This is a genomic window from Paraburkholderia dioscoreae (assembly GCF_902459535.1).
In the GTDB taxonomy this organism is placed as follows: Bacteria; Pseudomonadota; Gammaproteobacteria; order Burkholderiales; family Burkholderiaceae; genus Paraburkholderia; species Paraburkholderia dioscoreae.
Window position 1 is genome coordinate 3,999,831 of the sequence record NZ_LR699553.1, and the last position, 57,671, is coordinate 4,057,501.

The following is a 57,671-nucleotide window of genomic DNA, read 5'->3' on the forward strand; positions in this document are numbered from 1 at the left end:
CTGCCTGTGAGATCACACAAAAATACACTTTCTCACACTGTCTCCCACTTTAGAGGAACGCTAAACAGGGGTCAAGGGAGATGCGCGCTTTTGCGACGAATTTTGTTTGTTAGAACAAGGACTTAGCGCGACTCCTTCACGCCAGACATAAAACGGAAAACCGTTATAAATGAATGAGCTAGTGCAACTTGTGAAGGTGATACGTGAAAAGTGCAGGGGAAAGGCGCGGATTGAAAGAGATCGTCAAGCGGGATCGGGAGGTGTCGGATGGCGTTTCCGGTACTTCAGGCGACGGCGCACGAGGCGCCGTCCCACTTTCGGCAGGTACGTGAGCGGAGCGCTCGAACTGATAGCTCGAGCTTATATGTAATAAGCCGTACGGGTCATGACTTTCGACACGGCACGCATCAGTCCGCGCACGGGGAACGGCAATTCGATTCCGCCGGCTTCCATTGCGGCCTTGCCATGTTCCACCTCGTCCACACGCATCTGTTCGACGATTGCGCGTGACTCGCGGTCGGCTGCCGGCAATTGCTCCAGATGGCTATCCAGATGCTGCTCCACCTGACGCTCGGTTTCGGCCATGAAGCCCAGGCTGACACGGTCGCCCATGCGCCCCGCTGCAACGCCGATTGCCAGCGCGCCGGTGTACCAGAGCGGGTTCAACAGACTGGGGCGCGAGTCGAGCGCTTCCAGACGCTTCGCAGTCCATGCGAGGTGATCCTCTTCCTCGATTGCCGCGCGATTGAACACGGCGCGCAACGAAGGTGACCTGGTCGCGAGTTTTTGAGCCTGATAGAGCGCCTGCGCGCACACCTCGCCGACGTGGTTCACGCGCATCAATCCGGCCGAGTGCGCACGCTCCGCCGGTGAGAGTTCGGGCGCCGCTTCCGTCACCGCGGATTCTTGCGGCACCGGCAACGGACGGCTCATTCGCGACACGCCAGTCATTGAGCGTAAACCCCGATCAAACTCGCTAATCAACTCGTCCAGAAACATTCAACGCTCCCTCGTTCACCAACCGCCTTATCGATCCGCCAGGTCCGTGCCATAAGGCTTTACGGCTGAATTCGGGCTGCGCGGAAACCTTCAAACCGCGTGAATCAGGCGGCCAGTTTCTGATTTTAGACCATGTTGCGTAAACGAAACAGGAGCCTTCCCGCCCCGCTCCTTTTTCTTTGTGCCATGTAGGCCTTTTGTTACATTACGTGCAACTTCTCGCGAAGTTGGACAAGCAAGGCCTCAACGCTAGATAAATATTCGCCTTGTACAAAAGATTCGTAATCCTTGGAGATCATTCGATGAAAAAGTCGCTTCTCGCTCTCGCAGCACTGGGCGCATTCGCAGGCGTCGCACATGCTCAGAGCAGCGTGACCCTGTACGGTATCATTGACGAAGGCTTCAACATCAACACCAACTCGGGTGGCAAGCACCTGTACAACCTGTCGAGCGGCGTTCTGCAAGGCTCGCGTTGGGGTCTGCGCGGCACGGAAGATCTGGGTGGCGGTTTGAAGGCCATCTTCGTGTTGGAAAACGGCTTTGACGTGAACAACGGCAAGCTCGGTCAAGGCGGCCTGATGTTCGGTCGTCAAGCTTACGTCGGCCTGTCGAGCCAGTTCGGTACGGTCACGCTGGGTCGTCAGTACGACTCCGTGGTTGACTACGTTGGTCCGCTCGAAGCCGGCGACCAGTGGGGCGGCTACATCGCTGCTCACCCGGGCGATATCGACAACTTCAACAACGCATACCGCACCAACAACACGGTCAAGTTCACGAGCGCAAACTACGGCGGCCTGACGTTCGGCGGCACGTACAGCTTCGGCGGCATCGCGGGCAACGTCACGTCGAACCAGATCTGGTCGTTGGGCGCTGGCTACAACAACGGTCCCCTCGTTTTGGGCGTTGCCTACTTGAACGCACGCACCCCGGCAGCTTCGGGTGGCCTCTTCAACAACGGCGGTACGGCTACGACGGCAGCAGGTGCAGTGACGTCGCCGGTCTACGCTGGATTCTCGTCGGCTAACACGTACCAGGTCATCGGTGCAGGCGGCGCATACACGTTCGGCGCAGCAACGGTCGGCGTGACGTACTCGAACATCCGCTTCGGCAACCTGGGCGCTTCGTTCGCATCGCCGTTCAAGGGCCAGTCGGCTACGTTCAACAACGCCGAACTGAACTTCAAGTATCAGTTGACCCCGGCATTGCTGGTCGGCGCAGCGTATGACTACACGCGCGGCGCGGAAATCAACGGCAACTCGCGTGCTCAGTACCACCAAGGCGCAGTTGGCGTGGACTACTTCCTGTCCAAGCGTACCGACGTGTACGTGACGGGTGTGTATCAACACGCTCTGGGCGACACGGTCACCGCTGGTGGCGCTGTGGTCGACGCAACGGCAGGCATCAACGGCCTGACGGGTTCGTCGAACCAGAACCAGTTCACGGCGCGCGTCGGTATCCGCCACAAGTTCTAATAAGTCGTAATAAAGCAGTTTGCCTTAAAGGCGCCTTCGGGCGCCTTTTTTTATGGCGCTGCGCTGCGCACTACTGCGGACGGGCCTCGCACGGCAGCGGTGACGCAGAACTGAAAAAAGCCCGGCAGATTTTCATCTGCCGGGCTTTTGCCGTTTACCGCTGTACGCTATTTCATGCCGACTTCGTGCGTGATCGGTTCGCGATCCCGCTTACGCGCGCCCGTCGCGCAACTCGCGGCGCAGGATCTTGCCGACGTTGCTCTTCGGCAGTTCGGTACGGAATTCGACGATCTTCGGCCGCTTGTAACCGGTCAGTTGCTGCTTGCAGTACGCAAAGATGTCCGCATCGGTGAGTGCCTGATCTTTCTTCACGACGAACAGTTTCACCGCCTCGCCCGAATGCTGATCCGGCACGCCGACCGCGGCGACTTCGAACACGCCCGGCAGTTTGGCGACCACGTCTTCGATTTCGTTCGGATAGACGTTGAAGCCGGACACCAGAATCATGTCCTTCTTGCGGTCGACGATCTTGACGAAGCCACCTTCGTTCATCAGGCCGACATCGCCCGATTTAAAGAAGCCATCCTCCGTCATCACTTTTGCCGTTTCGTCGGGCCGGTTCCAGTAACCCGCCATTACCTGCGGGCCCCGGATGCAGATTTCACCCGGCTGGCCGAGCGGCACTTCGTTGCCTTCGTCGTCTCGAATCGAGATTTCCGTCGACGGCAGCGGCAAGCCGATTGTCCCGCTGTATTCGGTGACGGTCACCGGATTGCAGGTCACGCACGGCGACGTTTCCGACAACCCGTAGCCTTCAATGATCGGCGTGTGCGTCTGCTCGTACCAGCGCTTGGCTACAGCCTCCTGCACCGCCATACCACCACCGTTCGCGGCGATCAGCTTCGAAAAATCGAGCTTATGGAAATCCGGGCTATTCAACATCGCGTTGTAGAGCGTGTTGACGGCGGGAATTGTCGTGATTGCATACCCTTCAAGCGCTTTGATCATGCCCGGAATGTCGCGCGGATTAGGAATCAGCACGCCGAGGCCGCCGGTACGGATTGTCAGCAACCCGCAAACCGTCAGCGCAAACACGTGATACAGGGGCAAGGCAACCACGGTGATGAACTGATCGATGTCCGTACGATTCGCGCGCACCGGATCGAGCCAGACTTCCGACTGCAACACGTTGGCGATCAGGTTCCGATGCAGCAGCGTCGCGCCCTTGGCTACGCCCGTCGTGCCGCCCGTGTACTGGAGAAACGCGACATCGTTCGGACCTTGCTGGACCGGCTTGAAATTCTGACGTCCACCTTCCGCGATCGCGGTATTGAATTTGACGTGACCCGGCAGGCTCCACGCCGGCACCATCTTTTTCACCTTGCGCACGACGAAGTTCACCAGCGTGCCCTTCAGGCCCATCAGATCACCCATCGCGGCTACAACCACATGCTTGATCGACGTGTTGCGTACGATCGCCTGCAGCGTGACCGCGAAGTTCTCGAGCAGAATGATCGCTTCCGCGTCGCTGTCCTTTAGCTGATGCTCTAACTCACGCGGGGTATAAAGCGGGTTCACGTTCACGACCACGTAGCCCGCGCGCAGAATAGCGGCAATCGCCACCGGATATTGCAGCACGTTCGGCATCATGATCGCGATGCGCGCGCCGCGGGCCAGGCCCTTCGATTGAAACCACGCTGCCAGCTTGCGCGAAAGCGCGTCGAGCTCGCCATAGCTGATTTCCTTGCCCATGCAGACGAACGCGGGCTTGGCGCGGTGGTCGCGAAAGGCTTCTTCGAGCAGTTCTCCGACCGACGAGTAGCGGGTTGGGTCAATCTCTGCGGGAACGCCGGGTGGATAAGATTTCAGCCAGATTTTGTCCATGCAGCGTCTCCTCCTTTATTTTCGAATGGTCGTGCTAAAAACGCATCGTAGCATGGGCACCTCTCGATTATTTGCGAAAAGCGGCCGGGTTAGACTGCAGCCTCGAACCCTCAAAAGACGAGCACCGCTGGACGATTGAACTTGTTTCAGACGCGCTCGACTTCGACGAGGCAGTCATAGAAAGTTGCCGATCCGCCCAGATCAGTGAGCGCCTGGCTGGTAACCTGATTGGCATTGCGGCCGTCGGGAGCAAGTTTCTTCCACCAGATCGACAGGCCCACCACGAGCCCCTCACGTGCTTTATCGGTGACACGGACGCGCGCCTGCATCGACCCGCGATCGTTAAAGATGCGCACCTGATCGCCGTCGACGATGTCTCGCGATTGCGCGTCGGCCGGATGCATGTCGAGATGCGGCTCGCCTTCGGTCGAACGCAGACTTTCGATGTTCACGAAGGTGCTATTCAGGAAGTTGCGTGCGGGTGGCGAAATCATCGCCAGCGGATAACGGGCGGCAAGTTCCGGCGCGCCGTCAGCGGATTCGTAGGGCGGCAGATAGTCCGGCAGTGGGTCGAGTCCCTGTTGCGCAAGGCGCTCGCTGTAGAACTCGCATTTACCGGACGGCGTTTGGAAACCACCTTCGGCGAAAGGCGCATCGGGCAGATTCAGCCTGGCCCAGCCCGTCTTCTTCAGGGTCTCCCAATCTACGCCTTTGAGCGTTCTGTCTTGCCAGCGGAACGCCGCCTGCGCGACGGTCTCGTCGCTCTCGAACAGCGCGGGCTCGTCGAGACCCATATGACGCGCGATGCCGCGAAAAATCTCCGTGTTCGGAAGCGCTTCACCGACCGGCGCGATTGCCGGCAGGTTGACCATTACGTGCGTGTGGCCGTACGACTTGTGAACGTCGAGGTGCTCCAGCTGAGTTGTCGCGGGCAGCAACAGATCGGCGTAGTCGGCGGTGTCGGTCTGGAAATGCTCGAGGACGATTGTGAACAGATCTTCGCGCGCGAAACCCGCGGCGACTCGCTCCGAATCTGGCGCGACAGCCACCGGATTCGAGTTGTAGACGACGATCGCTTCGACTTTGGGGCCGAACGCGGCGTCGCCCGTGTGCAGTAGCGCGTCGCCGATCGCATTCATATTGATGACGCGGTTCGTCCTGGTCGGCCAACCCGGCATCAGGTCCGGACGCTGCAACGCATACGAATCGACCGGCGCCCAACCGCCCGACGACAGCAACACGCCCCCCGCTCTCTCGCGCCACGCACCCGTGAGCGACGGCAGGCAAGCGATCGCGCGCACTGCATTGCCGCCGCCGCGCACGCGTTGCAGGCCGTAGTTCATGCGGATTGCAGCCTTTCTGGTGCCACCGTAAAGTCGTGCGAGATCGACGATCGCCCGTTCATCAATACCGCAGATTTCCGCAGCGCGCGACGGCGGGTAACTGAGCGCGCGGGCTTTCAGCTCTTCAAAACCAAACGTGTGAGCTTCGATGTAAGCGTGATCGAGCAGATTTTCCCTGATCAACACGTTGATCATACCGAGCGCCAGGGCGCTGTCAGTGCCTGGTTTCAAAGCGATGTGCTGATGGCATTTTTCGGCCGTCAGCGAGCGGTACGGATCGATTGCGATCAGCCGCGCACCGCGGCGTTTGGCCTGTTGAGCGCGGGTCCAGAAATGGAGGTTCGATGCAATCGGATTCGAGCCCCAGATGAGGATGACTTCGCTTTCGTCGAAAAACTCGGTGAGCATGCCGAGGCTCGCGCCATAGGTGTACTTCAGCCCGGCCGCGCCGGCGGCCGCGCAAATCGTGCGATCGAGTTGTGATGCGCCGAGCTTATGGAAGAACCGTTGCGCAATGCTGTCGCCCTGAATCAAGCCCATTGTGCCGGCATAGCTGTAGGGGAGGATTGCCTCCGGCGCCCGGTGTGCAATTTCCGACAGGCGGCGAGCCGCGAGTTGGAACGCCTCGTCCCAGCCGACCGGCTCAAAGCGCCCCTCGCCTTTACGGCCGACACGCTTCATCGGTCGCGTCAGTCTCTGCGGGTGATGCACGCGCTCAGCGTAGCGGCTGACCTTGGTGCACAGCGCGCCTTGCGTTGGAGGATGCTCGGGATCGGCGACGACCTTGATCGCCCGGCCGGACTCGACCGTCACGCGCATCGCGCACGTGTCGGGGCAATCGTGCGGGCATACGGCGCGAGCGTGTTCAGTCGGAGCATTCATCGGCGGTCCGTCGTGGGGAACGATAGAACAATGCGGGATTCTATTACGTCGAGTACCGCTTGGCCTGCACTGCCCCGCCAAAAATATCTTCGGCGTAGAATCGGTCATGACCGTGCCCGGGCCGACGCGTCCCCGAGCGATTCCACGCAAGCCAAAGCACACACGTATCACCACTCCGTCATGAAACTGATTCCCGAAATCCAAGCCGCTCACGGCGAAATCCAGACTCTCCGACGAACGATCCACGCCCATCCGGAATTGCGTTACGAAGAGACAGCGACAGCAGATCTGGTTGCACGAACGCTTGAGTCGTGGGGTATCGAAACGCACCGGGGATTGGGCAAAACCGGCGTGGTTGGCGTACTGAAACGCGGCAATGGTTCACGCTCCATTGGTCTGCGTGCTGATATGGATGCGTTGCCGATACAGGAACTGAACAGCTTCGATCATCGGTCGAAAAACGACAGCAAAATGCACGCGTGCGGCCATGATGGACATACCGCGATGCTTCTCGGTGCCGCGCGGCACCTGATCAAACACGGCGAATTTGACGGCACGATTGTGTTTATTTTCCAGCCCGCCGAAGAAGGAGGCGCCGGTGCGCAGGCCATGATCGACGACGGCCTGTTTGTGAAGTTTCCGGTCGACGCAGTGTTCGGCATTCATAACTGGCCAGGCATGGCGGCGGGTCACTTCGGTGTGACCGAAGGTCCGATCATGGCATCGAGCAACGAATTTCGCATTGAAATCAAAGGGGTCGGCTCACACGCTGCGCTACCGCACAATGGTCGCGATCCCGTTTTTACCGCAGTGCAGATCGCGAATGGACTGCAGAGCATCATCACGCGAAATAAAAAGCCGCTCGACACCGCTGTGTTGTCAATCACTCAGATTCACGCCGGCGATGCGGTCAATGTTGTCCCGAACAATGCGTGGATCGCAGGTACCGTACGGACATTTACAACCGAGACCCTCGATCTGATCGAAGCGCGGATGCGCAAGATCGCAGAGAGCACTGCGGAAGCCTACGATTGCTCCGTCGATATTCAGTTCCACCGCAACTATCCGCCAACGATCAACAGTAGCGAAGAGGCCCGCTTCGCCGCGACGGTCATGAAAGAAATTGTCGGCGCAGAAAATGTCGACGACGCGGTTGAGCCGACGATGGGCGCAGAGGACTTTTCCTTCATGCTGCTCGCTAAACCGGGTTGCTACGCCTTTCTGGGCAATGGCGACGGCGGCCACCGAGATTCGGGCCACGGCGCAGGTCCGTGTACGCTGCATAACGCGAGCTATGACTTCAATGACGAGTTGTTGCCGATCGGCTCGACATACTGGGTGCGGCTTGCCCAACGGTTCTTGGCGCGAGAGAAATAGAATTCTTACGGGAGAGGCTTCAGGCAGTTGATTAGTTCGTCGCCTGGGGCTCCCGTCGTGCTGCGTGGATGAGATGCCTCGCCTGAACGCGGAACGCACCTAGTCGGATTCGTGTCGGGTTTTCGCGCTGATCCGGTTCTGTAAGGGCGGTGTGGAGGGGTTGGTAAACGCAGAAACCCCACCTTTTTGGGGTGGGGTTTCTGTCTGCTGCGGGGGAGCCTGACGATGACCTACTTTCACACGGGTAATCCGCACTATCATCGGCGTGGCGTCGTTTCACGGTCCTGTTCGGGATGGGAAGGGGTGGGACCGACTCACTATGGTCATCAGGCATGACTTGTTGCCGTACTGCCCATGGGGCAATACCGCCAATCGGGAAGAAGTAGTTTCTGGTGATGCTCACCAGAGGGAGATTCGGGGGGTTGTGTTGTTTCTGGCACAACACTGATCTCAACCGTGCGTGGTGTCCTGCCCCCTTCGGGGGTGGGGTCCTGGTAAATGCTGAAGCATCCGCCATGACCGGCACAAAACACACCTGTTATAGGATCAAGCCTTACGGGCAATTAGTATCAGTTAGCTTAACGCATTACTGCGCTTCCACACCTGACCTATCAACGTCCTGGTCTTGAACGACCCTTCAAGGGGCTCGAAGCCCCGGGGATATCTCATCTTAAGGCGAGTTTCCCGCTTAGATGCTTTCAGCGGTTATCTCTTCCGAACATAGCTACCCGGCGATGCCACTGGCGTGACAACCGGTACACCAGAGGTTCGTCCACTCCGGTCCTCTCGTACTAGGAGCAGCCCCCTTCAAATATCCAGCGCCCACGGCAGATAGGGACCAAACTGTCTCACGACGTTTTAAACCCAGCTCACGTACCTCTTTAAATGGCGAACAGCCATACCCTTGGGACCGGCTACAGCCCCAGGATGAGATGAGCCGACATCGAGGTGCCAAACACCGCCGTCGATATGAACTCTTGGGCGGTATCAGCCTGTTATCCCCAGAGTACCTTTTATCCGTTGAGCGATGGCCCTTCCATACAGAACCACCGGATCACTATGACCTGCTTTCGCACCTGCTCGACTTGTCGGTCTCGCAGTTAAGCACGCTTATGCCATTGCACTATCAGCACGATTTCCGACCGTACCTAGCGTACCTTCGTACTCCTCCGTTACACTTTGGGAGGAGACCGCCCCAGTCAAACTGCCTACCATGCACTGTCCCCAGTCCGGATAACGGACCAAGGTTAGAACCTCAAACAAACCAGGGTGGTATTTCAAGGGCGGCTCCACGCAGACTGGCGTCCACGCTTCAAAGCCTCCCACCTATCCTACACAGACCGGTTCAAAGTCCAATGCAAAGCTACAGTAAAGGTTCATGGGGTCTTTCCGTCTAGCCGCGGGGAGATTGCATCATCACAAACACTTCAACTTCGCTGAGTCTCGGGAGGAGACAGTGTGGCCATCGTTACGCCATTCGTGCAGGTCGGAACTTACCCGACAAGGAATTTCGCTACCTTAGGACCGTTATAGTTACGGCCGCCGTTTACCGGGACTTCAATCAAGAGCTTGCACCCCATCATTTAATCTTCCGGCACCGGGCAGGCGTCACACCCTATACGTCCACTTTCGTGTTTGCAGAGTGCTGTGTTTTTATTAAACAGTCGCAGCCACCAGTTTATTGCAACCCCTTCACCCTTCTGGCGCAGGCCAGTCAGGCTACAGGGGCGTACCTTATCCCGAAGTTACGGTACCAATTTGCCGAGTTCCTTCTCCCGAGTTCTCTCAAGCGCCTTAGAATACTCATCTCGCCCACCTGTGTCGGTTTGCGGTACGGTCCTGTTAAACTGAAGCTTAGAGGCTTTTCTTGGAACCACTTCCGATTGCTTCTTCACCTAAGTGAATGGCCTCGCACCCTTGAATTCCGCGCCCGGATTTGCCAAAGCGCCTTCTCCAATGCAAGGACCGGGACTTCCAACACCCGGACAACCTTCCGCGATCCGTCCCCCCATCGCATTTAACAATGGTGCAGGAATATTAACCTGCTTCCCATCAGCTACGCATTTCTGCCTCGCCTTAGGGGCCGACTCACCCTACGCCGATGAACGTTGCGTAGGAAACCTTGGGCTTACGGCGAGGGGGCCTTTCACCCCCTTTATCGCTACTCATGTCAGCATTCGCACTTCCGATACCTCCAGCACACTTTTCAATGCACCTTCGCAGGCTTACGGAACGCTCTCCTACCATGCACATAAATGTGCATCCGCAGCTTCGGTATATTGCTTAGCCCCGTTACATCTTCCGCGCAGGACGACTCGATCAGTGAGCTATTACGCTTTCTTTAAAGGATGGCTGCTTCTAAGCCAACCTCCTGACTGTTTTAGCCTTCCCACTTCGTTTCCCACTTAGCAATATTTGGGGACCTTAGCTGGCGGTCTGGGTTGTTTCCCTCTTGACACCGGACGTTAGCACCCGATGTCTGTCTCCCGTGATTGCACTCTTCGGTATTCGGAGTTTGCTATGGCGTAGTAATCCGCAATGGACCCCACAACCATGACAGTGCTCTACCCCCGAAGGTGATACACGAGGCACTACCTAAATAGTTTTCGGAGAGAACCAGCTATTTCCAGGTTTGTTTAGCCTTTCACCCCTATCCACAGCTCATCCCCTAACTTTTCAACGTTAGTGGGTTCGGACCTCCAGTACGTGTTACCGCACCTTCATCCTGGCCATGGATAGATCACCTGGTTTCGGGTCTACACCCAGCGACTGAATCGCCCTGTTCGGACTCGCTTTCGCTACGCCTGCCCTAATCGGTTAAGCTTGCCACTGAATGTAAGTCGCTGACCCATTATACAAAAGGTACGCCGTCACCCCCTTGCGAAGGCTCCGACTGTTTGTATGCATGCGGTTTCAGGATCTGTTTCACTCCCCTCCCGGGGTTCTTTTCGCCTTTCCCTCACGGTACTGGTTCACTATCGGTCGATCACGAGTATTTAGCCTTGGAGGATGGTCCCCCCATCTTCAGACAGGATTTCACGTGTCCCGCCCTACTTCTCGTACACCCAGTTCTTCCTCGCTGTTTTCGTCTACAGGGCTATCACCTGCTATGGCGGCACTTTCCAGAGCCTTCGACTAACAATGAAGATAAAGAGTACAGGCTGGTCCCATTTCGCTCGCCACTACTCTGGGAATCTCGGTTGATTTCTTTTCCTGCGGTTACTTAGATGTTTCAGTTCACCGCGTTCGCTTCACGTAGCCTATGTATTCAGCTACGGATGACCCATACGGGCCGGGTTTCCCCATTCGGATATCGGTGGATCAAAGCTCGTTTGCCAGCTCCCCACCGCTTTTCGCAGGCTACCGCGTCCTTCATCGCCTGTGATCGCCAAGGCATCCACCACATGCACTTGTTCGCTTGACCCTATAACGGGTGTGTCTCTCTCGAGTCACATGCCGCTACAGGTTGAGTATTCGTGTTGCGCCGTATTCCAAAGCAATCTTTCGATCACCTTTAAAATACATTGATACAATCACAACCCTGATTCACCTACTCAATCACCCATCTCTAAGTGACCTTTCGTGAATCTCTTTACTACTTCTTCCTGATTGTTAAAGAACGACAGCCGATATCGCGATTGCCATAACCGCGTATCACTCTGACTGGCTCAATCGCCAATGCACAACGCTCTGCTTCTCTCGCAGAACGCTACGCATTGAGGATTGGTGGAGGATGACGGGATCGAACCGACGACCCCCTGCTTGCAAAGCAGGTGCTCTCCCAGCTGAGCTAATCCCCCAGTCATGCACAGATCAGATCTGCTTTCATCCCAAGGGGTTCACCGGTCAGCCACCGCAGAATCAGTGGTGGGTCTGGATGGATTCGAACCATCGACCCCCGCCTTATCAAGACGGTGCTCTAACCGACTGAGCTACAGACCCCTGAGTCCGTCTGCGTATCTGTCTTCAATTTCACAGCCGATAAGCGTGAGCGCTCAACGTTTGACACGTCAGCTCGGGAAAGGAGGTGATCCAGCCGCACCTTCCGATACGGCTACCTTGTTACGACTTCACCCCAGTCATGAATCCTACCGTGGTGACCGTCCTCCTTGCGGTTAGACTAGCCACTTCTGGTAAAACCCACTCCCATGGTGTGACGGGCGGTGTGTACAAGACCCGGGAACGTATTCACCGCGGCATGCTGATCCGCGATTACTAGCGATTCCAGCTTCACGCACTCGAGTTGCAGAGTGCGATCCGGACTACGATCGGTTTTCTGGGATTGGCTCCCCCTCGCGGGTTGGCGACCCTCTGTTCCGACCATTGTATGACGTGTGAAGCCCTACCCATAAGGGCCATGAGGACTTGACGTCATCCCCACCTTCCTCCGGTTTGTCACCGGCAGTCTCCCTGGAGTGCTCTTGCGTAGCAACTAGGGACAAGGGTTGCGCTCGTTGCGGGACTTAACCCAACATCTCACGACACGAGCTGACGACAGCCATGCAGCACCTGTGTTATGGCTCCCTTTCGGGCACGTCCACCTCTCAGCGGACTTCCATACATGTCAAGGGTAGGTAAGGTTTTTCGCGTTGCATCGAATTAATCCACATCATCCACCGCTTGTGCGGGTCCCCGTCAATTCCTTTGAGTTTTAATCTTGCGACCGTACTCCCCAGGCGGTCAACTTCACGCGTTAGCTACGTTACCAAGTCAATGAAGACCCGACAACTAGTTGACATCGTTTAGGGCGTGGACTACCAGGGTATCTAATCCTGTTTGCTCCCCACGCTTTCGTGCATGAGCGTCAGTATTGGCCCAGGGGGCTGCCTTCGCCATCGGTATTCCTCCACATCTCTACGCATTTCACTGCTACACGTGGAATTCTACCCCCCTCTGCCATACTCTAGCCCGCCAGTCACAAATGCAGTTCCCAGGTTAAGCCCGGGGATTTCACATCTGTCTTAGCGAACCGCCTGCGCACGCTTTACGCCCAGTAATTCCGATTAACGCTTGCACCCTACGTATTACCGCGGCTGCTGGCACGTAGTTAGCCGGTGCTTATTCTTCCGGTACCGTCATCCCCCCGCCATATTAGGGCAGAGGATTTCTTTCCGGACAAAAGTGCTTTACAACCCGAAGGCCTTCTTCACACACGCGGCATTGCTGGATCAGGGTTGCCCCCATTGTCCAAAATTCCCCACTGCTGCCTCCCGTAGGAGTCTGGGCCGTGTCTCAGTCCCAGTGTGGCTGGTCGTCCTCTCAGACCAGCTACAGATCGTCGCCTTGGTAGGCCTTTACCCCACCAACTAGCTAATCTGCCATCGGCCGCCCCTGTAGCGCGAGGTCCTAAGATCCCCCGCTTTCCTCCGCAGAGCGTATGCGGTATTAATCCGGCTTTCGCCGGGCTATCCCCCACTACAGGACACGTTCCGATGTATTACTCACCCGTTCGCCACTCGCCACCAGGGTTGCCCCCGTGCTGCCGTTCGACTTGCATGTGTAAGGCATGCCGCCAGCGTTCAATCTGAGCCAGGATCAAACTCTTCAGTTCAAACCTGTTACTGTTTTTTCGGTCTCTTCCGAGACCGGTCGCTCACTCAACGTACTGACGAATGATCCAACCATCTTGCGACAGTCAAACCTTCCTTTCATTACTGTGTGAGACTTGATACTTTCGCTTCTCGGCAGACCCCGAAGGATCCGCCTCGCATCGCGCATCAAGCGCCCACACTTATCGGCTGTTAATTTTTAAAGATCGGTACGCATTCACTACCGAACCGCCACCACCGCAATTGCCAACCTCACAACCACCCGGCACCGCTTCGTTCTGCGTCGCTGCATCAGCAGCAGAGAAACGAGATTATGAAGAACTTTCGCTACGTCGTCAACAGGTTTTTCCAACTTGCCTAACCCGCCCACTTCGCTGAAAGCCTTGCCACTACTGGCTCTCCCGCCTCCCGCACTCCGTTGTCCGAAGCACGAAAGAGCGAGATTCTAGCGAGACAGACTCCGCCTTGCAAGCGTTATTTTGACAAGCGTATTAACGATGTTTGAAAACCGGTTTGCGTTTCTCCACGAACGCGGCCATGCCTTCCTTCTGGTCTTCGGTAGCGAAGAGCGAATGGAACAGGCGGCGCTCGAAATGCACACCTTCCGCGAGCGTCGTCTCATAAGCGCGATTAACCGATTCCTTCACCATCATCACGGCCGGCAGCGGGAATTCTGCGATCGTGGCAGCCGCGGCTATCGCCTCGTCAATCAGAGAAGCAGCCGGAATAACACGCGACACCAAGCCGGCACGCTCGGCTTCGGCGGCATCCATGAAACGCGCGGTCAGGCAAAGGTCCATTGCCTTCGCCTTGGAGACGGCGCGCGGCAACCGCTGCGTACCTCCGGCACCCGGCATGATGCCGAGCTTGATTTCCGGCTGACCGAACTTCGCCGTGTCAGCGGCAAAAATGATGTCGCACATCATCGCCAATTCGCAGCCGCCGCCGAGCGCAAAGCCGGCCACCGCTGCAATGATCGGCTTGCGGATGGAGCGGACCGTTTCCCAGTTGCGGGTGATGTAGTCCCCCTTGTAAACATCCATATAGGTATAAGTGGACATCATGCCGATGTCGGCACCGGCCGCGAACGCCTTCTCGCTGCCAGTCACCACGATCGCACCGATCGCGTCGTCGGCATCGAACTCGCGCAACGCCGCTCCCAGTTCGTCCATCAAGGCGTCGTTCAAAGCGTTCAGCGCCTTTGGGCGATTCAAAGTGACCAACCCAACCCGCCCCTGCGTCTCAACCAGAATATTCTCGTAAGCCATGCCACCTCCTAAGGGTAGAAACATCGCGCGCGAAAACACTTCGCGCGGTCATCCTAATAATGCTAACATTCCCCAACCAACCGGTCGGTCAATTATTCGACGGGCTTTCCCCAACGTACAAGCCAAGTCCCTCTGTCATGACACATCCGCTATTCACCAAGCACGAAGACACACTGCAAAAGGCACTCGCCGCGATCGAAACGCGCGGCTACTGGAGCCCGTTCGTCGAAATGCCCAGTCCGAAAGTGTACGGGGAAACAGCTAACGCAGACGGCGAAGCCGCATTCAAAGCGCATCTCAACACGACGTTCCAACTGGACCAACCGTCGACGGGCGAAACTGTCGGTGCCGAAGTCTCGCCGTTCGGATTCCCGCTCGGCGTGCGCTACCCGAAATCCGACCCCGCCGCATTGATCGCGGCCGCCGCCGCTGCCCAGCGCGACTGGCGCGCGGCTGGCCCGCAGGCATGGATCGGCGTGTGCCTCGAGATCCTTGCCCGAGTGAATCGCGCCAGCTTCGAAATTGGTTACAGCGTGATGCACACGACCGGTCAGGCGTTCATGATGGCGTTCCAGGCCGGCGGTCCGCACGCACAAGACCGCGCGCTGGAAGCCGTCGCATACGCGTGGGACCAATTGCGCCGCATTCCCGGCGACGCCCACTGGGAAAAGCCGCAAGGCAAGAATCCGCCGCTCGCCATGCACAAGCATTACACCGTCGTGCCGCGCGGCACCGGCCTGGTACTCGGCTGCTGCACCTTCCCGACGTGGAACGGCTATCCGGGCCTCTTCGCCGATCTGGCCACAGGCAACACGGTCATCGTCAAGCCGCATCCGGGCGCAATTCTGCCGCTCGCCCTGACTGCACGCATTGCGCGCGATGTTCTGCGCGAAGCAGGTTTCGATCCGAACGTCATCACCTTGCTGGCCACCGAACCGAATGACGGCGCGCTCGTCCAGGAATTGGCCCTGCGCCCGGAAATCAAGCTCATCGACTTCACTGGCAGCACGCAAAACGGCACGTGGCTCGAGCGCAATGCGCATCAGGCGCAGGTTTACACCGAAAAAGCCGGCGTGAACCAGATCGTGATCGACTCGGTGGACGACATCAAAGCCGTTGCCCGCAATATCGCCTTCTCGCTCGCGCTGTACTCGGGCCAGATGTGCACCGCGCCGCAAAACATCTACGTGCCGCGCGGCGGCATCCGCACCGCGGAAGGCACGCTCGGGTTTGACGAAGTTGCTCAAGCCATTGCCGGCGCCGTGCAAAAACTCGTCTCCGACCCGGCCCGAGCGGTCGAAATACTCGGTGCGATTCAAAACGAAGGTGTGGCGCAACGCATTGGCGAAGCCGCAAAAACTGGTCGGGTTCTCGTCGAAAGCCAGACGCTTGAGCATCCCGCTTTTGCGGGCGCCCGCGTGCGCACGCCGCTCGTGGTTCAGCTGGATGCCGCGACCGACTACGCGCAGTTCACCAAAGAATGGTTCGGCCCGATCTCTTTCGTGATCGCGACGGACTCGACTGCGCAGTCGCTCGACCTCGCCGGCGCAATCGCTGCCGAACATGGCGCACTGACGTTGTCGGTCTACAGCACGGACGAAGCGGTGCTCGAACAGGCGCACGAAGCATCCATTCGGGGTGGCGTGGCCTTGTCGATCAATCTGACCGGCGGTGTATTCGTCAATCAGTCGGCGGCCTTTTCGGACTTCCACGGCACGGGCGCGAACCCTGCAGCCAATGCAGCGCTGGCTGACGCGGCCTTCGTCGCGAATCGCTTCCGCGTAATTCAAAGCCGCGTTCATGTTGAACCGAAAGCAGCGCCGGCGGTAGCTGGCTGAATGGCATAAGACAAAGTGGCATAAGACAAAACACAGCTTCGTCCTATGCCGTTTGGCCGAATGGACCGGGCTGTGCGCCCCAACTAACATGAGACATCGGATCGGCATCTCGCGCCGATCCGCCCAGCAGGAATCCCTATGAACGACGCCTTCATTTGCGATGCGATTCGCACCCCAATCGGCCGCTACGGCGGCGCCCTGAAGGATGTCCGCGCCGACGACCTCGGCGCGGTGCCGATCAAGGCGTTGATCGACCGCAATCCCGGCGTCGACTGGCGCGCCCTCGACGACGTGATCTACGGCTGCGCCAACCAGGCGGGCGAAGACAACCGCAACGTTGCGCGCATGTCGGCGTTGCTGGCCGGCCTGCCCACTGAGGCGCCGGGCGCCACCATCAACCGCCTGTGCGGCTCGGGTATGGACGCGGTCGGCACCGCGGCGCGCGCCATCAAGGCGGGCGAAGCGCGCCTGATGATCGCCGGCGGCGTCGAAAGCATGACACGTGCGCCGTTCGTCATGGGCAAGGCTACTGGCGCGTTCTCCCGCCAGGCTGACATTTACGACACGACCATTGGCTGGCGCTTCATCAATCCGCTGATGAAACGTCAGTATGGCGTCGATTCGATGCCTGAAACCGCGGAAAACGTCGCCGTTGAATTCAGCGTGAGCCGTGCGGATCAGGACATGTTTGCGCTGTCAAGCCAGCAAAAGGCGGCTCGCGCCCAGCAGGACGGAACGCTGGCCCAGGAGATTGTCGGCGTCGAGATCGTGCAGAAGAAAGGCGACCCCGTGCGCGTGCTGCTCGACGAACACCCGCGCGAAACGTCGCTCGAAAGCCTGGGCAACCTCAAAGGCGTGGTTCGTCCGGACGGCAGCGTGACGGCCGGCAATGCGTCGGGTGTGAACGACGGCGCCTGCGCGCTGTTGCTCGCGAACCAGCAGGCAGCCGATCAGTACGGCCTGCGCCGCCGCGCCCGCGTGGTGGGCATGGCGACCGCGGGCGTGGAGCCGCGCATCATGGGGATCGGCCCGGCGCCGGCCACGCAAAAGCTGCTGAAGCAGCTCGGCATGACGCTCGAACAATTCGACGTGATCGAGTTGAACGAAGCGTTCGCATCGCAAGGCCTGGCAGTTCTGCGTACGCTCGGTCTGCGCGACGACGACCCGCGCGTCAATCCGAACGGCGGAGCCATTGCGCTCGGCCACCCGCTGGGCGCGTCGGGCGCGCGTCTGATCACGACCGCGCTATACCAGCTGGAACGGATCAACGGCCGCTTTGCGCTTTGCACGATGTGCATCGGCGTGGGCCAGGGCATCGCGCTGGTCATCGAGCGGCTCTGACACGAGCATCACAGCGCCCATCGGTCAAAGAGACTTTGAGGAGACACCCAATGTCATACGAAGCGATCCGTCTCGACATCGACGCATCGAGCCATGTCGCCACCATTACGCTGAACCGGCCGGACAAGCTCAACAGCTTTACTCGCGCGATGCATCAGGAATTGAGTGCCGCGCTCGACCAGGTTGAAGCGTCCGGTGCCCGTGCGCTCGTGCTCACCGGCGCGGGCCGCGGCTTTTGCGCCGGCCAGGATCTGGCCGACCTCGACTTCACGCCAGGCGCCATGACTGATCTGGGTGAATTGATCGAACAACATTTCAATCCGCTGATTCGTCGCCTGCAGGCATTGCCGTTGCCGGTCATCGCAGCGGTGAACGGCACGGCTGCCGGTGCCGGAGCCAATCTCGCGCTTGCTTGCGACCTCGTGCTCGCGGCTCGCTCTGCGAGCTTCATTCAGGCGTTCGTGAAGATCGGCCTGGTGCCGGACTCCGGCGGCACATGGTTCCTGCCGCAGCGTGTCGGCATGGCTCGCGCGTTGGGACTCGCCATTACCGGCGACAAACTCAGCGCGGAACAAGCCGAAAGCTGGGGTTTGATCTGGCAAGCAGTCGACGACGCGGAGCTAGCCGGCACTGCGACAAAACTCGCGTCCCAACTCGCGCAGCAACCCACGCGCGCCATCGCGGCAATCAAGCAGGCCATGCGCACGGGCGCGACGCAAACGCTCGACCAGCAACTCGATCTCGAACGCGATCTGCAACGCGAACTGGGCGCTTCCCACGATTACGCGGAAGGCGTGCGGGCCTTCGTGGAAAAACGCGCGCCGCGCTTCGAGGGCCGCTGACATGTCCACTCAAGCCAACCATCCCAGCCAGATGACTCCGGACGAACTGGCCCGCGCAACCGCAGCCGCTATGTACGAGAACGACGCGTGCAGCCGTGCGCTCGGCCTCGAAATCGTCGAAGTGCGCCCCGGATATGCGCGTCTGCGCATGGCCGTGCGCGACGACTTTCTGAACGGCCATCAGATTTGCCACGGCGGCCTGATTTTCACGCTCGCGGATTCGACGTTCGCGTTCGCCTGCAACACGTACAACATCAACACGGTCGCAGCCGGCTGCTCGATCGAGTTCCTGCGGCCCGTGCAAGGCGGCGACGTGCTGACGGCGGAAGCCGTCGAGCAGACGTTGAGCGGCCGGGCCGGCATCTACGATATCCGCGTGACGAATCGTGCTGAGGAAACCGTCGCGATGTTTCGCGGCAAATCGGCACAGATCAAAGGAAACCTGATTCCTACAGGCGATTGATATCGGCTGCCCCACGGCAAGCTCGCGGCAAGAACTCGGCAATCGCACGATGCCCCGCGACCAAACCCGCGGCAGATTCACGGCTCAGTGGCGCTCCCGAGCGCCACACGGTCAAACAGTAGCCGCCCCCGGTTTTCGCGCACGAGCGCAAGTACACCAGACCCAAGCATTGAGGCAGCAAGGAGACATTCGATGACCACCGCCCTTCCGCTCGATCCGATCGAGACCGCCAGCCGCGACGAACTTGCCGCGCTTCAACTTGAACGGCTCAAATGGTCGCTGAACCACGCCTATGAAAATTCGCCGGTTTATCGGCGCAAATTCGATGAAGCCGGCGTTCACCCGAGCGACGTGAAAAGCCTCGCGGATCTCGCGCGCTTTCCCTTCACCACCAAGAAGGATCTGCGCGACAGCTATCCGTTCGGGATGTTCGCCGTGCCGCAGGATCAGGTTTCACGGATTCACGCGTCGTCCGGTACTACGGGCAAGCCGACCGTGGTGGGCTACACCGCGCGCGATATCGACACGTGGGCGAATCTCGTCGCGCGTTCGGTCCGCGCCGCCGGCGCGAGGCGCGGCGACAAGGTTCACGTGAGCTACGGCTACGGCCTGTTCACGGGCGGTCTCGGCGCGCACTACGGCGCCGAGCGCGCGGGGCTCACCGTGATCCCGTTCGGCGGCGGCCAGACCGAAAAGCAGGTGCAGCTGATCCAGGACTTCCGGCCGGACATCATCATGGTGACGCCGAGCTACATGCTCTCGATTGCCGACGAACTCGAGCGTCAAGGCGTGGATCCGGCCAATTGTTCGCTGCGCATCGGCATCTTCGGCGCGGAACCGTGGACCAACGACATGCGTCAGGCAATCGAAAAACGCATGGGTATCGATGCTGTCGACATCTACGGTCTGTCCGAAGTGATGGGGCCCGGCGTCGCGTCGGAGTGCGTGGAAACGAAAGACGGTCCGACCATCTGGGAAGATCATTTCTATCCCGAGATCATCGATCCCGAAACCGGCGAGGTGCTGCCGGACGGCGAACTCGGCGAGCTGGTGTTTACGTCGCTGACCAAAGAGGCGCTGCCGATCATCCGTTACCGGACGCGCGATCTCACGCGCCTCCTGCCGGGCAGCGCCCGCACCATGCGCCGCATGGAGAAAATCACCGGCCGCTCGGACGACATGATGATCGTGCGCGGCGTGAACGTGTTCCCCACGCAGATCGAAGAACTGCTGCTCAAGCAACCCATGCTCGCCCCGCACTATCAGATCGTGCTGACCAAGGAAGGCCCGCTCGACGTGCTGACGCTGAACGTCGAGCCGTGCCCGGAAACGGCACCGGACACCGCCGCGTTGAACACGGCCAGGCAGGCGTTGGCCTATGACATCAAGGCACTGATTGGCGTGAGCGCGGTGGTGAACGTGCTGGGCGTGAACGGGATCGAGCGTTCGGTGGGCAAAGCGCGGCGTGTGGTCGACAAGCGCAAGTCGGGGCTGTAACAAACGCGAACGGGCGCGCGACGCGGCGGATAACGCCGCGCCGTGCGCTACTTACACATCAGGAATTCGGCAGCAACAACCACATCCGGCCGCCCTGCTTCATCTTGCCGGCCAGGTCGCCGGCGTCGTCGCCCAAGCCCCAGAAGTAATCCGCGCGCACACCGCCCTTGATCGCGGAACCCGTATCCTGGGCGAAGACGAGCCGATTCATCGGCGAGTTGGTCAACGGGCGTGTGGTCTGCAAAAACACCGGCGTGCCGAGTGGAATCGCCGTCGGATCGACCGCAATCGACCTCTCGGGCGTCAGCGGAACACCCAGCGCGCCGATCGGTCCGTCCGCGCTGCCGCTCGGCACGCTTTCGCCGGACGGCATCTCACGGAAGAACACAAAGCGCGGATTCGTATCGAGCAGCGCATCGACGCGGGTGGGATTCGCCCGCGCCCACGCCTTGATACCCTGCATGGTCGCCTGCGCGGGCGTGAGTTCGCCGCGATCCAGCAGCCAGCGACCAATCGACTTGTACGGCTGGTTGTTGGTGCCGCCAAAACCGAGACGCATCACGCTGCCGTCTTCCATCACGATGCGCCCGGAGCCCTGCACCTGCAGGAAAAACGCTTCGATCGGATCGTCGACCCATACGATTTCATTACCGTTGAGCACCCCCGCGCGCTCGAGTTGCGCGCGAGCCGGCAGCGGTGCGCCCGCACGATAACCGCTTGGCCAGCGATACAGCGCGGTCTGATACACGCCGTGCCGCGTGCGCGAACCACGCAGCAAGGGCTCGTAGTAACCGGTGACCAGGCCGTCCACCGTGCCGTCGGTATTCGCTAGCTGGAAGGGCGTGAAATAGGCTTCAAAGAAAGCCCGCGCACTGGTGACGTCGAGGTCGTCGATTTGCGAGGCTGCCGCGCATGCACGCGACCAGTTCGGTTGACGCGCCAGCCTCACGCAGTTTTGCCGCAATGCGGCGGTCGCGCCGATCAGCGAGTCGTCCTGCCAGCCCGGCACCTGCTGCCATGCAACCGCCGTCAGCCGCGTCGCGGCAATCTGTCCGGGTATGATCGCCGCACCCGTGGGCGGCGAAACTGAAGGCCGGACCGCGCCGCTGCCGCCGCAGGACGCCAGCAATACCGCGACCGAAAGCGCACCGAGCCACCCTGCGGCCGTGCGGACAAAACGCATACAATGTTCGTTCTTGATGGAAACCGCCATGTCTGATCTGTTCGACGAATACCCGATGCTTATCTTCGCGCTGGAATCGCTCCTCGCGCTCTTCCTGCTCGTCTTTATCGTTGTATGGACGTCGTCCGGCAAGAAGAAAGCGGCGCGTGCCAACGCCACTGAACAGCAAAAGCAACAAAAACAGCAAAAACCGCAGTAAAGCTGCGCGTTGAACCGCGCATTGAGCTTTCTAAAGACCGCGAGCCGCGCGCCCGGTTCAATGCAACGTACGCGGCATGCGCAGGATGAACTCCGGCACCGGCGCATCGAACCGCTCGCCGTCCTCGGCCACGCAGAAGTATTCTCCGCGCATGGTGCCGACCGGCGTGGCGATCACCGCCCAACTCGTGTACTCGAAATGCTCGCCCGGTTTGAGCAGCGGCTGATGGCCGACCACACCCAGGCCCTTCACTTCCTGCACGTTCTTGTCGCTGTCCGTGATGACCCAATGCCGCGCGATCAACTGCGCGGGCACCTGGCCGGTGTTACGGATAGTCAGCGTGTATGCGAATGCATACTGGCGGCGCTCCGGGTCCGACTCTTCGGGCAGATATTGCACCTGCGTCGAGACGCTGAATTCGTACTGGCTCATCCTGATTCCGGTCTGCTGAAACGCGGGGTGAAATGTCGCGGGAAAGCCCGAACGCCAATGGTTTGCGGGCGCATTGGCGAAGCGGCGCTGATGGTGTTGGCATTCTGCTTGATGCGCGACACGCCCGCAACCGGACAAATCCCTTTGGCCAAGGGCCAGTAAGGCGTTTTGTCACATTCGCCACTCGAATCGGGCCGGGCGTGGAGCCGCACTCAAAGCATCGGCGAACCGGAACGCCCGCGCACAAAACGGTAAAATGGCGCTTTCCCGCTTGCCTTCGCCCCTGCCATGACGCAATTCCGCATCGCCCCAAGCATTCTGTCAGCCGACTTCGCCCGCCTCGGCGAAGAAGTGCGCAATGTTGTCGCCGCCGGCGCCGACTGGATTCACTTCGACGTGATGGACAACCACTACGTGCCGAACCTGACCATCGGCCCGCTCGTCTGCGAAGCGATCCGCCCGCATGTGGACGTCCCGATCGACGTGCATCTGATGGTGCGTCCGGTCGACCGGATCGTGCCGGACTTCGCCAAGGCCGGCGCGAACCTGATCAGCTTTCACCCGGAAGGCTCGGATCACATCGACCGCACGCTGTCGCTGATCCGCGACCACGGCTGCAAGGCTGGCCTGGTGTTCAATCCGGCCACCTCGCTGAATTATCTGGATCACGTGATGGACAAGGTCGATCTCGTGCTGATCATGTCGGTGAATCCGGGCTTCGGCGGCCAATCGTTCATTCCGGAAGCGCTCAACAAACTGCGCGAAGCGCGCCAGCGTATCAACGCCTACACGGAGCGCACCGGTCGCGAGATTCATCTGGAAGTGGACGGCGGCGTGAAGGTGGACAACATCGCCGAAATCGCGGCGGCCGGTGCGGACACCTTCGTGGCCGGTTCGGCGATTTTCGGCCAGCCCGACCACAAGGTCGTGATCGAGAAGATGCGCGCGGCACTCGCCAACATCCAGCACTGAGAATCGACGCATAACCGGCCCGCAAGATGACCACTCCGTTCCCCGCTCCGGCTTTCACCGGCCCGCGCCTGCAAGCCGCGATCATCGACCTCGACGGCACGATGATCGATACCGCTGACGACTTCACCGCCGGCCTGAACGGCATGCTCGCGCAACTCGACGCGCAGGAGACTTCGCGCGAGGAAGTGGTCGGTTATGTCGGCAAGGGTTCGGAGCATCTGATCCGCAGCGTACTGGCGCCGCGCTTCGAATCGGAGCATGCGCAAGACCGCTTCGACGAAGCGCTCGCGATCTATCAGGCGGAGTACGCAAAGATCAACGGCACGCACACGCGGCTTTATCCCGATGTCGAAGCCGGCCTGATCGCCATGCGCAATGGCGGCCTCAAACTCGCCTGCGTGACCAACAAGCCGCATCGGTTCGCGGCGGAGCTGCTGCAGCAATACGGGCTCGCCCAGTATTTCAGTGTCGTGCTCGGCGGCGATAGCCTCGCGAAAAAGAAGCCCGATCCGCTGCCCATGCTCACTGCCGCAGCGCAGCTGGGCGTCGAGCCCCAAGCCACGGTTGCCATTGGCGATTCGGAAAACGACGCGCTGGCAGGCCGCGCGGCGGGCATGGCCACGTTGACGGTGCCATACGGCTACAACCACGGCCAAGCTATACAAACAATAAAATCCGATGGTATAGTTGCCTCGCTGCTGGACGCCGCCAAGGCGATCGCCGCGCACCAATCCACGACTTGAAAAGTCCTTCATCCTCATGTTTCTGAATAAAAAACGGAGTCTGATTAGCATCGACCGGGGAGCCTGGCCCTGGCGTCGCTGGTCGCGCTAACCTCGCCTGAGGTACGCTGAAGCTCGTCTTCGGCAACCGTTTTTTACTTCGCTGCGCTCACGCGTTTTTTCCATCACTTTGTTTCGCTGCATCGGTTGATTCGGCATGCGTGTACCCGCAAAGTACATCTGTGCGCTGAAATCCCTTGCACGCGTCGATGGGAAACCCGCGCCGGTCGGTATCATCGTGTCGACACGTCGAACGAACGCCTGACCGGGCGCGCCACGCCCCGCTTTGTCCGACGCACGCCGCCGGACCACCGTACAGGATCGGAACATGACCGAACTCGAATTCCAGTCCCTCGCCAACGAGGGTTTCAACCGCATCCCGCTGATCGCCGAAGCGCTCGCCGACCTCGAAACGCCGCTCTCGCTGTACCTGAAGCTTGCGCAGAGCGAGCGCAACGGCGCCAACTCGTTCCTGCTGGAATCGGTGGTGGGCGGCGAACGTTTCGGCCGCTATTCGTTCATCGGCCTGCCGGCGCGCACGCTGCTGCGCACCCATAACGGCGTGTCGGAGGTGGTGCGCGACGGCACGGTCGTCGAAACGCACGAGGGCGACCCGCTCGAATTCATCCAGCAATTCCAGGGGCGTTTCAAAGTGGCGCAGCGCCCCGGCTTGCCGCGTTTCGCGGGCGGTCTGGCCGGCTATTTCGGCTACGACGCGGTGCGCTACATCGAGAAGAAGCTCGCGCACACGGCGCCGAAAGACGATCTGAATCTGCCCGACATCCAGTTGCTGCTGACTGAAGAAGTGGCGGTGATCGACAACCTCGCGGGCAAGCTCTACCTGGTGATCTACGCCGATCCGACGCAGCCCGAGGCGTACACCAAAGCCAAACAGCGTCTGCGTGAACTGCGCCAGCGCTTGCGCACCACTGTGCAGCCGCCGGTCACCTCGGCAAGCGTGCGGACCGAAACCTACCGCGAGTTCGCGAAAGACGATTATCTGGCGGCCGTGCGCAAGGCGAAGGAATACATCGCGGCCGGCGAACTGATGCAGGTGCAGGTCGGCCAGCGCCTGACCAAGCCATACCGCGACAATCCGCTCTCGCTTTATCGCGCGCTGCGCTCGCTGAATCCGTCGCCGTATATGTATTTCTACAACTTCGGTGACTTCCACGTGGTGGGGGCATCGCCGGAAATTCTGGTGCGTCAGGAAAAGCGCGGCGAGGATCGCATCGTCACGATCCGGCCGCTGGCCGGCACGCGTCCGCGCGGCAACACGCCGGAACGCGACGCGGAACTCGCAACCGAACTGCTGAACGACCCGAAAGAAATCGCCGAACACGTCATGCTGATCGACCTCGCGCGTAACGACGTGGGCCGCATCGCGCAGATCGGCTCGGTGGTCGTCACCGACAAGATGGTGATCGAAAAGTACTCGCACGTGCAGCACATCGTGAGTTCGGTCGAAGGCAAGCTGAAACCCGGCACCACCAATTTCGATGTGCTGCGCGCCACCTTCCCGGCCGGCACTCTGTCGGGCGCGCCGAAGGTTCGCGCAATGGAACTGATCGACGAACTCGAACCCGTGAAGCGCGGCCTGTACGGCGGTGCGGTCGGTTATCTGTCGTTCACCGGCGAAATGGATCTGGCCATCACGATCCGCACCGGCGTGATCGCGAACGGCAATCTGTATGTGCAGGCGGCAGCGGGTGTAGTCGCGGATTCGGTGCCGGAATCCGAATGGCAAGAGACCGAGAACAAGGCACGCGCCGTGTTGCGCGCCGCCGAACAGGTTCAAGACGGCCTCGATAGCGACTTCTGACCGGAGACACACCATGCTGCTCATGATCGACAACTACGACTCGTTCACCTACAACCTGGTGCAGTACTTCGGCGAACTCGGCGAAGACGTGCGCACCTATCGGAACGACGAAATCACGCTGGACGAAATCGCGAGGCTCAACCCGGAGCGCATCTGCCTGTCGCCCGGTCCGAGCAATCCGCAACACGCCGGCATCACGCTCGACGTGCTGCGCGAATTCAGCGGCAAAACGCCGATTCTCGGCGTCTGTCTCGGCCATCAGGCGATCGGCGAGGCCTTCGGCGGGCGCGTGGTGCGCGCGCAAACCATCATGCACGGCAAGGTCAGCACGATCGAAACCGACTGCAAAGGCGTGTTCGCGGATCTGCCGAAACATTTCGTGGTGACGCGCTATCACTCGCTCGCGATCGAACGCGAATCGCTGCCCGACTGTCTCGAAGTATCGGCGTGGACCGAAGACGGTGAGATCATGGGCGTGCGTCACAAGGAACTGGCGGTGGAAGGCGTGCAGTTCCATCCGGAATCGATCCTGTCCGAACACGGCCACGCGCTGCTCGAAAACTTCCTCAAGCAGTCGAAGCGCGCCGGCGCACAAACGTCCAATCGCAACGCTTGATGAAGAGAGACGACATCATGTCGATTACGCCCCAGGAAGCGCTGCAACGGACCATCGAGCACCGCGAGATTTTCCACGACGAAATGCTGCACCTCATGCGGCTCATCATGCGCGGCGAACTCTCGCCCGTGATGGCCGCCGCGATCATCACCGGCTTGCGCGTCAAAAAAGAGACCATCGGCGAGATCACCGCAGCCGCCACGGTGATGCGTGAATTTGCCCGGCACGTCGAGGTGCAGGACAACTCGAACTTCGTCGATATCGTCGGCACCGGCGGCGACGGCGCGCACACCTTCAACATTTCCACGGCGACCATGTTCGTCTCCGCCGCGGCGGGCGCCAAGGTCGCGAAGCATGGCGGCCGCAGCGTATCGAGCAAGTCGGGCAGCGCGGACGTGCTCGAAGCGCTCGGCGTGAATATCGATCTGCAGCCGGAACAGGTGGCGGCCTCGATTGCGGAAACCGGCATGGGTTTCATGTTTGCGCCGAACCATCATCCGGCCATGAAGAACATCGCTCCGGTGCGCCGCGAACTCGGTGTGCGGACCATCTTCAACATTCTCGGGCCGCTCACCAATCCGGCCGGCGCACCCAATCAGCTGATGGGCGTGTTCCACGCCGACCTCGTCGGCATTCAGGTGCGCGTAATGCAGCGCCTCGGCGCGAAGCATGTGCTGGTGGTGTACGGTATGGACGGCATGGACGAAGTCTCGCTCGGCGCGGCGACGCAAGTCGGCGAGTTGCGCGACGGCCAGATTCACGAGTACGAGATTCACCCGGAAGACTTCGGCATGCAGATGGTGTCGAACCGCACGCTGAAAGTGGCCGACGCCAACGAATCGAAAGCGATGCTGCTCGAAGCGCTCGACAACAAGCCGGGCGTCGCGCGCGAAATCGTCACGCTGAATGCGGGCACCGCCCTGTATTCGGCGAACGTGGCTTCGTCGATAGCGGACGGCATCCAGTTGGCGCGCGAAGCGATCGCGAGCGGCAAGGCGCGTGCGAAAGTCGACGAGCTGGCCCGCTTCACCCAGCAATTCAAGCAGTAACTACGTAGCGAGACACTTATGAGCGACATTCTCGACCGCATCATCGCGGTCAAACGCGAAGAAGTCCGGGCGGCCGAACAGAGCGCGCCGCTCGAAGAGCTGCGCCTCGAAGCGTCGTCGCGCGACCTGCGCGATTTCGTCGGCGCCTTGCGTGCGAAACACGCGGCGGGTCTCGCCGCGGTGATCGCCGAAGTCAAGAAGGCGAGCCCGTCCAAAGGCGTGCTGCGCGAGCATTTCGTGCCGGCCGAAATCGCGCGTTCATATGAAAAACACGGCGCAGCCTGCCTGTCCGTGCTCACCGACGTGCAGTTCTTCAAGGGTAGCGTCGCGTATCTGGAGCAAGCGCGTGCAGCCTGCAATTTGCCGGTGCTGCGCAAAGACTTCATCGTCGATCCGTATCAGATCGTCGAAGCCCGCGCGATGGGTGCCGACGCCATCCTGCTGATTGCCGCCGCGCTCGAAACCTCGCAGATGCAGGATCTCGAAGCGCTCGCGCATTCGCTGGGCCTGGCGGTGCTGGTCGAAGTGCACGACCACGACGAGCTGATGGAAGCGCTCACACTGAAAACGCCGCTGATCGGCATCAACAACCGCAATCTGCGCACCTTCGAGACATCGATCGAAACGACGATCGGCATGCTCGAGGCGATTCCGGAGGACCGCATCGTCGTCACGGAGTCGGGCATTCTGTCGCGCGTCGACGTGGAGCGCCTGCGCGCGATGGACGTGCATACGTTCCTGGTCGGCGAGGCATTCATGCGCGCGGACGAGCCGGGTGTGGAACTTGCGCGGATGTTTTTCTGAGCGCGCTGTCGACACACGCCAAGCGGCATACGTAGCGGAGAGCAGTTCATGGGCATGGAACGCGAAATCAAACTGGCGCTGCCGCCCGCGCAGGTGGAGGCGGCGACGCAGTGGTTCGTCGCACGCACCCGGGCGCACGGCCGACCGATCAAACTGGTGAATATTTACTTCGACACGCCTGACCTGACGCTGGCGGGCTCGAAGAGCGCCTTGCGTTTGCGCCAGACGCCTGAGGGTTGGCTGCAAACCTTCAAGACGGTCGGCAAGGCCGAGGATGGTTTGCACAGCCGGCACGAATGGGAAATGCCGGTGGCGGGCGAAAGGCTGGAGATCGACGCGTTGCTGCGCGAGTGCGACGAAGCGTCCGCCGCGGACGCTTTGCGTCAGGCCGCGCCGGGACTCATCCAGCTGTTCCGCACGAATTTCACCCGTACGCTGTGGCAGGTCCGGTTGGATGGTTCGGAGGTCGAAGCGGCGATCGATCAGGGCGACGTGCTCGCCGAAGTCGATGGCCAAACGCGCCGCGCGCCGATCTCGGAAGTCGAACTCGAATTGAAGTCTGGAGACGAAGCCGCGCTCCACGCGCTCGCCGCGGAACTCGGCAAGCAGATTGCCGGTTTGGTACCGGACAACATCAGCAAGGCGCAGCGCGGTTATCAATTGCGGGCGGGTTGAGCGCGGCAAAGCCGCTCCTCCGGCGCTCGCGACTGAATGCCGCGCCCACACCTTGAGCAACGCGGCGTTTGCTGCGACACTTCCCCGCCATGACCTCCGCTTCCCCCACCCGCCCCAATCCGTCGCAAGCTTCGCTGTTCGGCGAGGCCGCCTCCCAACCGTCTACTGACATGACGACCACGCCGCAGAAATCCGGCGCCAGCGCGCCGCCGCCAACGCTCGAGGCGCAATTCGACGCGCTGCCGCCGGCATGGCGCGCACATCTCAAACCGTTCATCGAAAGCGACGCCTATACGCCGCTCTGCCGCTTCGTCGATGGTGAGCGCGCCGCCGGCAAAACCGTCTATCCCGCCGACGTATTCCGCGCGCTGCGCCTGACCAGTCCCGATGAAGTGAAAGTGGTGATCCTCGGCCAGGATCCGTACCACGGCGAAGACCGCGGCACGCCGCAGGCGCACGGGCTCGCATTTTCGGTGGCGCCGAACGTGCGCACGCCGCCGTCGCTGCGCAACATCTTCAAGGAGATTGCCGCAAGCCTTGGCCACGAGACGCCGCGTCACGGCTGTCTCGACACCTGGGCGAAGCAGGGCGTGCTGCTGCTGAACACGGTGTTGACGGTAGAGCGCGACTCAGCCGCCAGCCACGCAAAACGCGGCTGGGAAAAATGCACCGACACGCTGATCCACGAACTGGCGATGCGCCATGACGGCCTCGTGTTCATGCTGTGGGGCGCGCACGCGCAAGCCAAGCGCGCGCTGCTCGGCGGCAAGTCGCATTGCGTGCTGGAAGCACCGCATCCGTCGCCGCTGTCGGCGCATCGCGGTTTTCTCGGCTGCGGGCATTTCGCCAAAGCCAACGAATATCTCGCACAGCACGGCCGCGAGCCTATCGACTGGCGCCTGCCCCACGAAGCGCAAATGCTCGCCTGAAAACGCCGGCATCGCGGCATGATGCATCGGCGAAACATCTACGCATCAAAGAAAAAACGCCACGGACTCAAATCGGTGGCGTTTTTCATTCCATCGAGCGATTCGCCGCATATCGAAGCGGCGCGGCCAGCCTTACGCGGCGGCGATCGCTTCGCGGGCGGAAGCCAGCGCGGCGCTGGCAGCGTCCGGGCCCATGTTCAGACCTTCGGCGTAGATGAAGCTCACGTCGGTCATGCCGAGGAAGCCGAGGAAGCTTTTCAGGTACGGCGTCTGGCTGTCGTTCGGCGTGCCCAGATACTTGCCGCCGCGTGCCGACACCACGTAGACCTTCTTGCCTTTCACGAGACCTTCCGGACCGTTCGCCGTGTATGCGAACGTGATGCCGGCGCGTGCGATGAAGTCGAAGTACGTCTTCAGTTGCGACGAGATGCCGAAGTTGTACATCGGCGCGCCGATCACCACGATGTCGGCGGCTTGCAGTTCGGCGATCAGCGCTTCGCTGCGCGCTGCGATCGCAGCTTGTTCGGCCGTGCGTTGGTCAGCCGGCGTAAAGAACGCGCCGAGGACGGCGTCGTCCAGATGCGGCAGCGGTTCAGCTTGCAGATTGCGGACGACGACTTGCGCGCCCGGATTCGATTGTTGCAGCTTTGCGGTCAGCTCGTTGACGAGTAGCGTCGAGTTCGCGCCTTGCGAGCGGGCTGCCGAGTTGATTTGCAGGATCGTGGTCATGGTTGACTCCAGTTGGGGCGCGCAGTGTTGCGCGAGTGGAGCCATTGTGTTTTTTTGCCGCACCCTGAACAAGCCATCCGGCGGCGACGGATTGTTGCAGTGGTAGAACAATCCGCCACACTCCGCCGCCCAAGAGCGACGGCCCGGATGACGATCAGCGTGCCAGCCAGTGCTCGCGTGCCTTGCGAGCGGCGGCCCGCCTGTCGCTGACGGCGAGCTTGTAGCGCGCCACCTCAGGCCCGTCCAGCTTGACTTGCGTGGTGCGCAACTCGTCGCGGCGGAAGGCGTGAACCTCGACTTTCGCGCCCGGCTGGTAGCGCGCGAGCAGCCCGTCAAGATTCGAGCCGGTCACGCGCAGGCCGTCGAGCGCGATCAGCACGTCGCCGGCCGAAAGCCCGGCTTTCTGCGCGGCGCCGCCCTCATGAACCGCTGCGAGCGTGCAATCCGCGCCGCCGCGCACGCGTGCGCCGAGCGACGGCTTGCCGTTCTTGTCGAGCTCGGGCGCAATGGCGACGCCGAACGGCGCGAGCAGCGTGTCGAGCGGCAGATCGCGCGTGCCGTGCACGGCTTCGGCGAACAAACCGGTCAGTTTCGCGCCGGTCGCTTCCGCGAAAAGCGCCTCGATCTCGCTTTCTTCGACACCGACCGGCTTGCCGCGATAGAACTCACGGCCGAAGCGCTGCCACAGCAAGCGCATCACGTCGTCGAGCGATTTGCGGTTGTTGGTCTGCGCGCGGATCGTCAGATCGAACGCGAGCGCGACGAGCGAGCCCTTGGTGTAATAGCTGACGATCGCGTTCGGCGCGTTCTCGTCCTGCCGGTAGTATTTGACCCACGCGTCGAACGAGCTTTCCGCGACGCTCTGCTTGAGACGCCCGCTGCCGCGCTGCACGCCGCCGATCACCTTGCCGAGCAGGCCGAAATAGTCGTCCTGCGAAATCAGGCCGCTGCGCACGAGGATCAGATCGTCGTAGTAAGACGTGAAGCCTTCGAACAGCCACAGCAGCGACGTGTAGTTTTCGACGCTCAGGTCGTACGGCGCGAACACGGCCGGCTTGATGCGCTTCACGTTCCAGGTGTGGAAGTATTCGTGGCTGCACAGGCCGAGATAGGTCCGGTAGCCTTCGGTGCGCGCCTCGCGCCCTTCCACCGGCAGATCGCCGCGATTGCAGATCAGTGCGGTCGAAGCGCGGTGTTCGAGGCCGCCGTACCCATCGGTGACGGCCTGGGTCATGAACACGTAGCGATCCACCGGCGCTTTCTTCGACTTGGGCTCGAACAACGCGATCTGCGCCTCGCAAATGCGCTTCAGGTCGGCCGACAGACGCGCCATGTCCAGCCCGACCACGCGCCCGGCGATCACGATGTCGTGCGGCACGCCGTGCGCCTTGAACGTCGCCAGTGCGAATTCACCCAGCGTGACGGGATGATCGATCAACTCGTCGTAGTTCTGCGCGCGGTACTCGCCGAAACCATAACGCTTCGTGCCGCGCGCTTCCGGCAGCGCGGTGGCCACACGCCAGTTGCGATACGCCGCGCCGTCCGGTTTCTGGATCTCGACCACGCACTGTGCTTCCTCGTGACCGAGCGGCGAGAGGAAGACGCTCGTGCCGTTGAAAAAGCCCGTCGTGTCGTCGAGATGCGCGGCGCGCACCGACAGATCCCACGCGTAGACCTCGTAGCGCAGCGTCAGCGCGCCTTTGACCGGCGCGACCTGCCACGTGTGCTTGTCGGTCTTTTCGACGCGCACCTTGCGGCCCGCGTCGTTGAAAGCGCGCAGCGTCACGATGTTGCGGGCGAACTCGCGCACCATGTAGCTGCCCGGAATCCACACCGGCAGCATGAAACGCTGGCCGGCCGGATCGGGATCGGCGACGGTCACGGTGACTTCGAACAGGTGGGCGGCGGGCTGCTTGGGAACGATGGTGTAGCGGATCGGCTTCATCGGCGGCGATTAGAAGTGTTCTGGCGGGGATGGTCGGGCTTGATGCGAAAGGAGGCGCACGTCGCGCCTCCTTTGCCGGATGGGTTGTGCGTGCTCAGCGCACCGCGGACATTTCCTTGTCCAGCCGGTCGGCCGGCACGGCGCCGGGCAGACGGCGGCCGTCCGCGAGAAACACCGTGGGCGTGCCGTCGACGTTCATGGCGTGGCCGAGCGCGAGGTTCTTGTCGATCGCGGCGGTGTCGCAGGTGCCGGCGGCGGTGGGCGCCTGATGGTTCTGCATCCATGATTCCCATGCCTTCGCGCGGTCCGTTGAGCACCAGATCGACTTCGACTTCGCGGTCGAATCCGGCGACAGCACCGGGTACAGGAAGGTATAGATCGTCACGTTGTCGATCGACTTGAGCGACGTTTCGAGCTGCTTGCAGTACGGGCAGTTCGGGTCGGAGAATACGGCGATCTTGCGCGCGCCGTTGCCCTTCACGACTTTCACGGCGTTTCCGAACGGCAGGCTAGCGAAATCGATACGGTTGGTTTCCGCCAGACGCGCCTCGGTCAGATTCTTGCGGGTCTTCGCGTCGACCATGTCGCCGAGCAGCAGATAGTCGCCGTTCGCGTCGCTATACACGATCTGCGTGCCGAGGTTCACTTCGTACAGGCCGGCAATCGGCGACTTCGTCACGCTCTTGATCGTCACGTCCGCGAGACGCGTTTGCAGCGTGGCCTTGAGCTTGTCGGTAGTCTGGTCGGCCTGTGCCGAGCAGCCGATCGTGACGGCTGCGATGGCAAGCGCGGCGGCCGCGATGCGGAAAGTCTTTTTCATGCTGAATTCCTGGGTTCAAGCGCGCGTTTGGCGCGTTTCGTGACGGTCCCGATCTGACCGGAACCGCGTCCATCCGTTCATGATACCTGTCTGGCCGGCTGCGGCACGCCGGACCGCGCGCTTCAACCGAGCGCGGCCGACACCAGCCAGCGCTTGATGAACGGCTGCGCCCCGACGAAAGCCATACCGGTATTGCGCAGTGCCTTGGCGAAAGGACCGGGAACGGAAAACAGTTTTTGCAAACCGTCGGTGGCGATCATCAGCGCCCGGATGTCTTCGCGGCGCGCGCGTTCGTAGCGGCGCAGCAGCACCATGTCGCCGAGATCGCGGAACGACTCCTTGCCGGCGACGGTATCGGCGAGCGCCGCGACGTCGCGCAAGCCAAGGTTCATGCCCTGCCCGGCCAGCGGATGGATCAGATGCGCGGCGTCGCCGACCAGCGCGACGCGCGGCGCCACCAGCCGGTCCACCGTTTGCAGCGCGAGCGGGAAACCTTGCGCGGGCGTCACGCAGTCGAGCGCACCGAACTGGCCGCCCGTCACGCGCTCCACCTCCGCGGCAAGCTGCGCCGGATCGAGCGCGACCAGTTGTTCGGCGTGCTCGGTGCGCGCCGACCACACCAGCGAAACATGGCCGTCCGGCATGGGCAGCAGTGCGATGATCTCGCCGTCCTTGAACCATTGACAGGCAGTCTCGCCGTGCGGCTTCTCAGCCTTGAAATTGGCGACCACGCCGGTCTGCCTGTAGTCGCGCCGGTCCATTTTCGAGCCGATCTGCGCCCGCACCCACGAGTGCGCGCCGTCCGCGCCGACCACCAGATCGGCTTCGAGCACATTGCCGTTAGCCAGCCCAACGCTGGCGCTGTCAGCGGTGAAGTCGAGCGCCTGAGCGCGCGTGTCGATCCAGGTGAGATTCGGCTGGAAGCGCAGCGCCGCATCCAGCGCGCGCTCGATCACCGACGACTCGACGATCCACGCCAGTTGCGGCACGGAAGCCTGAAACGCGGAGAAATGCAGCTCGGCGTGCGCGTCGCCGTAGACGCGCATGTCGTAGACGGGGCCGAGCCGCGTCAGATCGAGCGCCTGCCAGACCCGCAAACGCTCCAGCAGAGCCTGTGAGCTCGACGACAGCGCGTAGACCCGCGAGTCGAAGCTGGCGCCGGGAGGCAGCGCCGCGCAAGGTTGCGCGAGCAGTGCCACGCGCAGCCCGCCTTGCGTGAGCGCGAGCGCCGCGGTCTTGCCGACGAGCCCGCCGCCGATCACGGCCGCGTCAAAGGTCTGGTGGTGTGCGTTCATCCGCGCATTATAGCCGCGGGGGTTGCGAGGGACGGATCGACGCGCGCGGCATTTGCGCCCGGACAAGCGCGCCGCTATTCACAGATGACCGGCCGCCGCCAGCGCCGCGTTCGCCTCGCGCAGCCGCGTCGATTCGCGGCTGGAAGGCAGGCGCCTCCGGGCGCCACCCTGGACGGCAAGCGCCGCTCGCCCTCCGCCGCCGCAGTCAGCCCATCCGAACGGGTTACAATTACGCTTTCCGTGAAAACTCGCACCCGGTCGTCGAGCCAACGCCCCGATCCGGTGTCTTGTCCCGCTCCGCTGCATTTGTCCGCCACGCCACACGCGAAGGCTTCCCGAATCCTGCACACAGCGTCGAGCGCGTCACGCAACTTACTGAATCACTGAAGGATTTCCATGAGCCTCAAATGCGGCATCGTCGGCCTGCCTAACGTCGGCAAGTCCACTCTGTTCAATGCGCTGACCAAGGCGGGCATTGCCGCCGAAAACTATCCGTTCTGCACGATCGAGCCGAACGTCGGCATCGTCGAAGTGCCGGACGCGCGGCTGAAGGCGCTCGCTGAAATCGTCAAGCCGGAGCGCATCCTGCCGGCCGTGGTGGAATTCGTCGACATCGCCGGTCTCGTGGCCGGCGCGAGCAAGGGCGAAGGTCTGGGCAACCAGTTTCTCGCCAACATCCGCGAAACGGATGCGATCACGCACGTGGTGCGCTGCTTCGAAGACGAGAACGTGATTCACGTCGCGAACAAGGTCGATCCGCTGTCGGATATCGAAGTGATCAACACCGAACTGGCGCTGGCCGACCTCGCCACCGTCGAAAAGGCGTTGGCGCGCTATTCGAAGGCGGCCAAGTCGGGCAACGACAAGGAAGCCATCAAGAACGCCGCCGTGCTGGAAAAAGTGCGCGCGCAGCTCGACCAGGCCAAGCCGGTCCGCGCGCTCGACCTCTCGGACGAAGAAAAAGCCACGCTCAAGCCGTTCTGCCTGATCACCGCCAAGCCGACCATGTACGTGGCCAACGTGAAGGAAAACGGTTTCGAGAACAATCCGCACCTCGACGCGGTCACGAAGTTCGCAGCCACGGAAAACGCGCCGGTCGTCGCCGTGTGCGCTGCGATCGAAGCGGAAATCGCCGACCTCGACGAAGCCGACATGGAAGTGTTCCTCGCCGACATGGGCATGGAAGAGCCGGGCCTGAACCGCGTGATCCGCGCCGCCTTCAAGCTGCTCGGCCTGCAAACCTACTTCACGGCCGGTGTGAAGGAAGTGCGCGCGTGGACGATCCATATCGGCGACACGGCGCCGCAGGCTGCGGGCGCGATTCACACGGACTTCGAGCGCGGCTTCATTCGCGCGCAGACCATCGCGTTCAACGACTTCATCACCTACAAGGGTGAGCAAGGCGCGAAGGAAGCCGGCAAGATGCGCGCGGAAGGCAAGGAATACGTCGTGCACGATGGCGACGTGATGAACTTCCTGTTCAATGTGTGAGTTTCGAGTTCGAGCCTCGGCTTCGGCGCGAGGCGGTCACGGGTGGAAACCTGAGCGCCGCCGCCCGCCGCCGCTGACCTCGGAAGAGCCCGCCTTGCGCGGGCTCTTTGCTTTACTGCCGGCCGGTCGTGCCGGCACGCGCACACTGCAGCGGCAACGCGATACCGTCCCTGACGGCCGCCATCTTCGACGGCGAATCCGCGAGCACCGCGTCGATGCCGAGGCACGCCGCCGTCCGGTAATCGTCCGCATCGTTCACGGCAATCGCGACGATTCGCACGCCGGGCTTCTGCCGGAAGCATGCGACGGTGGCGGCCGTCCACAGCGTAGCATGGACATCCGAGCGCCCTTCTCCCAACGTGAACTTCTCGACCACCGTCACCGCGCGATGCAACTCGAACGCGCTCATGGCGTGTTCGGCCGGCGCGTCCACACAACCCTGATGCAGCAGCACACGCACGAGCCGCCCACGCGTCGCATCGCGTGATTCGAATAGCCTGGCTTGCGGATAAGCCGCAAAAGTCTTTTGATAAGCCGCTTCTGTCGAATAGATCGACACCCGCTGCCACGCGTTTTCTTCATCGAGCAAGCGCGCGACCGCCTGAGTTTGCGGTTCGGCGGGCAGCGCCTTCATGTCGAGGATGACCGGCATGCCTGCCGGCATGCTGCGCAGGGCCTCGCGCAATGTCGGAATGCCCAAAGGGCGATCGCGGTAGGGATACGTGTCTGCGCGCTGGAACTTCCACCCGGCATTCACGCGCGCAAGTTGTGCCGCCGTATAAGCAGACACCGGCCCTTTCGCGTCGGTCAACGCCGACAGATCAGCCGGCCGATAGAGAACCGGCACACCGTCCCTGCTCAACTGCACGGTGAGCCACATCGCATCGGCGCGATTCGAGATCGACAGCCGAATCGCTTCGAGCGTATTCTCCGGCGCATCGCCCGTGCCGCCGCGATGCGCGATGATCGCCGGTAACGAGCTCACCTGGGCGACGACATTCTTCGTCGGGACGGACGTGAGCGAACAACCCGTCAATGCGGCGCTTGCGATGCAACTACCTGCGACAAATCGTACTGAACTCAGCATCTGGAATCCTGATTAATACGCACCGGGGCGTAACGTACACGAGACGGGCACGACCCAAACCAACGCCTATCATGCCCGCGCGCAAACGGCCGCGTCCAGCGAACGAGGCTCGGCCCTGCTCGCATGCAAACTTGCACGTTCCAACGCTGGCTGTTTCCGTTTTGTGACACCGATGTTAAATTGCGGCATTCGGCACCCGTCAAAAAACGGCGTACGCCGCCCGGCAGCCGACGCCGGACTGTCATCGAACACAAATAGAATCGCGCGATTCGCATCAGCGCCCGTTCCGATCAGCAACCATGTTGCATGGGAGACAAATCGATGAGTTTGAAGCCGCTAATCCGTTCGCTTGCCGTTGCCGCCGTGTTGAGCGCCGGCCTCAGTCAGGCGGCCCACGCCGCAACAGAAATCCAGTTCTGGCACGGCATGGAAGCCGCGCTGGGCGAACGGCTGAACGACATTGCCAACGCATTCAACACGTCGCAAAGCGACTACAAGATCGTGCCGATCTTCAAGGGCACCTACGACCAGACTCTCGCTGCCGGCATCGCCGCGTATCGCAGCGGCAATGCGCCGGCCATCCTGCAGGTCTATGAAGTCGGCACCGCCACGATGATGCAGGCGAAGAAGGCCGTGATCCCCGTATCGGAAGTATTCAAGCAAGCCGGCGTGCCGCTCGATGAAAAGGCCTTTGTGCCGACCATCGCGAGCTATTACAGCGACGCGAAAACCGGCGAGCTGATCTCTCTGCCGTTCAACAGCTCGACACCGGTGCTGTACTACAACAAGGACGCGTTCAGGAAAGCCGGGCTCGACCCGAACCAGCCGCCGAAAACCTGGGCCGAACTGCAGACCGACGCACAGAAGCTGAAGGCGTCGGGCATGGCGTGCGGCTATTCGTCCGGCTGGCAGAGCTGGATTCAACTCGAGAACTACAGCGCGTGGCATGGCGCGCCGTTCGCGTCGAAGAACAACGGCTTCGACGGCCCGGACGCGCAACTGGAATTCAACAAGCCGCTGCAGGTCGCGCACATCCAGTTCCTGCAGAACATGCAGAAGGACGGCACGTTCACCTACGTTGGCCGCAAGGACGAACCGGTGTCGAAGTTCTATAGCGGCGACTGCGGGATCATCACCAACTCGTCGGGGTCGCTCGCCACGATCAAGAAGTACGCGAAGTTCAACTTCGGCACCGGCATGATGCCGTACGACGCCAGCGTGAAGGGCGCGCCGCAGAACGCGATCATCGGCGGAGCCAGCCTGTGGGTGCTGTCGGGCAAGGATCCGGCGGTGTACAAGGGCGTGGCGAAATTCCTCTCGTATCTGTCGTCGGCGCCGGTTGCCGCGAAGTGGCATCAGGACACCGGCTATCTGCCGGTCACCACCGCCGCTTATCAACTGACGCAGCAGCAAGGCTTCTACGAGAAGAACCCGGGCAGCGATACCGCCATCAAGCAGATGCTCAACAAGCCGCCGCTGCCGTACACGAAGGGCTTGCGTCTGGGCAACATGCCGCAGATCCGCACCGTCATCGACGAAGAGCTCGAACAGGTCTGGGCACAGAAGAAAACGCCGCAACAGGCGCTCGACGCCTCCGTGTCGCGCGGCGATGAACTGCTGCGCCGCTTCGAGAAAGCCGGTAATTAAGCGGGCAGGGCTTCGGTGCGCTCGCGCCGAAGCCAGTGCTTGCAGCAGAACCTTGGAAATCATCGATGGAAAAGCGCTCCAGCTTCGGCTCCAGCCTGCTGCCCTACCTGCTCGTCGCGCCGCAACTCGCGATCACGCTGCTGTTTTTCCTGTGGCCTGCCGGTGAGGCTCTCTGGCAATCCACGCAAAGTCAGGACGCGTTCGGCACGTCGAGCGAGTTCGTCGGGCTTGCCAACTTCAAGCAGCTCTTTGCTGATCCGCTTTACCTGTCGTCGTTTTATACGACGCTGATCTTCTGCGCGCTCGTCACGGTGTCGGGGCTCGTGATTTCGCTACTGCTCGCGGTCTGCGCCGATCGTGTGACACGCGGCGCCAGGACATATCAGACGCTCCTGATCTGGCCGTACGCGGTCGCGCCCGCAATCGCCGCCGTGTTGTGGTCGTTCCTGTTCAACCCGAGCATCGGCCTCGTCACTTATGCGCTGGCCAAATACGGCATTGTGTGGAATCACGCGCTGAACGCGGGCCAGGCAATGTTCCTCGTGGTGCTCGCGTCCGTCTGGAAACAGGTCAGCTATAACTTTCTGTTCTTCTACGCCGGCTTGCAGGCCATTCCGCGCTCGCTGATCGAAGCGGCGGCGATCGACGGCGCCGGTCCGGTGCGACGCTTTTTCGGCATCGCACTGCCGCTTCTGTCGCCGACCAGTTTCTTCCTGCTGGTGATCAACATCACCTACGCGTTCTTCGACACCTTCCCTGTGATCGACGCGGCAACCGGCGGCGGTCCGGCGCAAGCCACCCGCACGCTGATCTACAAGATCTTCGCCGAAGGTTTCCAGGGGCTCGACATCGGCAGTTCGGGCGCGCAGTCGGTGATCCTGATGGTGATCGTCGTCGCGTTGACGGTCGTGCAATTCCGCTTCATCGAACGCAAGGTTCAATACTCATGATCGAGAACCGCCGCGGTTTCGACCTCTTCTGCCACGCGGTGCTGATTCTGGGCGTCGTGCTGGTGGTGTTTCCGGTGTACGTCGCGTTTTGCGCGGCGACCATGAGCGAGCACGAGGTGTTCAGCGTGCCGCTTTCGCTGGTGCCGAGCACGCATTTGTTCGAGAACATCGCGACCGTCTGGTCGCAAGGCAGCGGCAACGCGGCGGCGCCGTTCGGCCGCATGCTGTTCAACAGCCTCGTGATGGCGCTGGTGATCTCGATCGGCAAGATCGCGGTCTCGATGATTTCCGCGTACGCGATCGTGTTCTTCCGTTTCCCGTTTCGCAACCTCGCGTTCTGGCTGATCTTCATCACGTTGATGCTGCCGGTCGAAGTGCGCATGTTTCCAACCGTACAGGTCGTGTCGTCGATGCATCTGAGCAACACGTATAGCGGTTTGACGTTGCCGCTGATCGCCTCGGCCACCGCGACTTTCCTGTTCCGCCAGTTTTTCATGACACTGCCGGACGAACTCATGGAAGCCGCACGGATCGATGGCGCAGGCGCCATGCGGTTTTTCTGGGACGTCGTGTTGCCGCTGTCGAAGACGAACATGGCGGCGCTCTTCGTCATCACGTTCATTTACGGCTGGAATCAGTACCTGTGGCCGATTCTGATCACGAGCCAGCAGTCGCTGACCACGGCTGTTGTGGGCATCAAAAGCATGATTGCGTCCGGCGACACCGCGACCGAATGGCACCTGGTGATGACCGCGACACTGCTCGCGATGCTGCCGCCGCTCGCCGTGGTGCTGACGATGCAGCGCTGGTTCGTGCGCGGACTCGTGGACGCGGAGAAGTGAGCGGCGCTTCAGCGAGCATTTTTCATGCATTGGAATAGACACCACCGCGGACAACACCGCGCGATCCGCGGCAAGCAACGAAAGGCTAAAACGGCATGGCTGCACTGACTCTGCAAGGTGTTAAAAAAACCTACGACGGCAAACAGTTCGTGTTGCACGGCATCGACGTGGACGTTGCCGACGGCGAGTTCGTCGTGATGGTCGGTCCGTCCGGTTGCGGCAAATCGACCTTGCTGCGGATGGTGGCGGGACTCGAACGCATCTCCGAGGGCACTATTTCGATCGCTGGCAAAGTGGTCAATCAACTGGAGCCGAAGGATCGCAACATCGCGATGGTGTTCCAGAACTATGCGCTCTATCCGCACATGAGCGTGGCCGAGAACATGGGCTACGCGCTGAAGATCGCGGGCGTGGACCGCGCGCAGATCGAAAAACGCGTGCAGGCCGCCGCGCAGATTCTCGAACTCGAAGCGCTGCTGCAACGCAAGCCGCGCGAGTTGTCCGGCGGGCAACGGCAACGCGTCGCAATGGGTCGCGCGATCGTGCGCGAGCCGGCCGTGTTTCTGTTCGACGAACCGCTGTCGAATCTCGACGCCCGACTGCGCGTGCAGATGCGGCTCGAAATCCAGCGTCTGCATGCGCGGCTTGCCACCACGAGTCTGTACGTGACGCACGATCAGATCGAAGCAATGACTTTGGCCCAGCGCGTGATCGTGATGAACAAGGGCCACGCCGAGCAGATCGGCGCGCCGACCGAAGTCTATGAGCGGCCCGCCACGGTGTTCGTCGCGAGCTTCATCGGCTCGCCGGGAATGAATCTGCTGGAAGGCCGCGTGTCGGACGACGGTGCGCTTTTCGAAGTAGCCGGTAACGGTCCGAAACTGCCTTTGACAGGCGTGGTATCGATCGGCCGCGAAGTCGCCAAAGGACGCGAGTGGACGCTCGGCATCCGCCCGGAACACATGAGCCCGGGTCAGCCAGACGCGCCTCACGCGACGCTCACCGTCGATTCCTGCGAACTGCTCGGCGCGGACAATCTGGCGCACGGCCGCTGGGGCAAGCATGACGTGACAGTGCGCCTGCCGCACGCGCATCGGCCCGCAGCGGGCGAAGCGCTGCAAGTAGCGCTGCCCGCGCAGCATCTGCATTTCTTCGATCCGGCAAGCGGAAGACGCGCCAATTGACGCCTGATAAAACCCACGGGGCGGTCCAAATAACGGGCACTCGAAAAACCATGACAAGCTTGACTCGCGAGACCCTGCGCGCCTGCGCGGCAATGACGGCGGCGCTGGTGTTCAGCGTGTCGTCCGCGTTCGCCTATGTGGCGCCCGGCACGACGCCCGACGAAGCGAACCTCAGCAATCACAACACCTATACCAATCGCGACGGCAACACCGTGCACGCGCCGGCCCGTTCCCTATCCGGCAAGGCGCCGAAAGGTGCGACTGCGCGCTGCCGCGATGGCACGTACAGCTTCAGCCGGCACCGCAGCGGCACGTGCTCGCGGCACGGCGGCGTGGCGGATTGGCTCTGAGCATCCGAACCGCCCCTGGCCGAACGGACACCCGCAGACACCCACTGCCGTCCGGCACCCGCGCCGAAGTACAATGCCACCTGAAGAAGCCGCCCGCGCGCGAGGCGTCGCGAAGTTCGACGCCGCGCTCCACGCCGCGCCGGCCGGCACCGGGCGCTCCGCCCGGCCATAACACCGATTACCCATCCACCCACGGCAGCCCGCCCCTTCGCGGCCGGCGTCGTCAACGTCTATTGCAAGCAAATGGCCCAATACGTCTTCACCATGAACCGGGTCGGCAAGATCGTGCCACCCAAGCGTCAAATCCTGAAAGACATCTCGCTGTCGTTTTTTCCCGGCGCGAAGATCGGTCTGCTCGGCCTGAACGGCTCGGGCAAGTCGACGCTGATCCGCATCATGGCCGGTGTGGACAAGGACATCGAAGGCGAAGCCACGCCCATGCCGAACCTGAACATCGGCTATCTGCCGCAGGAACCGCAGCTCGATCCGAACAAAACCGTGCGTGAAACGATCGAGGAAGGTCTCGGCGACGTGTTCAACGCGCAGAAGAAGCTCGACGAAATCTACGCGGCTTATGCCGAACCGGACGCCGACTTCGACGCGCTCGCCGCCGAGCAAGCCAAGTACGAAGCGATCCTCGCCACCTCGGACGGCGGCAACGCCGAGCAGCAGATCGAAATCGCCGCCGACGCACTGCGCCTGCCGGCCTGGGACGCGAAGATCGAACATCTGTCGGGCGGCGAAAAGCGCCGCGTCGCGCTGTGCAAGCTCCTGCTCGAAAAGCCGGACATGCTGCTGCTCGACGAGCCGACCAACCACCTGGACGCGGAATCGGTCGACTGGCTCGAACAGTTCCTCACGCGCTTCCCGGGCACCGTGGTCGCCGTGACTCACGATCGCTACTTCCTCGATAACGCCGCCGAGTGGATTCTCGAACTCGACCGCGGCCACGGCATTCCGTGGAAGGGCAACTACAGCAGTTGGCTCGACCAGAAGGAAGAGCGCCTGAAGCAGGAAGAATCGTCGGAGTCGGCGCGCCAGAAAGCCATCAAGAAGGAACTGGAGTGGGTGCGCCAGAACCCGAAGGGCCGTCAGGCGAAGTCGAAGGCGCGTATCGCCCGCTTCGAGGAACTGAATAGCCAGGACTACCAGAAGCGCAACGAGACCTCGGAAATCTTCATTCCGGTCGGCGATCGTCTGGGCAATGAAGTGATCGAGTTCAAGAACGTCAGCAAGTCGTATGGCGACCGTTTGCTGCTCGACAACGTCAGTTTCAAGATTCCGGCGGGCGCGATTGTCGGCATCATCGGACCGAACGGCGCGGGTAAGTCCACGCTGTTCCGCATGCTCACCGGCCGCGAGCAGCCGGATTCGGGCGAGATCGTGCAGGGCCCGACCGTCAAGCTCGCGTACGTGGATCAAAGCCGCGATGCGCTGGACAGCTCGAAGACCGTGTTCGAGGAAATCTCCGGCGGCGCGGACGTGCTGACGGTCGGCAAGTACGAAACGCCGTCGCGGGCGTATATCGGCCGCTTCAACTTCAAGGGCGGCGACCAGCAGAAGATCGTCGGCAATCTGTCGGGTGGTGAACGCGGCCGGCTGCATCTGGCCAAGACGCTGATCTCGGGCGGCAACGTGCTGCTGCTGGACGAACCGTCGAACGACCTCGACGTCGAAACGCTGCGCGCGCTCGAAGACGCCTTGCTCGAATTCGCCGGCTCGGTGCTGGTGATCTCGCACGATCGCTGGTTCCTCGACCGGATCGCCACGCACATCCTCGCGTTCGAAGGGGATTCGCAAGTCACGTTCTTCGACGGCAATTACCAGGAATACGAAGCGGACAAGCGCGCGCGTCTCGGTGAAGAAGGTGCACGTCCGAAGCGTCTGCGTTACAAGCCGATCGCGCGATAAGTGCCGAACCGGGCGGCTTGCGCGTGACTTGTCGCTTGTGACGACGCGCGAGCCGCGTTGACGGCCGCTTGCCGCGCAAGGCACGACGGCGGGTATTTCGCGCCACAGCGCGGCAGATGCCGCGAATTACCCGGCGTCGCCCGATGAGGGGTACGGCACACGCATTGCGTGCCACGACGTGATACATGTCATCGTGGTGGGGCGCGTGCGCTCCGCCCGAACGATCCCATTCAAGCGCGCGCCTATCCGGCGAGCGCGCAGGCCAATCACTGCCACACCGCCCGGAACGCGGTGACGAGGAGGCAAGCATGGCGATGTCGAAGGGCAAGCGCTGGGCCGTCGCCGTAGGCGGCGTGCTGCTGGTGCTGATCGTCGTCGTGGTCGGCGGCCTGCAGTTCGCGCAACGCGAGGTCAAGGAGCGCGTGATCGCGGCGCTCGGGCCATTGGGCAGCGCCGAAACCATCGATGTCGGACTAACCTCGGTCCGTCTCACCAACGTCCTTCTCAAAGCGCCGCCTGGCTGGCCGGCCGGCGACCCGCTGCGGGCGGACGAAATCACGCTGACACCGGACATTCGCGATCTGATCGCGCGGCGCATGCATATCCGCAGCGTGGTGGTGCGCGGCTTCGACATCGCCGTGCTGCGCACGAAAGACGGCGCGATTCGCCTGATGCCGAATCTGCGGCAAACCGTGAACCAATCCGACACGGAAGCCAGCGGCGCGGCCGCCCCCGTTCCCCGCGAAAAGCAGGTCGATCACATCAGTTTCGAGCAGGGCAACTTCCACTTCTACGACATGACGGTCGGGCCGCCGCCGTTCAAAGTGACGGTCAGCGATGCCAATGCGACCGTCGACAATCTCCGTCTGCCCGCCCTCACCGAGCCGACCAGCATCAATGTCACCGGTTCGATCAAAGGGCCGGCGCATACGGGCACGGTGTCGTTCGGCGGCTGGATCAAAATCGCCAGCAAGGATTCGCAGACCAGCAGCAAGCTGCGCGGCGTCGACCTCGTGATGCTCGACCCGTACCTGATCAAGAAAGCCGGTGCGAAGGCACAGGTGACCGGCGGCACGGTCGACCTGACAGTCGACTCGACGGTGCGCAACTATCAGCTGCACGCACCCGGAACGCTGACGGTCCACAATCTGCAACTCGCCGACAGCGGCAACCCGCTCGATACCTTCATGTCGATTCCGACCAAAGCCGCGGTCGCCGCGCTCAAAACGCACAACGGCGACATCACGCTGCATTTCGTTCTGGACGGAAATCTGCGCGACCCGAAATTCTCGGTGCAGGAAGGACTGATGAAGCGCATCGGCACCGGCTTTGCCAAGGCGCTCGGCGTGAGCGTGGGGGACGTGGCAAAAGACGCGGGACAAACCGTGAAAGGCCTGGGTAACGCGTTGAAGAATCTGCTTGGCCAGTAGGTCGGTCGGTTGGGTAAGAAACGCGCCTAAATAAACAGGCGAAGCGGCGCCGCTGGAACGGAAGACGCGCCGCCTTACCGTCAGAGCCGCCGCAGCGTCACGCCGGCAATCCCAACTCGCGCAGTTTCGCTTCGGTTTGCGCGGCGCTGGTGTGATGCACGCCGTGCCAGCCCAGCGCGGTCGCGGCCTCGGCGTTCTTCAGGTTGTCGTCGATAAAGACGAGCTCGGCGGGCTCGATGCCTGGCAGTTGCACTTCGATCCGCTCCAGCATGGCCGCGAAGATGGCCGGATCGGGTTTCACCAGCCCCACCCGCCCCGAGACAACCATGTCGCGAAATCGCCGCAGCACCGGGTAATGCTCCCACGCATACGGAAAGGTCTCCGCCGACCAGTTGGTCAACCCGAAGAGCGGCACCTCGGCCGCTTCGAGCTTTTCCATGATCGCCACGCCCTCTTCGAGCACGCCGGCCACCATCTCGTGCCAGCGTTCGTAGAACGCGCGGATCAGCGTTTCGTGATCGGGAAACTTCGCGACGAGTTCCTCGGTGGCTTCGACGAGCGGCTGGCCGCCGTCCTGACGGATCACCCAGTCCATCGAACAGACGTGCGTCAGAAACCAGCGGCGCTCGGTCTCGTCAGGAATCAGCTCCCGATATAGATACTCGGGGCTCCAGTCGATCAGCACGCCGCCGAAATCGAACACCACTGCCTTGATGGCCATGCACGCTCCGTGAGCAAATTCCCGATTGCGATCAGATGGGTTGCGTGCGCAACTCCAGCCATGCTTTGGCGTCGCCCGACACGTGCGGCGCCAGACGCGTGCGCACGGTCTCGTGATACGCGTTCAGCCACGCGCGTTCGTCCTCGCGCAACAGCGACAGATCGAGGCAACGTGTGTCGATCGGGCACAGCGTCAACGTCTCGAATTTGAGGAAGTCGCCGAACTCGGTCTGGCCGGCAGGCACGTTCAGCACGAGGTTCTCGATCCGCACGCCCCATTTTCCCGGACGGTAAATGCCCGGCTCGACCGAGGTGATCATGCCCTCTTCCATCGCGGTCCACGGTTCGGCCGGCGCATAGTGCGAAATCACCTGCGGGCCTTCGTGCACGTTCAGGAAATAACCCACGCCGTGACCGGTGCCGTGGCCGTAATCGGCGCCGGCTTCCCAGATCGGCGCGCGGGCGATTGCGTCGAGCATAGGCGAACGGATACCGCGCGGAAAGTGCGCGCGCGAAAGCGCCATCGTGCCCTTGAGCACGATCGTGAAATCGCGCCGCTGTTCTTCGCTGATGGTGCCGACGGGTACCACACGGGTGATGTCGGTCGTGCCGCTCAGATACTGCGCGCCGGAGTCGATCAGCAACAGGCCGTTGCCCTCGATCACCGAGTGTGATTCCTCGGTGGCGCGGTAATGCGGCATCGCGCCGTTCGCGTTGAAGCCGGCGATCGTCGCAAAGCTCAGCGACACGAAGCCCGGACGGCGCGCGCGGGCCGCCGTCAAACGTTCGTCGATAGTGAGTTCGGTGATCGTTTCGCGGCCCAGCGCGCCCTCGAACCAGGCGAAAAATTCCGCCAGTGCCGCACCGTCCTGTTCCATCGTCTCGCGCACATGCTCGGCTTCCGCCTCGGTCTTGCGCGACTTGAAGAAGGTGGACGGATTGACGGCCTCGATCACCTTGACCGTGGCCGGCACCGATTGCAACGAGCCGAACGTAATGCGGCGCGGGTCGATCAGCAGCGTGCTGCCAGCGGGCAGCGCGGCCAGCGCGTCCGCAGCTTTGGCATACGGCTCGACGCTGATGTTGTCTTTCGCCAACGCCTCGGCCAGTGCCTGCGGCACCTTGCCGTCAGCGACGAAGAGCGACGCGCGATCAACTCCGATCAGCGCGTGCGCCACGAATACCGGGTTGTAGCTGACATCGGCGCCGCGCAGATTCAGCAGCCAGGCGAGGTCGTCGAGCGTGGAGATGAAATGCCATTGCGCGCCCTTGTCCGCCATTGCACGGCGAATCTGTGCGAGCTTGTCCGAACGGGCGACGCTCGCGTGCGGCGCGGCATGCTCGAACACGGCGGCCGCCGGCAGCGACGGACGCTGCGGCCAGATCGCGTCGAACAGATCGACGTTTGTGCGCAGTTGCACGCCGCGCGCGCTCAGCGCCTGGCTCAAGGCCCGCGCCGCCGCCACGCCGAGCACGGCGCCGTCCACGCCGACCGTGCCGCCTGCCGGCACGTTCTGCGCGAGCCATTCGAAATGCGGCGCAGTCTGCTGGCCGCCGGTCATCTTCATCAGCTGAACGCCGGTCCCAGCCAACTGCGCGTTGGCCTGTTCCCAATAGCGGCTGTCCGTCCAGACACCCGCGAAATCGGCGGTGACGATCAGCGTGCCGGCCGAGCCGGTGAAGCCCGACAGCCACTGCCGGCCTTGCCAGCGCCCCGGCAGATACTCGGACAGATGCGGGTCCGCGGACGGCACGAGGTAGGCGGCGACGCCTTCGCGCGCCATTGCGTTGCGCAAAGTGGCGAGCCGTTCGGGAATGGAGGAGGTTTCGGGAAGTCGGGCATTCATCGGAGTCACCTGCAAATATTCATCGACGGGAAAGCACGCCGACCGTCACGGCAACGGCGATCAACGAGACGGCGGTGCATACCGGCCATTCGAGCGTATCACCGTCATGGAAGAGACCAGTCACGTTGCCGGCCATGTGCGCGACGGCCGCGCCCAGCACCCCGGCCAATAGCGCCACCCACCACCGCGCGCAGCTTGCGCGTCGCAGCGGATGCAGCCACCAGCCCGCCAGGCCGATCGCCGCCCCCAACACTACGAGGCCGGGCCACCCCATTAACGGCTGGCCTCGCGCAGTTTCGGATTCGTCTCATGGGCGCAAGGGGCCAAAACAGCTAGCATTTTTGTCTCATTAACTATAGAAGCTCAGCACGGCGCTTTCCGCATAGCGGTTGAGTTTAGGGGTCGGGGTGATGTTAGGCAAGTTGTAAGCCTTACGAAAAAGCCTGGTCCCCGGTCATTGCCACGCTGAAAGCGCGCCATGCGAATCGCCCTTATCGAGCCGGACTTGCGGCACGCGGAACTGGTCGGCCGGCTGGTTTTCGCCGGTGGCCACCTGTGTCAGCACTTCACCGCGAGCGTCCCGTTTCTGGCTCGCGCCAACGACGAATTCTTCGACCTTCTCATCACCGAAAGCTGGGCTGGCGACCACTCCGCGGAAGACGTCATCCCGCGCGCCCGCGCTATCCTGCCGGGCTTGCCGGTGATCGTGCTGATGTCGGCGCCGCGCGAAAGCCAGATTGTCGCCGCGCTGCACGCCGGCGCCGACGACTGCCTGACCAAACCGGTCCGCGGCCCCGAGATGCTGGCCCGGGTGGACGCGCTCCTGCGCCGCGCCGGCTTGCGGCGGCCGCCCAACCGGCGGCGCGACATCATCGGCGAATATGCGTTCGACGCGGCGCAGTTCGCCGTCACATTCCGTAACCGGACGGTCACTCTCACGCCGAAGGAATTCCGCCTCGCGCTACTGTTCTTCAGCAATCTGTCGCGGCCGGTGTCGCGCGCGCATATTCTCGAAAACGTCTGGACGCGCCGCCGCGACGTAAGGTCGCGCACGGTCGACACGCACGCGTCGCGCGTGCGCAGCAAATTGCAGCTTCACCCCGAACACGGTTACTGCCTGACACCGCTTTACGGCTACGGCTATCAGCTCGACGCGATCCCGCTGGAAGCCGTTGCGGCGGTCGAATGACGTCTGCGCAATGTGAAAATCGTGGAAACGCTATAATATTGAGCTAAACCATAGCTCCCCCAAATGCAGCTTCTAACGATCGGAATCAATCACCACACTGCGCCTGTCGCCTTGCGCGAACGCGTGGCGTTTCCGCTCGAACAGATCAAGCCTGCATTGGACACCTTCAAGAGCATCTGGCTCGGCCCGTCGGCCCGCACGGCGCCGGAAGCGGCGATTCTCTCCACCTGCAATCGCACCGAGCTTTACTGCGCGACCGACGACCGGGCCGCGCGCGAAGCCGCGATCCAGTGGCTGTCCCGATACCACAACCTGCCCATCGGCGAACTCGCGCCGCACGTCTACGCGCTGCCGCAGTCGGAAGCCGTGCGCCATGCGTTTCGCGTTGCATCGGGGCTGGATTCGATGGTGTTGGGTGAGACGCAAATCGTCGGACAAATGAAGGATGCGGTGCGTACCGCGTCCGAAGCCGGCGCGCTCGGCACCTATCTGAACCAGTTGTTCCAGCGCACCTTCGCCGTGGCGAAGGAAGTGCGCAGCACGACCGAAATCGGCGCGCAGTCGGTTTCCATGGCCGCCGCCGCCGTGCGCCTCGCCCAGCGGATTTTCGACAAGGTCGCGAACCAGCGCGTGCTGTTCATCGGCGCGGGCGAAATGATCGAGTTGTGCGCCACACACTTCGCTGCACAGCAACCGAAGGAACTGGTGGTCGCGAACCGCACGGCCGAGCGCGGCACGCGCCTCGCCGAGCGCTTCAACGGCCGGGCCATTCCACTGTCGGAACTGCCTTCGCGCATGCATGAGTTCGACATCATCGTGTCGTGCACTGCGTCCACGTTGCCGATCATCGGCCTGGGCGCTGTCGAGCGGGCGGTGAAAGCGCGCCGTCACCGGCCGATTTTCATGGTCGATCTGGCCGTTCCGCGCGATATCGAACCCGAAGTCGGCCAGCTCGAAGACGTGTTTCTGTATACCGTCGACGACCTCGGTGCGATCGTCCGCGAAGGCAATGCTTCGCGGCAAGCCGCGGTTGCGCAGGCCGAAGCGATCATCGAAACGCGCGTGCAGAATTTCATGCAATGGCTCGACGCACGCAGCATCGTGCCGGTGATCCGCCATATGCACACGCAAGCCGACGTGCTGCGTCGCGCCGAGGTGGAGCGCGCGCAGAAAATGCTCGCGCGCGGTGACGATCCGGCCGCCGTGCTCGAGGCGCTGTCGCAGTCGCTCACCAACAAACTCATCCACGGCCCCACGCACGCGCTCAATCGCGCGAGCAGCGAGAACCGTGACACGCTCATCGAACTCATGAGCGGTTTCTACAAACACTCCGGTTCCACGGAGCGTTAGCGGCGCAGCTAGCGCCGCGCTGTCCGGGCCACCGCAAGTGGCCCGCGACGTGCTTCTGACCCAGGGCATCCGCCCACCCCCCTAGTTGTCGTCCTTGCCGGAGCCCGCTCCGATACCCGTCCGATGAAAACGAGCATGCAACGCAAGCTCGACCAGCTCACTACCCGGCTGGCCGAACTGAACGATCTGTTGAGCCGAGAGGACATCACCTCGAATCTCGACCAATACCGCAAGCTCACGCGGGAACACGCCGAGCTCGGGCCGGTGGTCGAGCACTACGCGCTGTGGCGCCAGGCCATGAACGACGCCGCCACCGCGCAGGAACTGCTGGCGGACGCCTCCATGCGCGACTTCGCGGAAGAAGAAATTCGCGCGGCGCGCGAGCGCATGGACAAGCTCGGCGCCGAGTTGCAGAAAATGCTGCTGCCGAAAGATCCGAACGACGATCGCAATATCTTCCTCGAAATCCGTGCCGGCACGGGCGGCGATGAATCCGCGCTGTTCGCGGGCGACCTGCTGCGCATGTACCTGCGCTATGCCGAGCGCAACCGCTGGCAGGTGGAGATGATGTCGGCGAGCGAATCCGATCTGGGCGGCTACAAGGAAGTGATCGTGCGGATTGCCGGCGAAGCCGCCTATTCGAAACTGAAGTTCGAGTCCGGCGGCCATCGCGTGCAACGCGTACCGGCTACTGAAACCCAGGGCCGCATTCACACGTCGGCGTGCACGGTCGCGGTCATGCCGGAAGCGGACGAAATCGGCGAAGTCGAGATCAATCCTGCGGATCTGCGCATCGACACATTTCGCGCGTCCGGCGCGGGTGGGCAGCACATCAACAAGACCGATTCGGCGGTGCGGGTCACGCACTTGCCGACCGGCATCGTCGTCGAATGTCAGGACGACCGCTCGCAACACAAGAACAAGGATCGCGCGCTGAAGGTGCTGGCCGCGCGCATCAAGGACAAGCAGTCGCATGAGCAGCAGGCGAAGGAAGCCGCCACGCGCAAGAGCCTGATCGGCTCGGGCGACCGTTCGGAGCGGATTCGCACGTACAACTTCCCGCAGGGGCGGCTGACCGATCACCGCATCAACCTGACGCTCTATCGTCTCGACGCAATCATGGACGGCGATCTGGACGAACTGATCGCGGCACTCGTCAGCGAGCATCAGGCCGAATTGCTGGCCTCGCTCGGTGATGCGGACTAACGCGCATGACTACTTCGGCCACGCCAGCCGCGCTGATGCGCACCTCGCCACTGCCGCCGCTCGAAGCGCGGATCCTGCTCACGCACGTGCTCGGCTGGCGGCCCACGCAGTTGATCACACGCAGCGACGAGCCGCTCCAAGCCGAAGTGGTCGAGCGTTACCGGGCGCTGGAAGCAAGGCGCGCAGCCGGCGAGCCGGTGGCGCAACTGGTCGGCGCCCGGGAATTTTTCGGGCTGAATTTCGAAGTCACGCCGCACGTGCTGATACCGCGCCCCGAAACTGAATTGCTGGTCGAAACCGCGTTGGCGGCGCTGGAAAACCTCGCACGGCCTCGCGTGCTCGATCTCGGCACCGGAACCGGCGCGATCGCCGTCGCGATCGCATCCATGCGGCCCGACGCGCAGGTCTGGGCGCTCGACCGCTCCGCCGAAGCGCTGGCGGTGGCCACGCGCAACGCCGCCCGCCTGCTCGACGCGAAGCGCCCCGGCGGCGCCGTGGTGTTGACGCAAAGCGACTGGTACGGCTCGCTCGACGCCGCGCTGCGCTTTCACGTGATCGTCAGCAATCCGCCGTATATCGCGAGCGGCGATCCGCATCTGGCGCAAGGCGATCTGCGCTTCGAACCGCGCGGCGCGCTCACCGACGAAGCCGACGGACTCAGCGCCATTCGCGCCATCATCGCCGGCGCGCCCACCCGGCTTGCCGCCGGGGGCGTAGTGTGGATCGAGCACGGCTACGATCAGGCTGAAGCCGTGCGCGAACTGCTGACGGCACAAGGTTTTATGCAAGTCCGCTCGGAGCGCGATCTTGCCGGCATCGAGCGGATCAGCGGCGGACGTTTGGGCGGCTGATCCGCATCGCCTAATATCCACAAAGGTTGAAAGGGCAAAGCAGCGCTCGGCCTGCCGTATCGAAATCCGCTATCATTTCAGCCTATTCCCTACACATCTCGGAACCGCAAGGTCAGTCATGGATACGCAACAACGCATCAAGCAAATCGTCGACGACAACGCCGTCGTCCTCTTCATGAAAGGCACCGCCCAGTTCCCGATGTGCGGCTTTTCGGGCCGCGCCATCCAGATCCTGAAGGCGTGCGGCGTCGGTGAAATCAAGACCGTCAACGTGCTCGAAGACGACGAAGTCCGCCAGGGTATCAAGCAGTTCTCGAACTGGCCGACCATTCCGCAGCTCTATGTGAAAGGCGAATTCATCGGCGGTTCGGACATCATGATGGAAATGTACGAATCGGGCGAACTGCAGCAATTGTTTGCCGCGGCCTGAGCGGCCACGGTCCACACGCTTGCATTCCTAAAGCGCCGCGAGCCATGCAAACACGCACTGCGGCGCCGCGCCGGCTGATCGTCGCGATCACCGGTGCGACGGGTGCCATCTACGGCATCCGGCTGCTCGAAACGCTGCGCCGGCTGGGCGGCGTAGAAAGCCACCTGCTGATTTCGAGCGCGGGCTGGCTCAATATCCAGCACGAACTCCGGTTGAGCAAAGAGGATGTCCATCCGCTCGCGGATGTCGTCCATTCGGTGCGCGACGTCGGCGCGAGCATCGCGTCCGGCTCTTTTGCCACCGACGGCATGGTCGTCGCCCCCTGCTCCATGAAGACGCTCGCCAGCGTCGCACACGGTTTCTCGGACAATCTGATCACGCGCGCCGCCGACGTCACGCTCAAAGAACGCCGCCGACTCGTGCTGCTCGTGCGCGAGACGCCGTTCAATCTGGCGCATCTGCGCAACATGACGGCCGTCACCGAAATGGGCGGCGTGATCTTTCCACCCTTGCCGGCCTTCTACAACCAGCCCGCTTCCATCGACGAAATGGTCGATCACACCGTAGCGCGCGTGCTGGATCTGTTCGCGCTCGGACCGGCTTTGGCGCCGGCGTGGACCGGGCTGCGCGGCACTCAGGAATAGCGAACCTAGCAGGGCTGAGTCTGTGCATCGGCGCAAATTAACAACACCTGCGACACAATCAATTCCGTTTTCACCCGTTTATCAAACAACGGTTCACCCCTATATTGGTAGCAACCCAATCTCTAGCCGCACTTTAGCTGCGGCGTTGCTGCCATGAACCGCTTGCCTTCGCTTTTCCTGTCGCACGGCGCGCCGACGCTGCCGATCGACCCGTCGTTGCCGTCCGCTGAATTCGGCGTACTCGGCGCGCAACTGCCGCGTCCGGAATCGGTGCTCATGTTGTCGGCCCATTGGGGCACGGCGCAACCGGTGGCCAGCACGTCGACCGCGCCGGAGACCATTCACGATTTTTACGGCTTTCCGCGTCAGCTATACGAGATCCAGTACCCGGCTCCGGGCGCGCCCGATGTAGCGCGCCGTGCAGCCGTACTGCTCAACGACAATAGCATCCTTGCGGACGTCCAGCCGCACGGACTCGACCACGGCGCGTGGGTGCCGATGCTGCTCATGTTCCCCCACGCCGATGTGCCGGTCGCCCAATTGTCGATCCAGCCGCATAGGGACGCCGCGCATCACTTCCGCGTCGGCCGTGCGCTGCGGTCGCTGAGGGACGACGGTGTGATGGTGATCGGCTCCGGCCAGATCACGCACAATCTGCGCGCCGCCGACTTCTCCGCTCGCCCAGAGGATGCCGATCCGCGCGTCGCCGAATTCACGGGCTGGTTCGAAGAAAAGCTCGCCGCGCACGATATCGACGCGCTGCTCGACTACCGCCGCCAGGCGCCGCACGCGGTGCTGATGCACCCTACCGACGAGCATCTGCTGCCTGTATTCGCCGCCCTGGGCGCGGCGGACGACGATTATTCGCTGGCCATCCAGTCGCTCGGAACCTATCAGCGCTCGCTGGCCATGACGAACTACGTGTTTGGCGCCGCGTGATCCACAGATCACGTTAGGCGCGGAATACGCGCCAGCAAACAAGAAACCCCCGCCTGAATTGCGCCAGGGCGGGGTTTTTACAGCAGATCCGACTACGCTCCAGCCAGCAGACTCAGCGCGGCAGCTTAGTGCGCACCGATGCCTTCGAGCACTTCGTCGTGCTCCTGGCGCTCGTCCAGATATTCCGAGCGATAGCCGCTATTCACGCCCCAGTAGTAGAACACCAGCGAAAACGCGATGACCACCAGCATGTCCCAGCCGTAAGGGATGAGGTCGTGACCGCCGAACTGCTTGCTGCCGATCAGCGACAGAATCGCCATCACCGGCAGATAAGCGACCAGCCACCATGCCGCCTTCAGATCACGCCCCCAGCCGGCAAAACCCGACTTCGCCTGAAAGTAGAAGTACACCGGCAAAGCGACGACCATCAGCAGAATGATCTCGCCGGTCAGCGGCCACTTCGCCCAATACAGGATCAGCGACGCGCAGACGAACGCGAACGGTGCAATGATCTTCATGCCCGGAATATGCAGAGGACGCTCAAGGTCCGTCGCCGCGCGGCGCAGGGACATCAGGCTGATCGGGCCGGTCAGGTAAGAGATCACCGTGGCGACCGAAATCACCGCCGCCAGCGAACTCCAGCCGCGGAAGAAGAACAGGAAAATGAACGACACCAGCAGGTTGAACCACATCGCCTGACGCGGCACGCCGTAGAACGGGTGCACGTTGCCGAACATCTTCGGCATGGTGTTGTTGCGCTCCATCGCGTAGATCATGCGGCTGGTGGTCGCCATGTAGGTCGTGCCCGTGCCGCTCGGGCTGACGAACGCGTCGACATAGAGCAGGATCGCCAGCCAGTTCAGGTTCAGTGCGATCGCCAGTTCCGCGAACGGCGAAGCGAAATTGAAATGGCTCCAGCCCTTCATCACGTCGCTCGGGTTCACCGCGCCGATATACGCGATCTGCAGCAGCACGTAGATCACCAGTGCGAGCAGGATCGAGCCGATCACCGCGAACGGCACGCTTTTGGCCGGATTGCGCGCTTCACCGGCAAGGTTGATCGGGCTCTGGAAACCGTTGAACGCGAACACGATGCCGCTCGTCGCCACGGCAGTCAGCACCGCCGACCAGCCGTACGGCGCGAAGGTACTCACTTCGCCGAAGTTTTCCTTGTGGAAGCCCGTCAGCATCAGGCCGAGGATCGTCGCGCCCGGAATCAGGAACTTGAAGATCGTGATTGCCGAATTGGCGCGCGCGAACAGTTTCACGCCCCAATAGTTCAGCAGGAAGTAAATGATCACGAGTGCCGCGGACAGCAATAACCCATTGGTGGTTAATGATCCGTCCACGAATAACGCATGCGCCCAAGGATAGGGCCATGTGCTCATATATTGAATGGACGCTTCAGCCTCGATCGGAATAACTGAAACAATCGCGATCCAGTTGGCCCATGCGCTGATAAAACCAACCAGCGCGCCGTGCGAGTAGCGCGCATAACGCACCATGCCGCCGGATTCCGGGAACATCGCGCCGAGTTCAGCGTAGGTCAATGCAATCGCGAGAATCACGACTGCGCCGATCACCCAGGCACAAATGGCAGCGGGCCCGGCAATTTTTGCAGCCTTCCAGGCGCCGAACAGCCAGCCCGAGCCGATGATCGAACCCAAGCCTGTGAGCATTAGCGCGAACGGCCCGATGTTCCGTTGTATAGAACTTTTCACGTCTTCTCCTGTGTCGGCCGTACCTGGTGCTTCAGCACCGACTCCGGCCCCATGCAAGTTTGCAGCAAAACCATGTCGGCACCGCGTGACATCGCTCGTGGCGCTGGAGACGGGTGACGCGCATGCTTGCGCGACGGTCCATTCCAAACAGGTGCAACCGACGCGCGGCGCGTAGTTTAACGGTTGCACCCCGCCCCTGCAGCGAAACCAAGGGTTCTCCCTGGAAAAAAATCAGACGGAAAGCAAGGTTTGTAAGCAACTTTCACGCCCGTTGCCAGAAAATACGTAAAGTTGTGTGGAGACTGTTGACCTTCTCTCAAAATCGCCGTATAACGTTCGGGCAGGATTTCAAGCGGCGAGTGAATTGGTCTTTCGTAGTTCGCCCATCAACGGTACTCCGGTTGGTCCCATTACCCCCTTCCTTGATTTTCATGCACCCTCTGGGCTTCGGCCTTATTTACCATCTTTAGGAACAAGTAATATGGAAACCGGTACCGTCAAGTGGTTCAATGACGCAAAGGGCTTTGGCTTCATCACGCCGGACGGCGGCGGTGAAGATCTGTTCGCGCATTTCTCGGAAATCCGCACGGAAGGCTTCAAGACGCTGCAAGAAAACCAAAAGGTTACGTTTGAAGTGAAGACGGGCCCGAAGGGCAAGCAAGCTGCTAACATCAAGCCGGTGTAAGCAACACGCTCCCTTCAGGACGCAAAAAACCCCGCCTCGGCGGGGTTTTTTTATATCTGCTTCAAACTGGAATGGTGATTATCTTCGCAATATGCGACTGATAATGTCCGGTTATCCAAACAGACGCCGCGCGTGAATACCGAGCCCCGTCGCCACACTCGCGAGACGGTCGCCGAATACCGCCTTGGCA

48 protein-coding genes, 2 tRNA genes and 3 rRNA genes (1 of these 53 only partly in view) are annotated in these 57,671 nt (G+C 61.8%); 32 read left to right on the top strand and 21 right to left on the bottom strand.

The genetic code is table 11. From position 1 onward, the window contains the following. Nucleotides 1–360: 360 nt before the first annotated feature. Entirely contained in the window at nt 361–999 is a 639-nt protein-coding gene (gene coq7 / locus PDMSB3_RS18025; RefSeq protein ID WP_007180296.1) for a 2-polyprenyl-3-methyl-6-methoxy-1,4-benzoquinone monooxygenase, read from the bottom strand. A 302-nt stretch (nt 1,000–1,301) separates the two neighbouring features. Here coq7 and PDMSB3_RS18030 point away from each other — a divergent pair, with 302 nt between their 5' ends. After that, the gene (locus PDMSB3_RS18030) at nt 1,302–2,471 is read left to right on the top strand and encodes a porin (RefSeq protein WP_007180295.1); all 1,170 of its coding nucleotides are present in this window, start codon (nt 1,302–1,304) and stop codon (nt 2,469–2,471) included. Between the two features lie 210 nt (nt 2,472–2,681). Here PDMSB3_RS18030 and PDMSB3_RS18035 read toward each other — a convergent pair whose 3' ends face one another. Then, nucleotides 2,682–4,355 carry a long-chain fatty acid--CoA ligase gene (locus PDMSB3_RS18035; RefSeq protein WP_007180294.1) on the bottom strand — a complete coding sequence of 558 codons (1,674 nt, stop codon included), beginning with the start codon at nt 4,353–4,355 and terminating at the stop codon, nt 2,682–2,684. A 146-nt stretch (nt 4,356–4,501) separates the two neighbouring features. Further along, nucleotides 4,502–6,580 (bottom strand): molybdopterin-containing oxidoreductase family protein, encoded by a 2,079-nt coding sequence (locus PDMSB3_RS18040; RefSeq protein WP_007180293.1) that lies wholly within the window; start codon nt 6,578–6,580, stop codon nt 4,502–4,504. A 180-nt stretch (nt 6,581–6,760) separates the two neighbouring features. On the opposite strand from PDMSB3_RS18040, the gene PDMSB3_RS18045 reads away from it, so the two are divergent. After that, complete coding sequence (locus PDMSB3_RS18045) at nt 6,761–7,957, top strand: M20 aminoacylase family protein (RefSeq protein ID WP_165187106.1); 1,197 nt, start codon at nt 6,761–6,763, stop codon at nt 7,955–7,957. A gap of 217 nt (nt 7,958–8,174) precedes the next feature. Here PDMSB3_RS18045 and rrf read toward each other — a convergent pair. The 6 genes from rrf to PDMSB3_RS18075 form a co-directional block, all read right to left on the bottom strand. After that, nucleotides 8,175–8,288 (bottom strand): 5S ribosomal RNA (rrf, locus tag PDMSB3_RS18050). A 211-nt stretch (nt 8,289–8,499) separates the two neighbouring features. Next, nucleotides 8,500–11,381, bottom strand: a 23S ribosomal RNA gene (locus tag PDMSB3_RS18055). A gap of 300 nt (nt 11,382–11,681) precedes the next feature. After that, a tRNA-Ala gene (locus tag PDMSB3_RS18060) sits at nt 11,682–11,757 on the bottom strand. A 65-nt stretch (nt 11,758–11,822) separates the two neighbouring features. Then, nucleotides 11,823–11,899, bottom strand: a tRNA-Ile gene (locus PDMSB3_RS18065). Between the two features lie 78 nt (nt 11,900–11,977). Beyond that, a 16S ribosomal RNA gene (locus tag PDMSB3_RS18070) occupies nt 11,978–13,508 on the bottom strand. Together the 16S, 23S and 5S rRNA genes with 2 tRNA genes alongside form the textbook arrangement of a ribosomal RNA operon. Before the next feature lie 489 nt (nt 13,509–13,997). Beyond that, entirely contained in the window at nt 13,998–14,774 is a 777-nt protein-coding gene (locus tag PDMSB3_RS18075; protein ID WP_007180291.1) for an enoyl-CoA hydratase, read from the bottom strand. A 137-nt stretch (nt 14,775–14,911) separates the two neighbouring features. Here PDMSB3_RS18075 and paaN point away from each other — a divergent pair, with 137 nt between their 5' ends. The 5 genes from paaN to paaK all read left to right on the top strand — a co-directional run bounded on the left by paaN (nt 14,912) and on the right by paaK (nt 20,755). Next, nucleotides 14,912–16,612 carry a phenylacetic acid degradation protein PaaN gene (gene paaN / locus PDMSB3_RS18080; protein WP_007180290.1) on the top strand — a complete coding sequence of 567 codons (1,701 nt, stop codon included), beginning with the start codon at nt 14,912–14,914 and terminating at the stop codon, nt 16,610–16,612. Between the two features lie 138 nt (nt 16,613–16,750). Beyond that, nucleotides 16,751–17,953, top strand: a complete 1,203-nt coding sequence (pcaF, locus tag PDMSB3_RS18085; RefSeq protein WP_007180289.1) for a 3-oxoadipyl-CoA thiolase — start codon at nt 16,751–16,753, stop codon at nt 17,951–17,953. A 50-nt stretch (nt 17,954–18,003) separates the two neighbouring features. Continuing rightward, nucleotides 18,004–18,795, top strand: a complete 792-nt coding sequence (paaG, locus tag PDMSB3_RS18090) for a 2-(1,2-epoxy-1,2-dihydrophenyl)acetyl-CoA isomerase PaaG (protein WP_165187109.1) — start codon at nt 18,004–18,006, stop codon at nt 18,793–18,795. Nucleotide 18,796: 1 nt separating this feature from the next. After that, nucleotides 18,797–19,258, top strand: a complete 462-nt coding sequence (gene paaI / locus PDMSB3_RS18095) for a hydroxyphenylacetyl-CoA thioesterase PaaI (RefSeq protein WP_165187111.1) — start codon at nt 18,797–18,799, stop codon at nt 19,256–19,258. 192 nt (nt 19,259–19,450) lie between these two features. Beyond that, nucleotides 19,451–20,755 carry a phenylacetate--CoA ligase PaaK gene (paaK, locus tag PDMSB3_RS18100; protein WP_007180286.1) on the top strand — a complete coding sequence of 435 codons (1,305 nt, stop codon included), beginning with the start codon at nt 19,451–19,453 and terminating at the stop codon, nt 20,753–20,755. A 58-nt stretch (nt 20,756–20,813) separates the two neighbouring features. Here paaK and mltA read toward each other — a convergent pair whose 3' ends face one another. Then, the gene (mltA, locus tag PDMSB3_RS18105) at nt 20,814–21,938 is read right to left on the bottom strand and encodes a murein transglycosylase A (RefSeq protein ID WP_007180285.1); all 1,125 of its coding nucleotides are present in this window, start codon (nt 21,936–21,938) and stop codon (nt 20,814–20,816) included. Between the two features lie 28 nt (nt 21,939–21,966). On the opposite strand from mltA, the gene PDMSB3_RS18110 reads away from it, so the two are divergent. Then, complete coding sequence (locus PDMSB3_RS18110; RefSeq protein ID WP_007180284.1) at nt 21,967–22,137, top strand: hypothetical protein; 171 nt, start codon at nt 21,967–21,969, stop codon at nt 22,135–22,137. Nucleotides 22,138–22,194: 57 nt separating this feature from the next. Here the strand turns inward: PDMSB3_RS18110 and apaG are convergent, their stop codons facing one another. Then, nucleotides 22,195–22,569 carry a Co2+/Mg2+ efflux protein ApaG gene (gene apaG, locus PDMSB3_RS18115; protein WP_007180283.1) on the bottom strand — a complete coding sequence of 125 codons (375 nt, stop codon included), beginning with the start codon at nt 22,567–22,569 and terminating at the stop codon, nt 22,195–22,197. 288 nt (nt 22,570–22,857) lie between these two features. On the opposite strand from apaG, the gene rpe reads away from it, so the two are divergent. The 8 genes from rpe (at nt 22,858) to PDMSB3_RS18155 (ending at nt 30,218) form a co-directional block, all read left to right on the top strand. Further along, a complete protein-coding gene (gene rpe, locus PDMSB3_RS18120) occupies nt 22,858–23,541 on the top strand; it encodes a ribulose-phosphate 3-epimerase (protein ID WP_007180282.1) in 684 nt (227 codons plus the stop codon). Nucleotides 23,542–23,567: 26 nt separating this feature from the next. Beyond that, nucleotides 23,568–24,284, top strand: coding sequence for a phosphoglycolate phosphatase (locus PDMSB3_RS18125; protein ID WP_007180281.1), 717 nt, complete (start codon nt 23,568–23,570; stop codon nt 24,282–24,284). 367 nt (nt 24,285–24,651) lie between these two features. Continuing rightward, entirely contained in the window at nt 24,652–26,145 is a 1,494-nt protein-coding gene (gene trpE, locus PDMSB3_RS18130; protein WP_007180280.1) for an anthranilate synthase component I, read from the top strand. Between the two features lie 13 nt (nt 26,146–26,158). Next, a complete protein-coding gene (locus PDMSB3_RS18135) occupies nt 26,159–26,761 on the top strand; it encodes an aminodeoxychorismate/anthranilate synthase component II (protein WP_007180279.1) in 603 nt (200 codons plus the stop codon). A 17-nt stretch (nt 26,762–26,778) separates the two neighbouring features. Then, entirely contained in the window at nt 26,779–27,810 is a 1,032-nt protein-coding gene (gene trpD, locus PDMSB3_RS18140) for an anthranilate phosphoribosyltransferase (RefSeq protein ID WP_035518484.1), read from the top strand. Between the two features lie 18 nt (nt 27,811–27,828). After that, nucleotides 27,829–28,614 (top strand): indole-3-glycerol phosphate synthase TrpC, encoded by a 786-nt coding sequence (trpC, locus tag PDMSB3_RS18145; RefSeq protein WP_007180277.1) that lies wholly within the window; start codon nt 27,829–27,831, stop codon nt 28,612–28,614. Nucleotides 28,615–28,662: 48 nt separating this feature from the next. After that, entirely contained in the window at nt 28,663–29,289 is a 627-nt protein-coding gene (locus PDMSB3_RS18150; RefSeq protein ID WP_007180276.1) for a CYTH domain-containing protein, read from the top strand. 89 nt (nt 29,290–29,378) lie between these two features. Continuing rightward, nucleotides 29,379–30,218, top strand: coding sequence for a uracil-DNA glycosylase (locus PDMSB3_RS18155; protein WP_007180275.1), 840 nt, complete (start codon nt 29,379–29,381; stop codon nt 30,216–30,218). Nucleotides 30,219–30,350: 132 nt separating this feature from the next. On the opposite strand, the gene PDMSB3_RS18160 is transcribed toward PDMSB3_RS18155, so the two are convergent. The 4 genes from PDMSB3_RS18160 to PDMSB3_RS18175 form a co-directional block, all read right to left on the bottom strand. After that, nucleotides 30,351–30,947 (bottom strand): FMN-dependent NADH-azoreductase, encoded by a 597-nt coding sequence (locus PDMSB3_RS18160; RefSeq protein ID WP_011489945.1) that lies wholly within the window; start codon nt 30,945–30,947, stop codon nt 30,351–30,353. A 154-nt stretch (nt 30,948–31,101) separates the two neighbouring features. After that, nucleotides 31,102–32,892 carry a M61 family metallopeptidase gene (locus PDMSB3_RS18165; protein ID WP_007180274.1) on the bottom strand — a complete coding sequence of 597 codons (1,791 nt, stop codon included), beginning with the start codon at nt 32,890–32,892 and terminating at the stop codon, nt 31,102–31,104. A 94-nt stretch (nt 32,893–32,986) separates the two neighbouring features. Then, nucleotides 32,987–33,712 carry a DsbC family protein gene (locus PDMSB3_RS18170; protein ID WP_007180273.1) on the bottom strand — a complete coding sequence of 242 codons (726 nt, stop codon included), beginning with the start codon at nt 33,710–33,712 and terminating at the stop codon, nt 32,987–32,989. A 122-nt stretch (nt 33,713–33,834) separates the two neighbouring features. Continuing rightward, nucleotides 33,835–35,007 carry a UbiH/UbiF family hydroxylase gene (locus tag PDMSB3_RS18175; protein WP_007180272.1) on the bottom strand — a complete coding sequence of 391 codons (1,173 nt, stop codon included), beginning with the start codon at nt 35,005–35,007 and terminating at the stop codon, nt 33,835–33,837. A gap of 396 nt (nt 35,008–35,403) precedes the next feature. On the opposite strand from PDMSB3_RS18175, the gene ychF reads away from it, so the two are divergent. Beyond that, nucleotides 35,404–36,498 carry a redox-regulated ATPase YchF gene (gene ychF / locus PDMSB3_RS18180; protein WP_007180271.1) on the top strand — a complete coding sequence of 365 codons (1,095 nt, stop codon included), beginning with the start codon at nt 35,404–35,406 and terminating at the stop codon, nt 36,496–36,498. Between the two features lie 112 nt (nt 36,499–36,610). On the opposite strand, the gene PDMSB3_RS18185 is transcribed toward ychF, so the two are convergent. Next, nucleotides 36,611–37,585 carry a glycerophosphodiester phosphodiesterase family protein gene (locus tag PDMSB3_RS18185; protein WP_165187114.1) on the bottom strand — a complete coding sequence of 325 codons (975 nt, stop codon included), beginning with the start codon at nt 37,583–37,585 and terminating at the stop codon, nt 36,611–36,613. A gap of 321 nt (nt 37,586–37,906) precedes the next feature. Here PDMSB3_RS18185 and ugpB point away from each other — a divergent pair, with 321 nt between their 5' ends. The 7 genes from ugpB to PDMSB3_RS18220 all read left to right on the top strand — a co-directional run bounded on the left by ugpB (nt 37,907) and on the right by PDMSB3_RS18220 (nt 45,899). Beyond that, nucleotides 37,907–39,232 (top strand): sn-glycerol-3-phosphate ABC transporter substrate-binding protein UgpB, encoded by a 1,326-nt coding sequence (gene ugpB / locus PDMSB3_RS18190; protein ID WP_165187116.1) that lies wholly within the window; start codon nt 37,907–37,909, stop codon nt 39,230–39,232. 65 nt (nt 39,233–39,297) lie between these two features. After that, entirely contained in the window at nt 39,298–40,182 is an 885-nt protein-coding gene (ugpA, locus tag PDMSB3_RS18195) for a sn-glycerol-3-phosphate ABC transporter permease UgpA (RefSeq protein WP_007180268.1), read from the top strand. After that, nucleotides 40,179–41,024, top strand: coding sequence for a sn-glycerol-3-phosphate ABC transporter permease UgpE (gene ugpE, locus PDMSB3_RS18200; RefSeq protein WP_165187119.1), 846 nt, complete (start codon nt 40,179–40,181; stop codon nt 41,022–41,024). The genes ugpA and ugpE overlap by 4 nt, the downstream gene beginning before the upstream one ends. Before the next feature lie 95 nt (nt 41,025–41,119). Then, a complete protein-coding gene (locus PDMSB3_RS18205) occupies nt 41,120–42,208 on the top strand; it encodes a sn-glycerol-3-phosphate import ATP-binding protein UgpC (RefSeq protein ID WP_007180266.1) in 1,089 nt (362 codons plus the stop codon). 50 nt (nt 42,209–42,258) lie between these two features. Next, nucleotides 42,259–42,558: a DUF3761 domain-containing protein gene (locus PDMSB3_RS18210; RefSeq protein ID WP_165187121.1), complete on the top strand. Its 300-nt coding sequence runs from the start codon at nt 42,259–42,261 to the stop codon at nt 42,556–42,558. A gap of 243 nt (nt 42,559–42,801) precedes the next feature. Then, the gene (gene ettA / locus PDMSB3_RS18215; protein ID WP_007180264.1) at nt 42,802–44,469 is read left to right on the top strand and encodes an energy-dependent translational throttle protein EttA; all 1,668 of its coding nucleotides are present in this window, start codon (nt 42,802–42,804) and stop codon (nt 44,467–44,469) included. 308 nt (nt 44,470–44,777) lie between these two features. Beyond that, the gene (locus PDMSB3_RS18220; RefSeq protein WP_007180263.1) at nt 44,778–45,899 is read left to right on the top strand and encodes a DUF748 domain-containing protein; all 1,122 of its coding nucleotides are present in this window, start codon (nt 44,778–44,780) and stop codon (nt 45,897–45,899) included. Nucleotides 45,900–45,996: 97 nt separating this feature from the next. On the opposite strand, the gene PDMSB3_RS18225 is transcribed toward PDMSB3_RS18220, so the two are convergent. The 3 genes from PDMSB3_RS18225 to PDMSB3_RS18235 are packed head-to-tail and all read right to left on the bottom strand — an operon-like array spanning nt 45,997 to nt 48,740. Beyond that, nucleotides 45,997–46,620: an HAD family hydrolase gene (locus PDMSB3_RS18225; RefSeq protein ID WP_165187123.1), complete on the bottom strand. Its 624-nt coding sequence runs from the start codon at nt 46,618–46,620 to the stop codon at nt 45,997–45,999. Between the two features lie 31 nt (nt 46,621–46,651). Further along, entirely contained in the window at nt 46,652–48,466 is a 1,815-nt protein-coding gene (locus PDMSB3_RS18230; RefSeq protein ID WP_007180261.1) for an aminopeptidase P family protein, read from the bottom strand. 19 nt (nt 48,467–48,485) lie between these two features. Beyond that, nucleotides 48,486–48,740, bottom strand: a complete 255-nt coding sequence (locus PDMSB3_RS18235; RefSeq protein ID WP_007180260.1) for a hypothetical protein — start codon at nt 48,738–48,740, stop codon at nt 48,486–48,488. A gap of 204 nt (nt 48,741–48,944) precedes the next feature. Between PDMSB3_RS18235 and PDMSB3_RS18240 the strand changes: the two genes are divergently transcribed. From PDMSB3_RS18240 to PDMSB3_RS18270, 7 genes are all read left to right on the top strand, one after another. Further along, a complete protein-coding gene (locus PDMSB3_RS18240) occupies nt 48,945–49,655 on the top strand; it encodes a response regulator transcription factor (RefSeq protein WP_165187125.1) in 711 nt (236 codons plus the stop codon). 63 nt (nt 49,656–49,718) lie between these two features. Then, on the top strand, nt 49,719–51,005 hold the full coding sequence (hemA, locus tag PDMSB3_RS18245) for a glutamyl-tRNA reductase (protein WP_007180258.1): 1,287 nt from the start codon (nt 49,719–49,721) through the stop codon (nt 51,003–51,005). A 123-nt stretch (nt 51,006–51,128) separates the two neighbouring features. After that, a complete protein-coding gene (gene prfA / locus PDMSB3_RS18250; protein WP_011489964.1) occupies nt 51,129–52,211 on the top strand; it encodes a peptide chain release factor 1 in 1,083 nt (360 codons plus the stop codon). A 5-nt stretch (nt 52,212–52,216) separates the two neighbouring features. Beyond that, nucleotides 52,217–53,062, top strand: coding sequence for a peptide chain release factor N(5)-glutamine methyltransferase (prmC, locus tag PDMSB3_RS18255; protein WP_007180256.1), 846 nt, complete (start codon nt 52,217–52,219; stop codon nt 53,060–53,062). A gap of 118 nt (nt 53,063–53,180) precedes the next feature. Next, on the top strand, nt 53,181–53,492 hold the full coding sequence (gene grxD, locus PDMSB3_RS18260) for a Grx4 family monothiol glutaredoxin (RefSeq protein ID WP_007180255.1): 312 nt from the start codon (nt 53,181–53,183) through the stop codon (nt 53,490–53,492). A 44-nt stretch (nt 53,493–53,536) separates the two neighbouring features. After that, entirely contained in the window at nt 53,537–54,136 is a 600-nt protein-coding gene (locus PDMSB3_RS18265; protein ID WP_007180254.1) for a UbiX family flavin prenyltransferase, read from the top strand. A gap of 153 nt (nt 54,137–54,289) precedes the next feature. Next, nucleotides 54,290–55,075 carry a DODA-type extradiol aromatic ring-opening family dioxygenase gene (locus PDMSB3_RS18270; protein ID WP_165187127.1) on the top strand — a complete coding sequence of 262 codons (786 nt, stop codon included), beginning with the start codon at nt 54,290–54,292 and terminating at the stop codon, nt 55,073–55,075. A gap of 125 nt (nt 55,076–55,200) precedes the next feature. Here the strand turns inward: PDMSB3_RS18270 and PDMSB3_RS18275 are convergent, their stop codons facing one another. Continuing rightward, nucleotides 55,201–56,796: an APC family permease gene (locus PDMSB3_RS18275; RefSeq protein ID WP_007180252.1), complete on the bottom strand. Its 1,596-nt coding sequence runs from the start codon at nt 56,794–56,796 to the stop codon at nt 55,201–55,203. Between the two features lie 481 nt (nt 56,797–57,277). On the opposite strand from PDMSB3_RS18275, the gene PDMSB3_RS18280 reads away from it, so the two are divergent. Then, nucleotides 57,278–57,481, top strand: coding sequence for a cold-shock protein (locus PDMSB3_RS18280; RefSeq protein WP_007180251.1), 204 nt, complete (start codon nt 57,278–57,280; stop codon nt 57,479–57,481). 111 nt (nt 57,482–57,592) lie between these two features. Here the strand turns inward: PDMSB3_RS18280 and PDMSB3_RS18285 are convergent, their stop codons facing one another. Further along, nucleotides 57,593–57,671, bottom strand: the end of a protein-coding gene (locus PDMSB3_RS18285) for an Hsp70 family protein (protein WP_007180250.1). Its footprint extends 1,172 nt past the window's final position; only the last 79 of its 1,251 coding nucleotides appear in the window; its start codon lies beyond the right edge, outside the window; the stop codon is at nt 57,593–57,595.

Bases quoted from the DNA above. Each gene is read 5' to 3' on its own strand.
- paaI (WP_165187111.1), top strand. From the start codon at position 18,797: ATGTCCACTCAAGCCAACCATCCCAGCCAGATGACTCCGGACGAACTG.
- PDMSB3_RS18135 (WP_007180279.1), top strand. From the start codon at position 26,159: ATGCTGCTCATGATCGACAACTACGACTCGTTCACCTACAACCTGGTG.
- trpC (WP_007180277.1), top strand. From the start codon at position 27,829: ATGAGCGACATTCTCGACCGCATCATCGCGGTCAAACGCGAAGAAGTC.
- trpE (WP_007180280.1), top strand. From the start codon at position 24,652: ATGACCGAACTCGAATTCCAGTCCCTCGCCAACGAGGGTTTCAACCGC.
- PDMSB3_RS18125 (WP_007180281.1), top strand. From the start codon at position 23,568: ATGACCACTCCGTTCCCCGCTCCGGCTTTCACCGGCCCGCGCCTGCAA.
- grxD (WP_007180255.1), top strand. From the start codon at position 53,181: ATGGATACGCAACAACGCATCAAGCAAATCGTCGACGACAACGCCGTC.
- hemA (WP_007180258.1), top strand. From the start codon at position 49,719: ATGCAGCTTCTAACGATCGGAATCAATCACCACACTGCGCCTGTCGCC.
- paaK (WP_007180286.1), top strand. From the start codon at position 19,451: ATGACCACCGCCCTTCCGCTCGATCCGATCGAGACCGCCAGCCGCGAC.
- PDMSB3_RS18150 (WP_007180276.1), top strand. From the start codon at position 28,663: ATGGGCATGGAACGCGAAATCAAACTGGCGCTGCCGCCCGCGCAGGTG.
- ettA (WP_007180264.1), top strand. From the start codon at position 42,802: ATGGCCCAATACGTCTTCACCATGAACCGGGTCGGCAAGATCGTGCCA.
- mltA (WP_007180285.1), bottom strand. From the start codon at position 21,938: ATGCGTTTTGTCCGCACGGCCGCAGGGTGGCTCGGTGCGCTTTCGGTC.
- PDMSB3_RS18160 (WP_011489945.1), bottom strand. From the start codon at position 30,947: ATGACCACGATCCTGCAAATCAACTCGGCAGCCCGCTCGCAAGGCGCG.
- PDMSB3_RS18185 (WP_165187114.1), bottom strand. From the start codon at position 37,585: ATGCTGAGTTCAGTACGATTTGTCGCAGGTAGTTGCATCGCAAGCGCC.
- ychF (WP_007180271.1), top strand. From the start codon at position 35,404: ATGAGCCTCAAATGCGGCATCGTCGGCCTGCCTAACGTCGGCAAGTCC.
- PDMSB3_RS18220 (WP_007180263.1), top strand. From the start codon at position 44,778: ATGGCGATGTCGAAGGGCAAGCGCTGGGCCGTCGCCGTAGGCGGCGTG.
- ugpB (WP_165187116.1), top strand. From the start codon at position 37,907: ATGAGTTTGAAGCCGCTAATCCGTTCGCTTGCCGTTGCCGCCGTGTTG.
- PDMSB3_RS18210 (WP_165187121.1), top strand. From the start codon at position 42,259: ATGACAAGCTTGACTCGCGAGACCCTGCGCGCCTGCGCGGCAATGACG.
- PDMSB3_RS18280 (WP_007180251.1), top strand. From the start codon at position 57,278: ATGGAAACCGGTACCGTCAAGTGGTTCAATGACGCAAAGGGCTTTGGC.
- rpe (WP_007180282.1), top strand. From the start codon at position 22,858: ATGACGCAATTCCGCATCGCCCCAAGCATTCTGTCAGCCGACTTCGCC.
- pcaF (WP_007180289.1), top strand. From the start codon at position 16,751: ATGAACGACGCCTTCATTTGCGATGCGATTCGCACCCCAATCGGCCGC.
- trpD (WP_035518484.1), top strand. From the start codon at position 26,779: ATGTCGATTACGCCCCAGGAAGCGCTGCAACGGACCATCGAGCACCGC.
- PDMSB3_RS18205 (WP_007180266.1), top strand. From the start codon at position 41,120: ATGGCTGCACTGACTCTGCAAGGTGTTAAAAAAACCTACGACGGCAAA.
- PDMSB3_RS18270 (WP_165187127.1), top strand. From the start codon at position 54,290: ATGAACCGCTTGCCTTCGCTTTTCCTGTCGCACGGCGCGCCGACGCTG.
- PDMSB3_RS18045 (WP_165187106.1), top strand. From the start codon at position 6,761: ATGAAACTGATTCCCGAAATCCAAGCCGCTCACGGCGAAATCCAGACT.
- ugpE (WP_165187119.1), top strand. From the start codon at position 40,179: ATGATCGAGAACCGCCGCGGTTTCGACCTCTTCTGCCACGCGGTGCTG.
- PDMSB3_RS18035 (WP_007180294.1), bottom strand. From the start codon at position 4,355: ATGGACAAAATCTGGCTGAAATCTTATCCACCCGGCGTTCCCGCAGAG.
- PDMSB3_RS18235 (WP_007180260.1), bottom strand. From the start codon at position 48,740: ATGGGGTGGCCCGGCCTCGTAGTGTTGGGGGCGGCGATCGGCCTGGCG.
- PDMSB3_RS18075 (WP_007180291.1), bottom strand. From the start codon at position 14,774: ATGGCTTACGAGAATATTCTGGTTGAGACGCAGGGGCGGGTTGGGTTG.
- PDMSB3_RS18240 (WP_165187125.1), top strand. From the start codon at position 48,945: ATGCGAATCGCCCTTATCGAGCCGGACTTGCGGCACGCGGAACTGGTC.
- prmC (WP_007180256.1), top strand. From the start codon at position 52,217: ATGACTACTTCGGCCACGCCAGCCGCGCTGATGCGCACCTCGCCACTG.
- prfA (WP_011489964.1), top strand. From the start codon at position 51,129: ATGAAAACGAGCATGCAACGCAAGCTCGACCAGCTCACTACCCGGCTG.
- PDMSB3_RS18230 (WP_007180261.1), bottom strand. From the start codon at position 48,466: ATGAATGCCCGACTTCCCGAAACCTCCTCCATTCCCGAACGGCTCGCC.
- PDMSB3_RS18030 (WP_007180295.1), top strand. From the start codon at position 1,302: ATGAAAAAGTCGCTTCTCGCTCTCGCAGCACTGGGCGCATTCGCAGGC.
- PDMSB3_RS18155 (WP_007180275.1), top strand. From the start codon at position 29,379: ATGACCTCCGCTTCCCCCACCCGCCCCAATCCGTCGCAAGCTTCGCTG.
- ugpA (WP_007180268.1), top strand. From the start codon at position 39,298: ATGGAAAAGCGCTCCAGCTTCGGCTCCAGCCTGCTGCCCTACCTGCTC.
- PDMSB3_RS18170 (WP_007180273.1), bottom strand. From the start codon at position 33,712: ATGAAAAAGACTTTCCGCATCGCGGCCGCCGCGCTTGCCATCGCAGCC.
- PDMSB3_RS18265 (WP_007180254.1), top strand. From the start codon at position 53,537: ATGCAAACACGCACTGCGGCGCCGCGCCGGCTGATCGTCGCGATCACC.
- PDMSB3_RS18110 (WP_007180284.1), top strand. From the start codon at position 21,967: ATGTCTGATCTGTTCGACGAATACCCGATGCTTATCTTCGCGCTGGAA.
- PDMSB3_RS18175 (WP_007180272.1), bottom strand. From the start codon at position 35,007: ATGAACGCACACCACCAGACCTTTGACGCGGCCGTGATCGGCGGCGGG.
- coq7 (WP_007180296.1), bottom strand. From the start codon at position 999: ATGTTTCTGGACGAGTTGATTAGCGAGTTTGATCGGGGTTTACGCTCA.
- paaN (WP_007180290.1), top strand. From the start codon at position 14,912: ATGACACATCCGCTATTCACCAAGCACGAAGACACACTGCAAAAGGCA.
- apaG (WP_007180283.1), bottom strand. From the start codon at position 22,569: ATGAGCCAGTACGAATTCAGCGTCTCGACGCAGGTGCAATATCTGCCC.
- PDMSB3_RS18225 (WP_165187123.1), bottom strand. From the start codon at position 46,620: ATGGCCATCAAGGCAGTGGTGTTCGATTTCGGCGGCGTGCTGATCGAC.
- paaG (WP_165187109.1), top strand. From the start codon at position 18,004: ATGTCATACGAAGCGATCCGTCTCGACATCGACGCATCGAGCCATGTC.
- PDMSB3_RS18165 (WP_007180274.1), bottom strand. From the start codon at position 32,892: ATGAAGCCGATCCGCTACACCATCGTTCCCAAGCAGCCCGCCGCCCAC.
- PDMSB3_RS18040 (WP_007180293.1), bottom strand. From the start codon at position 6,580: ATGAATGCTCCGACTGAACACGCTCGCGCCGTATGCCCGCACGATTGC.